This is a genomic window from Nonomuraea sp. NPDC050022, from assembly GCF_044460705.1.
Classification (GTDB): domain Bacteria; phylum Actinomycetota; class Actinomycetes; order Streptosporangiales; family Streptosporangiaceae; genus Nonomuraea.
The window spans coordinates 170,541-214,022 of the sequence record NZ_JBITKE010000019.1 but is presented as its reverse complement, the minus strand read 5'-3'; the positions used below and the strand labels follow the sequence as shown (position 1 = coordinate 214,022).

38 protein-coding genes (1 of these 38 cut by a window edge) are annotated in these 43,482 nt (G+C 68.9%); 12 read left to right on the top strand and 26 right to left on the bottom strand.

Annotation, left to right across the window (positions count from 1 at the left end; translation table 11 throughout):
* Positions 1–145 precede the first annotated feature (145 nt).
* On the top strand, positions 146–562 hold the full coding sequence (locus tag ACIBO2_RS53795) for an SMI1/KNR4 family protein (RefSeq protein ID WP_358536158.1): 417 nt from the start codon (positions 146–148) through the stop codon (positions 560–562).
* Here the strand turns inward: ACIBO2_RS53795 and ACIBO2_RS53790 are convergent.
* The 4 genes from ACIBO2_RS53790 to ACIBO2_RS53775 form a co-directional block, all read right to left on the bottom strand.
* Positions 472–3,408 (bottom strand): LamG-like jellyroll fold domain-containing protein, encoded by a 2,937-nt coding sequence (locus ACIBO2_RS53790; protein ID WP_397304936.1) that lies wholly within the window; start codon positions 3,406–3,408, stop codon positions 472–474. The two genes, ACIBO2_RS53795 and ACIBO2_RS53790, sit on opposite strands and share 91 nt — an antisense overlap.
* Entirely contained in the window at positions 3,405–5,345 is a 1,941-nt protein-coding gene (locus ACIBO2_RS53785; protein WP_358536113.1) for a DNRLRE domain-containing protein, read from the bottom strand. Before ACIBO2_RS53785 ends, ACIBO2_RS53790 begins: the two co-directional genes overlap by 4 nt.
* Before the next feature lie 860 nt (positions 5,346–6,205).
* The gene (locus ACIBO2_RS53780) at positions 6,206–6,883 is read right to left on the bottom strand and encodes a GNAT family protein (protein ID WP_358536111.1); all 678 of its coding nucleotides are present in this window, start codon (positions 6,881–6,883) and stop codon (positions 6,206–6,208) included.
* A 149-nt stretch (positions 6,884–7,032) separates the two neighbouring features.
* Complete coding sequence (locus tag ACIBO2_RS53775) at positions 7,033–7,419, bottom strand: VOC family protein (protein ID WP_358536109.1); 387 nt, start codon at positions 7,417–7,419, stop codon at positions 7,033–7,035.
* A gap of 112 nt (positions 7,420–7,531) precedes the next feature.
* On the opposite strand from ACIBO2_RS53775, the gene ACIBO2_RS53770 reads away from it, so the two are divergent.
* Complete coding sequence (locus ACIBO2_RS53770; protein WP_397304935.1) at positions 7,532–8,089, top strand: DinB family protein; 558 nt, start codon at positions 7,532–7,534, stop codon at positions 8,087–8,089.
* Positions 8,090–8,645: 556 nt separating this feature from the next.
* Positions 8,646–9,035, top strand: a complete 390-nt coding sequence (locus tag ACIBO2_RS53765) for a DoxX family protein (RefSeq protein WP_358536105.1) — start codon at positions 8,646–8,648, stop codon at positions 9,033–9,035.
* 233 nt (positions 9,036–9,268) lie between these two features.
* Here the strand turns inward: ACIBO2_RS53765 and ACIBO2_RS53760 are convergent, their stop codons facing one another.
* Together ACIBO2_RS53760 and ACIBO2_RS53755 are read right to left on the bottom strand one after the other, a co-directional pair.
* A complete protein-coding gene (locus ACIBO2_RS53760) occupies positions 9,269–9,511 on the bottom strand; it encodes a DUF397 domain-containing protein (RefSeq protein ID WP_397304933.1) in 243 nt (80 codons plus the stop codon).
* Positions 9,495–10,445 carry a helix-turn-helix domain-containing protein gene (locus tag ACIBO2_RS53755; RefSeq protein WP_397304932.1) on the bottom strand — a complete coding sequence of 317 codons (951 nt, stop codon included), beginning with the start codon at positions 10,443–10,445 and terminating at the stop codon, positions 9,495–9,497. Before ACIBO2_RS53755 ends, ACIBO2_RS53760 begins: the two co-directional genes overlap by 17 nt.
* 368 nt (positions 10,446–10,813) lie before the next feature.
* Here ACIBO2_RS53755 and ACIBO2_RS53750 point away from each other — a divergent pair, with 368 nt between their 5' ends.
* Both ACIBO2_RS53750 and ACIBO2_RS53745 read left to right on the top strand, forming a co-directional pair.
* Positions 10,814–11,464 (top strand): ATP-binding protein, encoded by a 651-nt coding sequence (locus ACIBO2_RS53750; protein WP_397304931.1) that lies wholly within the window; start codon positions 10,814–10,816, stop codon positions 11,462–11,464.
* Between the two features lie 291 nt (positions 11,465–11,755).
* Positions 11,756–12,679 carry an aminoglycoside phosphotransferase family protein gene (locus tag ACIBO2_RS53745; protein WP_397304930.1) on the top strand — a complete coding sequence of 308 codons (924 nt, stop codon included), beginning with the start codon at positions 11,756–11,758 and terminating at the stop codon, positions 12,677–12,679.
* A gap of 62 nt (positions 12,680–12,741) precedes the next feature.
* Here ACIBO2_RS53745 and ACIBO2_RS53740 read toward each other — a convergent pair whose 3' ends face one another.
* The gene (locus ACIBO2_RS53740; protein WP_358536093.1) at positions 12,742–12,885 is read right to left on the bottom strand and encodes a hypothetical protein; all 144 of its coding nucleotides are present in this window, start codon (positions 12,883–12,885) and stop codon (positions 12,742–12,744) included.
* Positions 12,886–12,998: 113 nt separating this feature from the next.
* Between ACIBO2_RS53740 and ACIBO2_RS53735 the strand changes: the two genes are divergently transcribed.
* The 3 genes from ACIBO2_RS53735 to ACIBO2_RS53725 all read left to right on the top strand — a co-directional run bounded on the left by ACIBO2_RS53735 (position 12,999) and on the right by ACIBO2_RS53725 (position 16,423).
* Positions 12,999–13,706, top strand: a complete 708-nt coding sequence (locus tag ACIBO2_RS53735) for a DUF4386 domain-containing protein (protein WP_358536091.1) — start codon at positions 12,999–13,001, stop codon at positions 13,704–13,706.
* 535 nt (positions 13,707–14,241) lie between these two features.
* Entirely contained in the window at positions 14,242–15,822 is a 1,581-nt protein-coding gene (locus ACIBO2_RS53730) for a protein kinase (RefSeq protein ID WP_358536089.1), read from the top strand.
* A 100-nt stretch (positions 15,823–15,922) separates the two neighbouring features.
* Positions 15,923–16,423, top strand: coding sequence for an NUDIX domain-containing protein (locus tag ACIBO2_RS53725; protein WP_358536087.1), 501 nt, complete (start codon positions 15,923–15,925; stop codon positions 16,421–16,423).
* A gap of 30 nt (positions 16,424–16,453) precedes the next feature.
* Here the strand turns inward: ACIBO2_RS53725 and ACIBO2_RS53720 are convergent, their stop codons facing one another.
* From ACIBO2_RS53720 to ACIBO2_RS53710, 3 genes are read right to left on the bottom strand one after another with little or no spacing between them, the layout of a single operon-like run.
* Positions 16,454–17,275 (bottom strand): carbohydrate ABC transporter permease, encoded by an 822-nt coding sequence (locus tag ACIBO2_RS53720; protein ID WP_358429945.1) that lies wholly within the window; start codon positions 17,273–17,275, stop codon positions 16,454–16,456.
* Complete coding sequence (locus tag ACIBO2_RS53715) at positions 17,275–18,204, bottom strand: carbohydrate ABC transporter permease (protein ID WP_397304928.1); 930 nt, start codon at positions 18,202–18,204, stop codon at positions 17,275–17,277. Before ACIBO2_RS53715 ends, ACIBO2_RS53720 begins: the two co-directional genes overlap by 1 nt.
* Complete coding sequence (locus tag ACIBO2_RS53710; RefSeq protein WP_358536083.1) at positions 18,201–19,571, bottom strand: extracellular solute-binding protein; 1,371 nt, start codon at positions 19,569–19,571, stop codon at positions 18,201–18,203. The genes ACIBO2_RS53715 and ACIBO2_RS53710 overlap by 4 nt, the downstream gene beginning before the upstream one ends.
* Positions 19,572–19,676: 105 nt before the next feature.
* Here ACIBO2_RS53710 and ACIBO2_RS53705 point away from each other — a divergent pair, with 105 nt between their 5' ends.
* A complete protein-coding gene (locus tag ACIBO2_RS53705) occupies positions 19,677–20,888 on the top strand; it encodes an ROK family transcriptional regulator (protein WP_397304927.1) in 1,212 nt (403 codons plus the stop codon).
* On the opposite strand, the gene ACIBO2_RS53700 is transcribed toward ACIBO2_RS53705, so the two are convergent.
* The 6 genes from ACIBO2_RS53700 to ACIBO2_RS53675 form a co-directional block, all read right to left on the bottom strand.
* Positions 20,866–21,759 carry a hypothetical protein gene (locus ACIBO2_RS53700; RefSeq protein WP_397304926.1) on the bottom strand — a complete coding sequence of 298 codons (894 nt, stop codon included), beginning with the start codon at positions 21,757–21,759 and terminating at the stop codon, positions 20,866–20,868. The genes ACIBO2_RS53705 and ACIBO2_RS53700 overlap by 23 nt on opposite strands.
* Before the next feature lie 96 nt (positions 21,760–21,855).
* Positions 21,856–22,764: an SDR family NAD(P)-dependent oxidoreductase gene (locus ACIBO2_RS53695; RefSeq protein ID WP_397304925.1), complete on the bottom strand. Its 909-nt coding sequence runs from the start codon at positions 22,762–22,764 to the stop codon at positions 21,856–21,858.
* An 11-nt stretch (positions 22,765–22,775) separates the two neighbouring features.
* Positions 22,776–23,552, bottom strand: a complete 777-nt coding sequence (locus tag ACIBO2_RS53690) for an SDR family NAD(P)-dependent oxidoreductase (RefSeq protein ID WP_397304924.1) — start codon at positions 23,550–23,552, stop codon at positions 22,776–22,778.
* The gene (locus ACIBO2_RS53685; protein WP_358536073.1) at positions 23,549–24,874 is read right to left on the bottom strand and encodes an MFS transporter; all 1,326 of its coding nucleotides are present in this window, start codon (positions 24,872–24,874) and stop codon (positions 23,549–23,551) included. The genes ACIBO2_RS53690 and ACIBO2_RS53685 overlap by 4 nt, the downstream gene beginning before the upstream one ends.
* 81 nt (positions 24,875–24,955) lie before the next feature.
* Positions 24,956–25,831 carry a polysaccharide deacetylase gene (locus tag ACIBO2_RS53680; RefSeq protein WP_358173837.1) on the bottom strand — a complete coding sequence of 292 codons (876 nt, stop codon included), beginning with the start codon at positions 25,829–25,831 and terminating at the stop codon, positions 24,956–24,958.
* Between the two features lie 2 nt (positions 25,832–25,833).
* Positions 25,834–26,844 carry an asparaginase gene (locus ACIBO2_RS53675; protein WP_358536071.1) on the bottom strand — a complete coding sequence of 337 codons (1,011 nt, stop codon included), beginning with the start codon at positions 26,842–26,844 and terminating at the stop codon, positions 25,834–25,836.
* Positions 26,845–27,004: 160 nt separating this feature from the next.
* On the opposite strand from ACIBO2_RS53675, the gene ACIBO2_RS53670 reads away from it, so the two are divergent.
* Entirely contained in the window at positions 27,005–28,027 is a 1,023-nt protein-coding gene (locus ACIBO2_RS53670; protein WP_358536069.1) for a substrate-binding domain-containing protein, read from the top strand.
* 39 nt (positions 28,028–28,066) lie between these two features.
* On the opposite strand, the gene ACIBO2_RS53665 is transcribed toward ACIBO2_RS53670, so the two are convergent.
* The 5 genes from ACIBO2_RS53665 to ACIBO2_RS53645 are packed head-to-tail and all read right to left on the bottom strand — an operon-like array spanning position 28,067 to position 32,445.
* Positions 28,067–28,831 (bottom strand): amino acid ABC transporter ATP-binding protein, encoded by a 765-nt coding sequence (locus tag ACIBO2_RS53665; protein WP_358173851.1) that lies wholly within the window; start codon positions 28,829–28,831, stop codon positions 28,067–28,069.
* Positions 28,828–29,775, bottom strand: a complete 948-nt coding sequence (locus ACIBO2_RS53660) for an amino acid ABC transporter permease (RefSeq protein WP_397304923.1) — start codon at positions 29,773–29,775, stop codon at positions 28,828–28,830. The genes ACIBO2_RS53665 and ACIBO2_RS53660 overlap by 4 nt, the downstream gene beginning before the upstream one ends.
* A complete protein-coding gene (locus ACIBO2_RS53655) occupies positions 29,772–30,701 on the bottom strand; it encodes an ABC transporter substrate-binding protein (RefSeq protein WP_397304922.1) in 930 nt (309 codons plus the stop codon). The genes ACIBO2_RS53660 and ACIBO2_RS53655 overlap by 4 nt, the downstream gene beginning before the upstream one ends.
* On the bottom strand, positions 30,701–31,555 hold the full coding sequence (locus ACIBO2_RS53650) for a nitrilase-related carbon-nitrogen hydrolase (protein ID WP_397304921.1): 855 nt from the start codon (positions 31,553–31,555) through the stop codon (positions 30,701–30,703). Before ACIBO2_RS53650 ends, ACIBO2_RS53655 begins: the two co-directional genes overlap by 1 nt.
* Entirely contained in the window at positions 31,552–32,445 is an 894-nt protein-coding gene (locus tag ACIBO2_RS53645) for a hypothetical protein (RefSeq protein ID WP_358536061.1), read from the bottom strand. The genes ACIBO2_RS53650 and ACIBO2_RS53645 overlap by 4 nt, the downstream gene beginning before the upstream one ends.
* 142 nt (positions 32,446–32,587) lie before the next feature.
* On the opposite strand from ACIBO2_RS53645, the gene ACIBO2_RS53640 reads away from it, so the two are divergent.
* Entirely contained in the window at positions 32,588–33,952 is a 1,365-nt protein-coding gene (locus ACIBO2_RS53640) for an aminotransferase class I/II-fold pyridoxal phosphate-dependent enzyme (RefSeq protein WP_358536059.1), read from the top strand.
* Positions 33,953–34,078: 126 nt separating this feature from the next.
* Here the strand turns inward: ACIBO2_RS53640 and pip are convergent, their stop codons facing one another.
* From pip to ACIBO2_RS53620, 4 genes are all read right to left on the bottom strand, one after another.
* Positions 34,079–35,026, bottom strand: coding sequence for a prolyl aminopeptidase (gene pip / locus ACIBO2_RS53635; protein WP_397304920.1), 948 nt, complete (start codon positions 35,024–35,026; stop codon positions 34,079–34,081).
* Between the two features lie 57 nt (positions 35,027–35,083).
* Positions 35,084–37,996, bottom strand: a complete 2,913-nt coding sequence (locus ACIBO2_RS53630; RefSeq protein ID WP_397304919.1) for a M36 family metallopeptidase — start codon at positions 37,994–37,996, stop codon at positions 35,084–35,086.
* Between the two features lie 223 nt (positions 37,997–38,219).
* Positions 38,220–39,110 carry an amidohydrolase family protein gene (locus ACIBO2_RS53625; RefSeq protein WP_397304918.1) on the bottom strand — a complete coding sequence of 297 codons (891 nt, stop codon included), beginning with the start codon at positions 39,108–39,110 and terminating at the stop codon, positions 38,220–38,222.
* On the bottom strand, positions 39,107–39,799 hold the full coding sequence (locus ACIBO2_RS53620) for a FadR/GntR family transcriptional regulator (RefSeq protein WP_397304917.1): 693 nt from the start codon (positions 39,797–39,799) through the stop codon (positions 39,107–39,109). Before ACIBO2_RS53620 ends, ACIBO2_RS53625 begins: the two co-directional genes overlap by 4 nt.
* Before the next feature lie 221 nt (positions 39,800–40,020).
* Here ACIBO2_RS53620 and ACIBO2_RS53615 point away from each other — a divergent pair, with 221 nt between their 5' ends.
* Positions 40,021–42,441: a glycoside hydrolase family 95 protein gene (locus ACIBO2_RS53615; RefSeq protein ID WP_358536049.1), complete on the top strand. Its 2,421-nt coding sequence runs from the start codon at positions 40,021–40,023 to the stop codon at positions 42,439–42,441.
* Here ACIBO2_RS53615 and ACIBO2_RS53610 read toward each other — a convergent pair.
* Positions 42,417–43,482: the 3' portion of an FCD domain-containing protein gene (locus ACIBO2_RS53610; RefSeq protein WP_358536047.1), read on the bottom strand. 44 nt of this gene lie beyond the right edge of the window; only the last 1,066 of its 1,110 coding nucleotides appear in the window; the start codon falls outside the window, past its right edge; the stop codon is at positions 42,417–42,419. The two genes, ACIBO2_RS53615 and ACIBO2_RS53610, sit on opposite strands and share 25 nt — an antisense overlap.

The following is a 43,482-nucleotide window of genomic DNA, read 5'->3' as shown; positions in this document are numbered from 1 at the left end:
CGATAGCCGGGCCGCCTGGCTGACCCACCGCTGAAAACACGCAGGTGGCCCAAGTCAGTACGCGACCCAACCACCCTCACGAAACATCGAGGCTAGCTTTGTGCTGCACGTGCAGCAGCCACTCGAAACGGGGTATTTTTTTTACATGAGTGCCCAGTACGCATGGTCTGAACGCTTCCCTGTAAGGCCTCCGGTTACCAAAAGTTCTGATTACCCGACAGTCAGTCCACTCGGCGATCTGCATCCCCCGGCTACCGAAGCAGAGGTCCGCCAGCTTGAAGAGCGGCTGGGCATGGAGCTGCCGCCAGGTTACCGGCAGTTTCTCCTGTTCGCCAACGGGTGGGGCAGCGACGATGACTGCTGTCTGCTGCGTGTCAAAGAAGTCGGCTGGCTCCGCGATGTCGATCCCCCGATCGCCGAGAGCTGGTCAGCACCCAAGCGGGAGAACTCATGGAGCGTGCCGGACGAGCTCTACGGGATGCGCTTGGGCTGCTCAGTGCCGAGGACAGCCCTGCTCGGCGGATTCGGGACCTCGTACTCTCCTTCACGTTTAGGCGGGTAGGTACTCTTGTTCGTTGCGGGGTTGAGAGCGTCCTTGATGTGCTGGGCTGTCTCTGGGAATTCCGTGCCGCTTCTGGTGGACATAACGAATACGCGTTTCGATCTGGTGTTGATGCAGCCGCCGACGCGATCCTCGACCTGCGGGTCACCCGCGCCGAACGCGAGGCTGTCGCAGCGGAAGTGGGGCATCCATCGCTTCCAGCCCGCGGGCACGTCCTTACCCTCGCGTGCGACGCCGACCCACTCGCCCTTGACGTCAATGACCTTCTGGCTGAAGAGGGGCAGGCGCAACCACTCCCGCCCAAGGTCGGTGTAGAGCACGACCTCGGGATGGAACGCGCAGGTGATTACGCCCGGATTATCGATGGCCGTTCGAATGTTGAAGGTATCGTACGGGCTGGATTGCCATGTAGAGATATCCTTCTTCTTTTCTCCGTCGCCAGTAGTGCAGCCCTCATTTGTGAGAGGAGGATCCGGAATATCCAGTCTCGTTGTGATGGGCAGGTCGCTCAACTGGTTCCCGGGCTTGACCACACGCCCGTCTTCACCGATGAGCGCGAAATCATCGAGCTGGATGAACATCTTCATGTCCGTCGGCTTGATGCCGGTTCCGGCCCCATCCACCACACCGGTTCCGGTCGCGTTTCCGAGATAGCTGTGGATGACTACCGTGGCCCGGAAGCGGAGGGCGAGGTCTTCATCGAACGGCTCATCCAGCTGCTTGCAGGCCCAATTGAAGACCGGATTCTTGAACAGGCTTTTACAGCCGGCTTTCACCAATCTGCCGCTCGACTCGTCCTCTACGTAGTCGTTTACTTGGAGGTAGGAGGACCAGCAGGAGTTGTACGGCAGTTCGCGGATTCGCGCATCGTACTCGCCATGCCCGGTTTCGCTTCCGCTGACCTGGCATGTTTGCAGATTGATGCGCTCGTAATCAAAGTCGCCGGTCGCAGCCACGGCCTGGGTAGACGCGGTCTCCTGCTGTGCGCGCACAGCCACAGGCGTCAGAGCCGGGGCCATCACACTGGCGACCTCATCAGCGCTGAACGGGCGTTGGTAGATTTGGACCTCGTCGATGCTCCCTGCCATCGCCGCGCCGATCCGTAGCGAGGCCTGGGCGTTCCAGGCGGGGAAGGACAACTGCGCGGTCCCGGACTGTGCCCCGTTCAGGTACAAGGTGGCTGTGCGGGTGTCCGCATCGTACACGCCCGCTAGGTGGAACCACTCATCGACGGGCGACTCGACCCCGGACAACACGCCTTCGACCGTCGCACTGGTGGCGTCAGTGCTGGTGAAGGTGAATACCAGACCATGATCGGCGGTATTGCCGAGGCGGAAGGGCGCCTGGTGGGTGCCCTTCTGCTCGAGGACGATGTAGTCGCCATCCTTATTGCTCCAGCGCAGCCAGGCGGCCGTGGTGAAGCTCTGGTCGCTGCGGATCGCCGGGCCGGAGGTCTGGGCCAGGGGCTCTTCGCCGGGTTGGGTGACGTCGATGGTGACCTGTTGCCAGTCTGACCAGGCCGAGGCGGCCTGGTCAGAGACCGCGCGCAGGCGCCAACGCACCTTCCATCCGTCAGCCAGCTTGCCCGCCGGGACCGCGATGCTCACCTGGGTGCCGGAGGCCACGCTATCCACGGCGCCAGTCCAGATCTGGCCGGTGCCCTGCCCGGTCGCGGCCGGGTCGTGCTCCATCTCGGCTTCGGCCCGCAGCGCCTGGCCAGTCGGGTGGGTGAGCGTGGCCTGCAGCGTGGGGGTGAGCGCGGTGGTCACCGTCACGCCCTCCACCACCTTCGACGGGGTGACGGTCAAGCCAGTGGCGGTGGGCTTGGGCAACCTGACAGTGAAGGACTGCCAATCCGACCAGGCAGAGGCGGCGGTGGCCGAGACCGCGCGAGCCCGCCAGCGCACCTTCCACCCGTCGGCCAGCTTGTCCGCCGGGACCGTGATGTTCGCCTGGGTGCCAGCCGGGACGTTGTCGGCGCTACCGGTCCAGATCTGGCTGTTCCCTTGGCCTTCGGGTGCGGCCGGGTCGTGCTCGATCTCGGCCTCGGCCCGCAGGGGCTTCCCGGCGGGGTCGCTCACCTGGGCCAGCAGGGCCGGGGTGACGGTGGGGGTGACGGTGGTGCCGTCTACCTGCTGGGACGGGGTGACCTGGAGCGCGCCCACGGCCGGTTCGGAGACCGGGTCCGGCACATCGACAGTCAGGGCCTGCCAGTCCGACCACGGCGATCCGACTGTGGTGGCGGTGTTGATCGCGCGGGCCCGCCAGCGCACCTTCCACCTGTCGGTCAGCTTTCCGTCGGGGACGGTCGCCGCGGCTTGGGTGCCGGAGGCAACGTTGTCGACAGCGCCGGCCCAGATCTGGCCGGTGCCCTGTCCGGTCGCGGCCGGGTCGTGCTCAACCTCAAATTCGGCTCGTACTGGCTGTGCGGCCGGGTCGGTGACCGTGGTGCGCAGGGCTGGGGTCAGGCTGGTGGCCGTGGTGACGCCGTTCACCACCTGAGAGGGGGTGACTGCGAAGGCGCCGACCGTCGGGTTGGGCACATCCACGGTGGCCGTCTGCCAGGACGACCACGCCGAGGCGGTGGCCGCGGTGACATTGGCCGCGCGGGCCCGCCAGCGGATCTTCCAGCCATCGGCCAGCTTGCCCGCGGGGACGCTTACCGTGGCCTGCCCGCCGGAGGCGGTCACCGCAGAGGCGCCGGCCCAGATCTGGCCGGTGCCCTGTCCGGTCGCGGCGGGGTCGTGCTCGACCTCGAACTCGCCGTTGAGACGGCCGCTCGCGGTGTCGGCGACGGTGGCGGCCAGTTGCGGGGTGAGCGAACTGGTCACGGTGATGCCGTTCACGCTCTGTGCCGGCGTGATGGCGTGATGGCGAGGTTCGAGACGACCGGGTTCGATACCGGCCCGCTGGTGGTGATGGTCAGCGTGGGCGGCTGGTTGAAGTCGGTGTCTTCGGAGGCAGTGAGGTAGCGCCAGTTGTTCGCGGTGCCCTCGGTCGGTGACTGCACCACCAGGCCGTGGTCGGCGGCTCCGGCGGCCCAGTCCTGGGCGATGCCGGTGACGTTCCACTCCAGGCGCTGAGCTCCGCCGGAGCAGGCGAGGTCGTAGCCGGCCTTGTTGATCTGCGCGTCCTCGGTGGTCGCGGCCGGCTTGTTCGCCCAGTAGAGGTTGTCGATGTTCCAGGCGCCGGTTACTCGGCGAACCTGAAGGCCGTCACCGACCGACGCTCCACAGGCCGAGCTTTCGAAGTTGTACAGCGACGCCTTCGCGTCGGTCACTGTCTGGCCCTGCAGACTTCCGGTGGGGAAGCGCAGGTACGAGCGCATTTTCTGGTCCTGCTGCACGCCGGCGATCATGATCGGGTTGCCGGGGGACGCCGGCCAGTCCACCGTGTCGGTGCTGGCGAGCGTGACGTCCTCACTGCTCGTCGACGCCGCCAGAGGCTGTATCCGGACCGGGTAGGTGGTGGCGGAATCGGCCAGGAACCGGTGATCGGGTTTGAGCACCAGCTCGGTGCGGCCATCCTTGGTGGCCACCTCGGTGTTGACCTTGGAGCTCTCGGCCAGTGTGTGACGGCCCTTGGCGCTGCCGTCCCACATGGACGGCTGTGGTGCCGAGGCGACCAGCTTCTTGTCCTTGCCCTTCAGCAGCAGCCGGCCGGCCTTGCCCTCGGACAGGGTCAGGCCCTCGTCTTCGACGCCGATGCGCAGCTCCAGCGGCTTGGACGGCCGCTGACGCAGCACCACCTCATGCCGGAACCCGGTCGGCAACACCGTCACCACCAAGTCGGCGCCCACGCCCGCGGCGTCGATGTAGGTGACGACACTGCCCTTGACCGTCGGCTTCGGCAGCGGCGTCGGCCAGCGCAGCGCGTACGACTTGCCGTCGACGGACATCTTCACGAACGGGTCCGTGCCGCCGGCGGAGATCTCCACGGCCGTGTCCTCGGCGATAGCCTTGGGCCGCAGCTTGCCGCCCTGCTCGGCCAGCGTGGTGTCGATCGACGCCCAGCCGGTGCCCTGCCTGGTCCGCACCGGACCGGTCGTGACCTCGGTCTTGAACGTCTTCCCGTCAGGCTGGGCGTAAGTAATGCTGGTGGCGGTCGTCTCGTCGACGACCTCGACGGGCTTGCCCTGCGTGGCCGCCGACTGAGAGGCGGCGATCCGCGCCTGCGACGGCACGTTGGAGATCGCGTTCCTGCTCTTGCCGCCGATCCAGGCCGCGGTGTTGCTGAGCGATGCGTTGTGACCGTTGCCGGACGAGTCGGCGGCAGTCTTTCCAGCGCCCTCGTCGAACGTCCAGTTGGCGGCCGCCTGATCGATGGTGCGGAAGGACCAGGTGTAGGGAACCATCTCATTCTCCCACGCGTCGATCGCTCCTGAGACCTCGACGGTGTACATTGCGCCGGGGTGAAGCGGCTGCATGGGAGTGAAAGTCGCGATCTTCTTGGTGGCGTCCAGCAGGGTAGTGCCCTGGATCTGGGCACCCTGCGTGCTCTTCACCACGAACTCTGGATCGAAGATCTCCTCCGAGAACGTTACCCCGAGCTGGGAGCCCAGGGAGACATCGGTGGCGCCGCTGCTCGGCTCTGTCGCCACTACCCGCGGCGGTGTCGTGTCCTCACCGTCTGGATTGGTGGTGTCGTCGCTATCGCCGGGATCCGGCACTGCGGGGGAGAGCTTGTCGACTCCGATCAAAGTGCCTCCGCTGTCCCGCTGCCCTTCATTTGCAGCGATCAGCTCATCGCTCAGCGGTTCGATCAGCTCGTCGAGTTCTGGCACGTAGACGGATTTGGTAAGAGCTTCCTCGTATTCTGGGATCGAGGTGAGCGGCTCCCGTGAGGTGGTAACCACCGTTGCCAGGCGTGGCGGCCTCTCATGTGGGGATGGCGTGTCTGCCAAACGATCTCACCCTCGACACCGACCGCTGCGATTTGCCCGAAACCCGCGAATGCGGCCCACCGGCCATCTTCGCTTACCGCAGACGCATGCCCACGGAATATCTCCTCATCCTCGGATGCGCCGGTCAGGTCGACTCCGTCGGGCGGCGCAAAACGTGCGACGACCTGCAAGTCTTCATCAGCAGCGACGCAGAGTCATCGATCCCGGTAACGCACCAGCCTCCCCTTATCCGGGTCGGTGACCCTGCCGTATCACCGGACCCCTCAGCGATCAACGCTGCCGTGACATCGACATGTTCAACTTCCGCTGGATTCGGCATTCGGCGATGTTAGCGTCTCGCTTCGCCAACCGGCCTTGGACGACCGCTTGGCTCCCGCACCCAGCGCCGCGCTCCCCGCTATGAACTGGGGAAAGTCAACAAGCGGCCCACGGCCCTGACCGACAAACGCGACCTCGAAGGTTAAAGAACAGACTTAGGGCCCACGCGGTGCAAGAAGTCGGCCACCCCGCGAGCTCCGAAATCACCTCAGTCACCGTCTCCCGCGTCACCCGCAGCCGCGACCACGCCTCCCGCTCGACCTCCAGACGAGCGGTCAACTCCGCGATCCGGGACTCCAACTCCTCCACCCGAGCACGAGCCGCGGTAGAAGGACGTCACCCCGGCCACAGCCCCCATCAGCGAACTTGCCAATCAGCGCTTCCGACGGGAGGAGTCACACCCTCCCTGGAAGGTTTGTTGGTCAGTCGGCTGGTGGTGGGCCAATCCCGAGGACTGGCAGGCAGTCGCCGACGGCGACGAGTTCGATGTCGTCGCGCCGTCGCTTGATCCACTGCTCCCGGGTCAGCCGCCACCGCCTGATCTCTGCCGGCTCGCCGCGCCGGGTGTCCCAGTCGACGCCGTTCGGCACGTAACCCAGTGCCTGCGAAACGCGGTTCGAGGCGTGGTTGTCGACGAAGGCATCGCTGCCCGCCTCACGGGCCCCGAGCCCGTCGAAAGCCAGCTGCAGCACTGCCTGCCGCATCTCCTTGCCCAGGCCGCCGCCCCGAACGTCCGGGCTGAGCCAGGAGAATGTGGTGACCGTGCCGAACGCGGCGAAGTCGCGGCCGATCAGATCCTGCATGCCCACCGGTTCGCCGTCGACGACTACGACGAAGTACAGGCGCCACAGGCTCTCACTGACCTGGCCCCGGCCACGCCACACCGCCCGCAGCCAACCCCACTCGCGCTCCGGGCTGTCCGCATAGAGGGACATCGGATCGTCGAAGGGCCACGGGGGCTTGACGGCCACACCCTTGCGCACCGTCGGGACCAGGCGTTCTAGGAGCTCATCTGTCGCCCCGAGCAAGGACAGCCGAGGTGTGTGCACCTGCACGTTCAGCGGGGGATACGCGGACAGAGGCGAGCCAGTCGTCGGCATGGGCGCAACCGTACGGGCCGACCGGCACGGCGCGCATCACATATTCGGCCCAGCCCCTGAGCACGCCTTCGCCTCGTGCACTGTCACAGGCCATCGACAGTCGAGACGCCCACTCCGGCCCCCACCCGCCTGGTCTACCAGCGGCAGACTCAGGGCCAGGTCTTGGCCTCGGACTCGAACACCGCGCGGTCGCTCTCCACAGGCAGCACGCACATGAGATGCCCGCCGGGGACGCGCAGGGTACGGCACTCCTGCCACCGCGCCACCTCACTCGCGCCCAGGGAGAGCAGGCGCCGGGTCTCCGCCTCGACGTCGTCGGTCTCGATGTCCACGTGGAAGCGGGGCGCGTCGTCGACCGACTGCACGGCCACGAGCGGGCCGGGCTCGGGCAAGGCACCGTGCAGCGAGATGAACTGCTCCTCGGAAGGCAGCGGACGAGCCGTGGCCCCCAGCGCCGCAGCCCAGAACGCGGCCGCCGCCTCAGCCTCCGGCGTGGGGGTGTCGATCAGGAGGGCGTACACACGACTGCGATGCATGGTGATCATGCTAAGTGATCGACTTCGTCAATCCTTCGAGGGTGATGCGGCGGGGTTCGGTACGGCAGGCTGGTGGTCGCAGCCAGGTCTCCGTTGTCTGTAGTGTGCCGAAATGACAAGAAGCGAGCGACTCGCGGACCAGCTGGACCGGCACTGGCACAAGAACCTGCGGCCGCGGCTGGACGGTCTTGCAGATGAGGAGTACTTCTGGGAGCCGGTGCGCGACTGCTGGAGCATCCGCCCATGTGACACGTCGGCCACACCGATGTCGGCAGGTTCAGGGGAATGGATGATGGACTCCGCGTCCCCCGCCCCGGTGCCGGCGCCGGTGACCACGATTGCATGGCGGCTGGCGCACATCATCGTCTCCTGCCTCGGCTATCGGGTCGGATGGCACTTCGGCGGCCAGGACGTCGACTCCCAGACATTCGCCTACGCGGGGACCGCTGACGAGGCGCTAAAGCAGCTCGATGACATGTATGGGAGATGGAACGCGGGGGTCCGCGAGCTCTCGGACGCTGACCTGGAGAATCCGCCCCCGGTGGGTCCCGAGCAGTTTCCCATGGAGGGCATCGTCCTGCACGTCAACAGGGAGCTGATCCATCACGGCGCCGAGATTTCCCTGCTGCGCGACCTCTACCGCTGGCAGGACGGAGCTGTACCGCGCTGAATATGACTTTCCGGTAACCGGCGATCGAGCTTCGGAACCCGCAAAACCAACCCTGCCAGACGATCTACACCTCAGGCTGCCGCCCACCACCAGCCCGAGCACCCGAACGGCCCTCACGCCACCACCCTGATCAGCTACTTCAAGATGGCGCAGCTTCTCTGTTCATGTCGCTCAATCTGGCCAGCAGGTCCTCGAGGCCGCCCGAAAGAATCCCTCGACTTCGTCTGCGATCTTTATGTGACCAACGCCGACCGTTGAAGCCAGTCGGAGTCTTGGGACCATCCGGCCGGAATTGCCTGATAAGCCGTCCTCTGCACGATCAGGGGTACGCCGACATGCGAGCCCGACAGGCGCCGGCGAGCGATGTGGACATGGTCGTGGACCCCCGCCAACGCGGTCTGACCAGCCCGTTGGCACCACAGGTGGGCGACCTTCACCACCTCATGCACCTGGCGCTCAACCGATGTGACGCCATCCCTGGCGTCGACCGACGGAGCCATGACCCATATCGCACGCCGGGCATGTCACGTTCCCGGCAGCTCATCTCGTCCGTGTAGTGCGCAACCGGCCTATCACTCGCACGGACAAGGGGACCATCGTGTTCGCCGCCTACCTCGTGATCACTCTCCTCGCCTCGGCCGTCGTCGGCCTGGCCGCCATCGCCAACCTCATCGGCCATGAATACCCCAAGAAGCAGGCGGACCAGCTTCGCGTGCCCCGTTCCTGGATGCTCCCGCTGGGCATGATGCTGGCGGCGGGCTCGCTGGGACTGCTGGCCGGGTTCGCCGTTCCGATGCTGGGCCTACTCGCCGCCGCCGGCCTCGTGTTGTACTTCCTCGGCGCGTTCTGCGTACATCTGCGGGCTCGTGACCACCACTTCGGCGCCTGGTCCGTGTTCTTCACGCTGGCGGCGGCTGCCCTGGCCGTGAACCTGGCCTACTACTGAGTCCCGGCCCAAACCAGCTCAGTTCGTCCCCGACGCCTCAGCCCGCAACCCCCTTGAACCCCAGAACCAGGCTCTACATTCAGTCGTGATCTACCGCCACAGACCTGTCAGCTCTCTCGGGTGAGCGACTGACCAGGAACTATAGGTCAGGGTTATCAGCACCCCTGCGACGCCCGTCACACGCTGCTCCGCCTGACCATTCCCCTGCCTCGGCCCGCGCCAGGGGCGCGGCATTATGTGCGTCTTCCCTTGGCGGATTTATCACATCGCGGGAGGTCGAACTCCCCATTCTTGGCTCCTCCGATGAACGCCTTCCATTCACCGGAGTTGAAGACAAGACTCGGGCCGCTAGGGTTCTTGCTATCCCTGACGGCGACATGATCGCCAACTCGGGCGATCTCCACACACTGTCCATTGGCACTGCTCAGCGAACTCTTTCGCCAGCGTGCTTGCGTCAGATCAAGCTCGTCGTGCATCGCTACCTACCCCTTGGGAGTCTGAGATGAACCGAACGGAATCGGTTGGACTCGCCGCAATCTCTTGAAGGTTGCCAAAATCTAGTGTATATCGAGACACTTCGGATTCCCGTTCCACGAAGAGATCTCCCGCCGCCGAGTCGATGTAGACCACGTCCGCGTCGGTCTCGGGGGGAAATTCCAAGATTGAGAACGAGCCGGTCATACCTGGGTGTGCCCCTGCCGAGTAGGGAATGACCTGGAATGACACGTTGGCGAGTTTGGACATCTCCGCGATGTGATCGATCTGCTCCTCCATGACAGAGCGGTCGCCAACCAGTCGTCGGATGGCTGCCTCATCGACGATCGCGGACAGGTGAAGTCGACCTTCTCGGAGAAGTGATTGGCGAGCCAGGCGGACCGCGACGCGACTCTCTACCTCGTCTTCAGAAGCCCCTCTCAAGCCCGCGCCGATTACCGCTCGCGCATAACGCGCCGTCTGGAGAAGACCCGGGACAAGCAGGCTCTCGTAGTTGCGCACCGACGCCGCATCTGCTTCGAGGCCGATGTAGGTTGAATGCCGGGGTGGCAACACGTCCCGATATGCCTCCCACCATCCCCTCTCCCGAGCTTCGCGGGCCAGGGTAAGCAATGCCTCGGCTTCCGTTTCCGGAACCTTGTAGAGCTTCAAGAGCGTACGCACATCCGCCGTTGACGCTCCACGGCGCCCGGTTTCCATGCGGCTCAGCTTCGTTGCATGCCAGTTCCCGGCGGCAGAGACCTGGTCAATGCTCAGTCCGCGCTGTTCACGGAGACGGCGAAGCTCTGCGGCCAATCGCCGACGCCGGACGGTAGGGCTCTGGCTTGTCACACGATCATCCTCTCGGTGCGGCAGCAGCAGTCTCCCACGCCAAGGGTGAATCAGTGAGATAAAGGTAGCAACTGACTTACTCATGGCAGATTCCGCTTGAATGGCAGTTGCCAAAACTCTGGAAACGACTGCACACTATGCACGTGCTCACACGTGCGCATGAGTGTTGCCGCTGAATCGACGTCGCACATCAACTCGCCGCACGTCTGCTCAATGACCAACCGGAGGAGGGGTCTTTTATGCGTAAATTCGACTACGAAGAGTAGCTATTTATAAACTTAGTGCGACTTTAATGGGATCTGTCGCAATTCGGGCTGTCTCACGCGGTGGAGTGTCCATCGACGGTTGAACCGTTCATCGCCATACGCACAGCGCGGGGTCTTCTGTACGTGAGAGCGGCTTTGAGAGGTCAGCAGTGAATCTTCACGTGGGGTCACGGTCGGGGTCGATGAGTGGATGCGTACGACATGAACGCGGCTACGCAGGTTCTGGGAGGTGGCGCGGTGAACGAGCGGTTTCTTGGTGAAGTCGTGTTGCCGGGGGTGGCGCAGTCGGTGGCGGTGGCTCGTCATTGCGTCGGGGAGATGCTGGCAGCGGCAGGGCATCGGGTCGTGGAGGATGTGCAGTTGATCGTGAGTGAGTTGGCCAGCAACGCGCTGATTCATACCGCTTCGGGGCTGCATGGTGGGGTGATGACGGTGGAGGTCGTCGCCGTTGATGCCGAGATCGTTCGCATCGAGGTGACCGACGACGGGGCGAACACCGTTCCTCGATCGCGCGCGTCCGGCGATGACGACTGTCACGGGCGCGGTCTGTGGCTGGTCGAGCAGATCGCGCTCAAGTGGGGCGTGCGCCTGTTGGGCGCGGGGCAGCGCGCGGTCTGGGCGGAGACGTTCACGGGTCAGGCCGTGCCTGTCTTCGCCGGGGAAGGCGTGATGGCCGGGGTCGCGCGCAGAGGGCCTGAGGTGAAGAGGCGAACTGGGTACTCGGCCCCTGGCAGTTTCCCCCTCATTGCACGGCGCCGCACGTGTCCGCTGTCCAGTCGCGCTACGAGGAGCTGGCATGGAACGCTCCACGCGGGGGTGAGCCGGACGGCCGAGTAATGCAGTGGACCTGCGACTGCGATGAGGTCTTTTACGAACTGATCGCGCTCGGCGGGTTGCGGTTCATTCGCAGGACAGCTCTCCGGGCCGGGAAGGCCGTCATTCATGAGAGTGAACGCTGGTCCTTCCATGTGGCAAATGCCATGTGGAGCGCACTGATTTCCGGGCATGTCAGATGAAGTATGAGAATCCCGAAGCCGCGTGGACCATGAACTTGGGCTTGGTTAGCAGAGCTGAGAACAGGGCCGCGACCTGCGGTAGTCTCAAGCCCTTTCCTTCCCTTTGCTGGACGTGACCGTTCTTGTCCTCGGGTCTGAGGAACAGAAAGGGCGACGCGAGCACATGACGGCTGGCCGATGCACTCACAGCCTCGAATTCAGCGACGACGTCGTGATCAAGCGCTACACATCATGGGGGCGAGGAGAGCCCCACCGGGAGTGGGCTGCACTCACACTGCTCGCCGAACACGCGCCTGACCTCGCACCCACGCCTTTGGACGCCGCACTCGACGCTCACCCACCCACGATCGTGATGACCAGGCTGCCCGGCCGTGTCCTGCGCGGCGAGCATGCCACGGACGAGCAGGTCAGCGCGATGGCCACCGCCGTGAACCGATTGCACCAGGCAATCCCTACTCGGGTGGTGGAAGGAGTCGCCCCCGCCTCCTGGGGGCCCGCCGCAGCTCTGAACAAAGCCCGCGTCTGGGCCGACAAGCGACCCGACCTCGGCGCGAACCCCCTTGTGCGGCACGCCCTCCAAGCGGGATCCGCCTGGCTGGCATCCAGCGATCCTGACCAGCTCGTGACGAACCCCCATCCGCCTGTCCTCGGGCTAGCGGATGGCAACCACGCGAACCTGCTGTGGGACGGACACGAGCGACGCTTGCGGCTTATTGACTGGGAAGACTCCGGCCGCAGCGATCGCGCCTTCGAACTTGGCGAGGTAACCGAGCACATCTCCCGCATCGACGGCGCCCTGGACGCCGAGCAACTGCTGGCTCACATCGACCTGGCCCCGGGGGAAGCCGAGCGGGTGCGGGGCTTCCGCCGCCTGATCGCGCTGGGCTGGTTTCTCCAGCTCGGCCCCGATGGGCCGGCGACACCTCATAACCCGATGGGCACCCTGGACCGCCAGATAACCCGATGGGCACCCTGGACCGCCAGGCCGAGAGGGTTCTGCGACTTTTCCGCTAAGTCGCGTACGTCTCCACATTGATCGGGGCTGCCCCGCCGTGGTCCGCTCCAACCAGCCGACCAGGCGAAGCGTTTCTTGGAAGGCTAGAGCGACATGGCCTCGACATCGAGGTCGGCGGCGAGGCGGCGCATCGTCAGCGACTTGGTCCCCTCCGCATCCGCCAGGACGACCGCATCCGCCAGCACGCGCTCGCGGCTGAGCGGCTCGCGGAATGCCTTCGCTGCCATCGGCCTTCCACCCCCTTGTCGGCGTCTTACATCGTAAGCTACCTTACGAGGTAAGGCGCACAGTCGATCTGTCGCTGGCCGCCGCGCCGACACGGCCCGCAAGGAGAGCCACCATGCACGCGCTGATCCGCACCGCCCGCACGACCGGGCTGCTCTACCTCGGCCTCGCCGTCACCGGCGCACTGGGCTTCCTGCTCATCCGGCCGCAGCTCTTCACGGCCGGCGACCCCGGTGCGACGCTCGCCCACCTGGTCGACCACGAATCGCTCGCCCGCGCCGGGGTCGCCTTAGAGCTGCTCATCGTCGTCACCCAAGCCCTCACAGCGACATGGTTCTACCGCCTGTTCCGCACCGCACACCCGCTTGCCGCCGGCGGTATCGCCGCCCTCGGCCTCATCAACGCGGTCGCGATTCTCTCCAGCGCGGCGCTGCTCGCCACAGCGGTCCAGGTCGCGCTCGCCCCGATCGGCGACGCAGCGGCCGTCGTCCAGGTCCTGTACCTGGTCAGCGGCAACCTGTGGGGCGTGGGAGCAGTGTTCTTCGGCCTGTGGCTCATCCCCATGGGCTCGTGCGTGCTCCGCTCGGGCTGGATGCCCCGCCCGCTCGGCTGGATTCTCATCGGCGGCGGCATCGGCTACCTGCTCAGCGCGTTCGTCGGATACCTCGCCCCCGGCGCACAGGGCATCGCAGACGCTCTCACCGTCCCCGCGACCGTAGGGGAGCTCTGGATGGTCGGCTACCTGCTGATCCGCGGCGTCCGCCGTCACGCGCTCGACCAAGCCCCGTCAGGTGCGCCCACGGCGGCACCCGCAGCGGGTTGACGGGTCCCAGGCCGCTACGATCACCAACGCGACCCCCACCTCATCGCCGCCTGGGGGTCAGACCCACACGCAATCGGCCGTTGACAGCAGGCTCTCCTCATCAATCCAGCTTCGGATTGACTGTCACTCCAAGCTGGCAGCGTGTATGGCTTGGCGACGTTGACGGCCCAACAAGGAGGCATCCCCCACGGGTCGGTCTCGGGGATACAGGCTGAGTTGGTGCCGGTTTCGATGAGTTGCCGCCGTGCTCAGTCCGCTCCAACCAGCCGACCAGGCGAAGCGTGCTTGGAAGGCGGTCCGAGCGTAGCGAGGCCCTTCAGGGGGCGGGCGTCAGCCCGCCTGGGAGGACGCCCGGAGCGAAGCGGAGGCCCTTTTGAAGGCGGCAGTCGAACCGGCGCGACTCCGCAGTAAGTGCCCACGCGGCAGCACGGACCCCTAATATCACTTCTGTCCGCATAGGCCCGATAGCGGAGGAAGCAGTGGGCGGCCCCGGGACCGAGAACACGTCTGGACGTGCGCGAAGCGCGGCGGTCCGGTGACGCTGCTCGCGGGCCGCTATCGGCTGCTGTCGCAGCTCGGCCAGGGTGGCATGGGCACCGTCTGGCGGGCGATGGACGAACTGCTGCGGCAGGAAGTGGCCGTCAAGGAGGTCCGGCTGCCTCCGGACCTCGACGAGGCGGCACGTACTGAGCTGGCCGAACGCACGTTACGCGAGGCGCGGGCCGCGGCGCGGCTGCGTTCCCACCCGTCGATCGTCACCGTACACGACGTCGTCCTCGACGGCGGCCGGCCGTGGATCGTCATGGAGCTGGTCCGCGGACGCTCCCTCGACCAGGCCGTACGCACCAACGGCCCGCTGCCCCCGCGCCAGGTGGCCTGGATCGGCCTCCAGATGCTCGGCGCGCTCGGCGCCGCGCACGCGTCGGGCGTACTGCACCGGGACGTCAAGCCGGCCAACGTCATGCTCACCGACGACGGACGGGTGCTGCTGACCGACTTCGGGATCGCGACCGTCGCCGGGGACGCCGCGCTCACCCAGACCGGCCTGCTCACCGGCTCCCCCGGCTACATCGCCCCCGAGCGCCTGCGCGGCGAGACCGACGGCCCGCTCGCCGACCTGTGGTCGCTCGGCGCCACGCTGTTCACGGCGGTGGAGGGCGGGCCGCCGTTCGCCCGCGCCAACCAGGCCGCCGTGATGGCGGCCGTGCTCATGCAGCCGCCCGCCCCCGCCCGGCTGGCCGGCCCGCTCGCCCCCGTACTCGCCGCGATCCTGGAGAAGGATCCGGTACGGCGCTGCGCCGCCGGCCAGGCGGCCGACTGGCTGAACGCCATCGCCCAGGGCACCGTGCCAGCTCCGTCGGAGGTGGGCCCGGCGCCCGTTGGACCCTCGTTCAGGACGGGACCCTCGCCCAGGACGGGACCCTCGTCCGGGACGGCCGGAACCGACCCGGCCCTGCACCGCGAGCGGACCCAGGCCGGCGCTGTGCCCAGGCGCAGCCGCGTGCCCCTCATCCTCCTGGGCGCCGGGCTGGCGGTCGTGCTGGCCCTGGCCGCAGGGGTGGTGGTCTTGGTGCGGGTCCTGCCGAACTTCACCGCCACCTTCAGCGAAACGATCGGCGACACCTCCACCCCGGCCCCGACGTCCCGCTCGACGGGGGCCGCCCAGGCGCTGTTCGGGCGCGACTTCGAAGCGTGTGGCCTGCTGACCAACGCCCAGGCGCGCTCACTACTCGGCGGCGCGGTGAAACGCCAGTACCAGACAGGCACTGCCTGCATGTGGACCCGGTCCGACAACGGCGCGTTCGTGAGCGTCACGGCGAACCGCCTGCGAGACGCCTCGGTCGCGCGCCTGACCCAGAAGCAGGAGGTCAAGACCATGAAGGAGGAGCCGAAACGCTACCCGGGGACCAAGGTCCGCAACGGCCCGGACGTGGGCGACGAGGCGTACAGCTTCACCAGGGGCGAATCCGTCGTGGACACGATCTACCGGACTCAGATCTCGTTCCGCCTGTCGAACGTCTGGGTGATCGTCTACCACACGGGCCGGCAGCCGGGGTTCACCACCGCCGACCGTACGGCCAAGCTGGTAGTCAAGGCCCTCGACCGGCATCGCTAGTCCCGAAGGGATACCCCCCAAGGACCCCGGCCACGACGGACCGTCTTCTCCCCCGGCCCCTAAGGACCCCAGCCACGACGGACCGTCGTAGTCTCACCCCATGCCGATCAAGAACTCGCACTGTTCCTTCTGCGGCCAGGCGTTCGCACCCGACCAGGCGTGGCCGCGGGCCTGCGCAAGCTGTGGCAACACCGCCTACCTCAACCCGCTGCCCGTCGCGGTGCTGCTGCTGCCCGTGGACGACGGCCTGCTGGTGGTCCGGCGCGGCATCGAGCCGCACCGGGGCGAGCTCGCCCTGCCCGGCGGGTTCATCGACGTCGGCGAGAGCTGGCAGCAGGCCGCCGCCAGGGAGCTGTACGAGGAGACGGCCGTCGTCGTCGACGCGGACCGCGTGCGGCTGTTCGACGCGCACAGCGCTCCTGACGGCACCCTGCTGGTCTTCGGCCTGGCACCGCCGACCGTCTCGGCCGCCTTGCCGCCGATGGTGCCGACGGCCGAGACCATGGAGTGGTCGGTGATGGGCGAGCCGCGGGAGCTGGCCTTCCCGCTGCACACCAGGGTCGTCTCCGCGTACTGGGAACGCCGCTCAGCCCTTCACTGAGCGGTGGTGCTCAGCTCTTCACCAAGGCGCTCAGCCCTTCACTGATCCGGCGAAGCTGAAGGAACCGGCCAGGTACTTGTTCACGGCGACGTAGAGGACCACGGCCGGGGTCGTGTAGATGATCGAGAAGGCGGCCAGCTCACCGTAGGCGACCTGCCCGTACTGGGAGAAGAAGGTGTAGATGGTCACCGCCGCCGGCTGCTTCTCCGGCGTGTCGAGGAGGACGAACGGGGCGAAGAAGTTCCCCCACTGGCCGACGAAGACGAAGATGGCCACGACCGCCACTCCGGGCGCCATCAGCGGCCCGACGATCCTGAGCAGCGACTGCACCCAGCCGGCCCCGTCGACCCAGGCCGACTCCTCCAGGCTCACCGGGACGCCGTCCATGAAGTTCTTCATCATCCAGATGGAGAACGGCAGCGAGCTGGCGGCCAGGAACAGCACCATGGCCGGGATCGACCCGTACAGGTTGAACCGGAAGAACATCGAGTAGACCGGCACCATGATCGCCGTGACCGGCAGGCCGGTCGTGAACAGCAGCGTCAGCATGAAATGCCGCTTGAAGCGCAGGGTGTAGCGGGACAGGGGGTAGGCGGCGAGCCCGGCGACGATCACGGTGAGGATCGCCGTGCTGCCGGAGATGAGGATCGAGTTGATGATCGGGTGGTAGATGGTCTCCCAGGTCAGCACCGCGCTGAAGTTCTTGAGCGAGAACTGGAAGGTCGGCTGCGCGGCCAGGTTGGCGTCGGGTTGCAGCGAGGCCAGGAGCACCCACAGGAACGGCCCGAGGAAGGCCAGCGCGATCACCGCGAGTGAGATGAGTGCCGCGCCACGGGCGGCCAGGCGCGTCATCAGGTATCCACCTTGATCAATCGCAGGTACACGAGGGAGAACGCGGCGCCGATGACCAGCATCACCAGGGCCATCGCGCTGCCGTAGCCGATCTCGAAGTAGCGGAACGCCTGCTCGTACATGTAGAGCGGGGTGGTCTGGCTGTCCGTGCCAGGACCGCCGCCGGTGAGGGCGTAGATCAGGCCGAAGCTGGCCAGGGTCTGCAGCGTGATCAGCATGAGGTTCGACAGGATCGAGCGGCGGATCAGCGGCAGGGTGATGTGCACCAGCCGCCGCCAGGTGCTCGCCCCGTCCACCGCCGCCGCCTCCAGCAGCTCCCCCGGTACGTCCGACAGCGCGGCGGAGTAGACCAGCATGGAGAATGCGGTGCCGCGCCACACGTTGGCCAGGATGATCGCGATCATGGGCGCGCTGTAGAGCCAGTCCTGGGAGAAACCGAAGGCGGCGAGCGCCTCGTTGAGCGTGCCCTCCTCGGCCAGGAAGGAGTACCAGCACGCCGCCGCGACCACCTCGGGCACCACCCAGGCCGCGATGACGATGCCGTTGACCACGCTCCTGACCGCTCGTCCCCGGCCCCGCTGGAGCAGCGCGATGATCAGGCCGAGGGTGTTCTGCCCGATGACGGCCGAGCCGATCACGAAGACGAAGGTCAGCAGGAGGGAGTTGCGGAAGTCCTCGTCGCTGAACATCTTGACGAAGTTGTCCACGCCGATGAACTGCGAGTTCACCGACGCGGCGCCGGTCAGCGTCTCGTTGGTGAAGGCGATGTAGACGCTCCACAGGATGGGCCCGACCATGAAGATCACGAACATGATCAGGGCGGGCCCGAGCGGCAGCAGCCAGCGCAGGGTGCGCCGGGCCCGCCGGCGCGGCTCCCCCTTGTCAGGGGAGCCGGCCAGCCGTGGCGGCGTCACGGACGTGACGGTCATGAGCCGGGGATCACCTTGTCCGGGCCGCCGACGACACCGGGCAGCGCGTCGGCGTACTCCTTGGCCGCCGCCTCCGGGGTCTTGGAGCCGGTCGTCATCGCTTCCATGACCTTCTGCACCTCGGCCGAGACCTTCGGATAGACCTCGTACGCCGGGCGGTAGTGCGTGACCGACGCCAGATCGGACCAGAACTTCACGCTCGGGTTGTCAGCGGTGTACTTCGGGTCTGCGGCCACGTCCTTGCGTGGGGCGAGGTCACCCGTGCCGACGGAGTACAGCAGCGTGTTGTCCTTGTTGGTCGCCGTGGCGATGAAGTCCCACGCGTCCTTCTTGTCCTTGGCGTAGGAACTCATCGCCATGACCCAGCCGCCCGACATGCTGACGGCGCCGGGCGCCTGACCGTTCTGGGTCGGCATGGCGGTCCAGCCCATCTTCTCGGCCCACTGCGGCCACGGTTTGGTGCTGGTGGGCCGCCAGCTGCCCGACATCCAGGCCCCGTCGAGGTCGATGCCGATCTTGCCGTTGGGGAACCAGTCGAGCCCGATCTTCTCCCCCAGCTTGGGGTTGAACGCGTCGGCCTTCTTCGGGCCGAGGTCCTCGCGGTAGATCGTGTTGATGAAGGCGAGCGAGTCGGTGAACGCCTTGCCGGAGGAGACCCACTTCTTCTGGGTGTCGTCGTAGAGCGTGCCGCCGGGGGTGCCGTAGAGCAGCATCTCGAAGCCCTGCATGGTGGCGGCCTCGCCGTGCGGCTTGGTGGAGTACATGCTGAAGGGGACGACGCCCGGCACCTTCTGCTTGATCGCGCGGGCCGCGGTCAGCACGTCCGCCCAGGTCTTGGGCTGCCACGGCAGCTGGATGCCGGCCTTGGTCAAAATGTCCTTGCTGTACCAGAGCCCTCGGGTGTCGGTGCTGATCGGCACACCGTAGATCTTGTCGTCGGGGCCCTTGGCGGCCTGCTTGACCGAGTCGGGATACTGGGTGGCCCAATCGGGCCACGTCTTCAGGTAGTCGTCGAGCGGGGCCAGCTTGCCGGCGGCGACGTCGGCGTTGACCTGGAAGGTGTCGTGGAGGTACACGTCCGGAGCCGACTCGGCCGAGCGGTTCAGCAGGGCGAGCTTGGTGTAGTAGACCTCGTTGCCGCCCTGGACCGCGGTCAGCTTGATCGTCACGCCCTTGTGCGCGGCTTCGTACTGCGTCTTGGCCTGTTTGAGCATTTTCTCCAGGTGCGGCCAGGAGGGTTCCACCTTGTAGAGGACTTCGATTTCCTTGGCCCCGTTGGCGCTCTTCTGCGGCGTGTCCGCACCACATGCGCCGGCCGTGGCGGCTAACGCGACTGTCAGGATCGAGGCCACCATCGCTCGTCTCATGGGACTCCTTCTCACCGGCCCACAGAACTGACTTGACGAGACGGTAAATCTTTTTGATTTATTAAGTCAACGACGGAAGCCCAAAAACACGGGGAGCAGTCATACATGCAGAAAGGGACAAATCTCCCGAAAGTAGGCCATTTCAATCGGGCCGTCGTCCTGGAGGCGATCCAGGTCTCGGACGGCATCAGCCGCGTCCAGATCGCCGGGCGCGCCGGGCTCACCGCCCAGACCGTGTCCGTCATCGTGCGGCGGCTCCTGGAGGAAGGTCTCGTCATCGAGGACGGCTCGCTCCCGTCCCGGGGCGGCAAACCGCGCACGATCCTGCGGGTGGACCCGACCGCCGGCTACGCCGTCGGCATCCACTTCGATCCCGGCGAGATCTCGTACGTGCTGGCCGACCTGGCCGGGCAGCCGGTCGCCAAGCTGCACACCGCCGTACGGCCCGGTCTCGCGCCCGACGCGGTCATCCGCCAGATGGCCCGCACCGCCCGCAGGGTGCTGCGCGAAGCGGACGTACCCGACCGCAAGGTGCTGGGCATCGGCCTGGCCTGTCCCGGACCGCTCGACGCCGAGGGCATCATGAACGTCCCGCCGCGCCTGACCGGATGGGACCACGTGCCCATCAAACGCCTGCTGGAGCAGCACGCCGGCTTCCCGGTGACCTCCGACAACGACGCCACGGCGGCGGCGATCGGCGAGCGCTGGGCCGGGGTGGCACGGGCCGCGCCGAGCTTCGCCTACCTGTATCTGGGGACCGGCATCGGCGGCGGGCTGTTCCTCGACAACCAGATCTACCGCGGCCGATCCCTCAACGCCGGCGAGTTCGGCCACATCACGGTGGCGCCGGACGGCCCCGACTGCTACTGCGGCAACCGCGGCTGCGTCGAGGCGGTCTGCTGCCCGAGCGCGATCGAGGCGACCGTACGGGCGCGGCTGGCCGAGGGCGCCGAGAGCACACTGACCGCCAAGGGGCTCGACCACGCGGCGATCTGCGCGGCGGCCGCGGCCGGTGATCCCCTCGCCGGTACGGTCATCGGCCAGGTCGCGGCCCGGCTCGCCGACGCCGCCGTGAGCATCGTCAACATGCTCGACATCGACCTGCTGGTGCTGGGTGGTCCGGCGATGCACGAGGTCGCGGACGTCTACCGTCGGGTGGTCGCGGCGGCCGTGGCCACCCGGCCCCTGGCCCGCCGCCTCCACACGGTCCAAGTCGAGACCTCCCCCATCGCCGCCGACGCCGCCGCGATCGGCGCCGCGTCGCTGGTCTTCCACGCCACGTACGCCCCCCGGCTCAGTACGCTCCTGAACCGCTGACCTCCAGGCGTCCGTACGGTCGCGTACGGGCGCGGACCACGTGACCGGCGCGGATCTCCACGTCCAGCAGCACCGCGTCGTCGTCGAGAGGGCAGCTCAGGGCGAAGGCCGTGTCGTCGAACCGGCCCGCCTGCCGCGCCCATTCGAGCCTGACGACCGCATCGGCGGCAAGCGCCGCGGATCGGGGCGGCGGCACGGACGGGCCGTCCAACGGCCGGCCCCACGGCGCGCTCACTCCCTCGACGCGCTCCAGGTAGAGCCGTCGCAGCCATGTCGGCGTGGCCAGTTCGGCCAGTACGGCCAGCGCCGCCGCGTCGTCCGGCACCACCACGACGGCCGCCTCGTCCGGCGCGGCTACGTCGGCCACCGCAGCACCAAGGGCGGGGCTTGGCGGCGCGAGGGGGTCTACGCGCAGGACGATCCCCATACGGCCGTCCGCCGCCGGGACCGACAACCGCCCCGAGGCGTGCGCCGGGTCGAGCCAGGTGATCGAGCCGAACGACACGGAATTTATCGCACCGGCCATCTCGCCGCCCGAGGGCTGGCCCAGGTCCGGCCCGGTGGCGCAGCCGGACGACGCGGAACCTGGCATACCGGTCACCTCGCCGCCCAAGGAGCGGCCCGAATCCGGCCCGGAGGCGGTGCCGGAGGTGGAGCCTACCGCCGCGACCAGCTCGCCGAGCGTCGCGCAGACCACGGCGCCACCGGTGGGACGGGCGGCGAGCCAGCCACCACCGGAAGGCGAGACCCGCACCCCAGGCGACGGCCGCACCCGGGTCACCGCGCGAGCCACCGCCGCACGGGCGCCCGGCCCCGCCACCCAGGGCCGCGCCCAGTCCGTGTCCCCGCGTTCACCGCAAGCACCGCACATCAGCCATCACCACCCCGCCCACACATCAGTAGGCTCTCCCGGCCCGCACGCGCCGCACATCAGCCATTCGCTCTTCCCAAAGGCTCGCCACATGGATCACGGCATGACGTCGCCGGAGTTGGGGCCCAGGGTCTGGCCGACGTAGAGGTTGCCGCCGGGGTCGCTGGCGAGCAGGACCGCCGTCGGCGCGATCTCCTCCGGGCGGCCGAACCGGCCCAGGGGCAGCTCCGCCCGCTTGGCAGCCTTCCACTCCTCGGTGATCCCGGCCACCAGTGGGGTCTCGATGGGACCGGGTGCGATCGCGTTCACCAGTACGTTGTGCTCGGCGACCTCGAGCGCGAGCGACTTGGTGAGCCCGATGACCCCGGCCTTGGCCGCCGCGTAGTGGCTGAGCGAGCGGCCGCCCTTGATGCCGAGCTGGGAGGCGATGTTGATCACCCGTCCCCAGCGCCGCTCGACCATGTGCGGCACGACGTAACGGCAGCACAGGAAGACCCCGGTGAGGTCGACCGCGATCGTCTCCGCCCACACCTTCGGGTCCATCTCGACCAGCGGCGCCTCGGTGAGGATGCCGGCGGAGTTGACCAGGACGTCGATCCGGCCGAACCGGTCCAGCACGCCTGCCACGGCCCCGGCGACGGAGCCGGGATCGCTGACATCGACTGCGACGTGCCCGGCCGCCCCGATGTCGGTGGCCGCGCGCTCGGCGTCCAGGTCCGCCAGGACGACCTGGGCTCCCTCACGGAGGTACGCCTCGGCGATCGCGCGGCCGATGCCGCTCGCGCCACCGGTGATCAGCGCGGTCCGGTGTTCCAGGGCGGGCCGATATACCGGGATGGGGCGGTGTTCCCGGGCGGGCCGATCTTCCGGGGCGGGCGTGGCTGCCGAGGCGGAAAAGGGTTCCGAAGTGGACCCGAGTTCCGGGGCGGGCGTGGCTGCCGAGGCGGAAAAGGGTTCCGAAGTGGACCCGAGTTCCGGGGCGGGCGCGGACTCCTGGGCGGGCATGCGGTTCCTCCTCAGGCGGGCATGCGGACCGTGAGCCCGCCGTCGACGACAATGTTCTGGCCGGTGATGTAGCCGGCGTCGGCCGAGGTGAGGAACCGGATGACGGAGGCTACCTCCGACGGCCGGCCCACCCGGCCCCACGGGATGTCCTGTCCGGCTCGGGCCAGGCCGTCGGGGCCGAGTGAGTTCACCGGGTCGGACGACTGCGGGGTTTCGATGAGGCCGGGGATGACCGAGTTGACGCGGATCTGCCGGGGGGCGAGTTCCACCGCGAGGCTCCGGCACAGGCCGAGCACCCCGGCCTTCGCGGCGGCGTAGTGGGCGTGCTCGCCCCAGCCGTACACGCCGCCCGCGATGGAGGACACGGCGACCATCGCGCCGGGACCGGAGATCCGGGCGGCCGCCGAGCGCAAGGTGCGCAGGACGCCGGTCAGGTCGACCTGCAGCATGTCGTCCCAGGCCGTGTCGGTGAGCTCCGCGAGCGGGGCCCGGCGCAGCACTCCGGCGTTGGCCACCGCGATGTCGAGGCGGCCCCACTCGTCAAGCGCGCGCTGGGCGAACGCCTCCACCTGCGCGGCGTCCCGTACGTCGACCTCGTGCACCACGCCCGCGCCACCGGCCTGCTCCACCTGGCGGAGGGTCTCGGCGGGGTCGTGCGGGTCGCCGGGGAAGGTGCCGATGACCGTACGGACGCCATGGGCGGCGTACGAGACGGCCAGCGCGCGGCCGATCCCGCTGGCGGCACCGGTAATAACGGCAACCCGTCCGTCCATGTCGCGAGCGGTCACAGCGCGGGCACCTTCCGCGCGCCGAACATCACGAATCCCGACAAGAACGTGCCCAGCGCGCCGACCAGCAGCGCGCCCTGGTTCCAGTCCGAGCCCGCGACCAGCATCGCGGTGATGATCGCGCCGGCCGCGATGGCGCCCGGCTGGCTGATCGCGTTGATGAACGAGGTCCCCGTGGCGCGGCAGCGGGTGTCGTAGCACTCGCCCATGAAGAACAGCATCGCCGAGTACGGCCCCACCAGGAAGAACATGCCTAGCGAGTACAGCACGACCACGGCGAAGGTGCCGCTGGCGACCAGCAGCATGAGCGCGAAGATGACGCCGGACGCCATCCAGCCGAACGCGATCACGTTGCGCCGCCCGAACCGGTCCCCGGCCCAGCCGTGGAAGACGTAGCCGACGTAGGCGACCGCGTTGATCACGATGAACATGAGCAGGGAGTTGGTGAAGCTGACGTTCTTGCCCTGGGTGAGGACCGTCGTGCCGAGCACGCTGAACACCTGGATGCCGAACCAGTTGACGAACCAGGCGAATCCGAGGACGAGCGTGTTGCGCAGCGCCGACCCGCGGAAGATCTCCAGGAACGGCGCCGACTTGCCCTCGGACACGCCGTACTCGCGGGCGAGGACGGCCGCCTCTTCCGTACGGCCCTCCTTGCGCATCCGGTCCATCTTCTGCTGCAGCTCGAACTGCGGCGTCTCGCGCAGGCCGCGCCGCAGGAGCGCGATCACGATGGCCGGGAACGTCGCCAGCAGGAAGCAGCCCCGCCAGCCGACCAGCGGCAGGAACAGCGCGATGAACGCGGCGGCCAGCAGGGTGCCGAGCGGCCAGCCGCCCTGGACCAGGCTGTAGATCAGGCCGCGGCGCTTCTTGATCTTCTCGTCCTCGGTGACGGCGTAGATCTCGTTGAGGTACGTCGCGTTGACCGACTGCTCGGCGAGCCCGAGCCCGCCGATGGAGCGCACACCGACCAGGTAGGCGGCGTTCATCGTGGCGGCCGAGACCGCCGAGGCCAGCGCCGTGCCCGACACGGTGATGATCATGCCCTTACGGCGGCCCAGCCGGTCGACCAGCGGCCCCACGCCGAGGACGACGATCGCCGTCCCCACCGAGATCAGCGTGGAGATCAGTGACGCCTGCGCCGGGGACCACTGGAACTGGCCGGAGATCTCCGGCAGCAGCGTTCCGAACATGATGTAGTCGTAGACCGCGAAGATCCACGCGAACAGCGCGATCACCGTGGCCTTGCGCGTCTGCCGCACCCCGACACGTGGGAAGGGCCGGGTGCCCGATTCCGGGATGCCCGATGAGGTGGTTGTCATGGAGATGCCCTTTCGGAGAAAGAGAGTGGGGGGTTTCGCGCATGCGTCATCACCGGACCGGCATGGACAGGCGCGGGGCCGCTACCGGGGTGAGCGGGCCTTGAAGTCGTCGGCGATCTCGTCGAAGGTCACCCAGCGCACGCCCTCGTGGCCGCTGATGTACTCGATGAGGCGCTCGTGCATGAGCAGGCTCTGCGGCCGGCCCGAGACGTCGGGGTGAATGGTCATGGTAAAGACCGCGTAGTCCGATTCGCGATAGACCCAGTCGAACTGGTCCCGCCACATCTCTTCGAGGTGGCGCGGGCTGACGAAGCCGTGGCTGTTCGGGCTGGCCTTGACGAACATCATCGGCGGGAGGTCGTCGAGGTACCAGTTGGCCGGGATCTCCACCAGGTCGGTCTCCTGACCGCGCTCCAGCGGCTTCATCCACTCGGCCGCCGGGCGGGAGTAGTCGATCTTCGTCCAGGAGTCGCCGACGCGGACGTAGTACGGGCTGAAGTCGTTGTGCATGAGCGAGTGGTCGTACTTGATGCCCCGCTCCAGCAGGAGCTCGTTGGTGACGGGCGAGAACTCCCACCACGGGGCGACATATCCGGTCGGCCTGCTGCCGGAGTACCTCTCCACCAGGTCGATGCAGTGGTCGAGGATCGCGCTCTCCTGCTCCCTGCTCATCGCGATCGGGTTCTCGTGCGAGTAGCCGTGCACACCGATCTCGTGACCGCCGGCCACGACCTGGCGGGTCTGGTCGGGGAAGGTCTCGATGGAGTGGCCGGGGATGAACCAGGTGGTCCGCAGGTCGTACTTCTCGAACAGGCGCAGCAGCCGCGGGACGCCGACCTCACCGGCGAACAGTCCGCGCGAGATGTCGCACGGCGAGTCCTCCCCGCCGTACGAGCCGAGCCAGCCGGCGACGGCATCGACGTCCACGCCGTACGCGACGAGAATCTCCTTGGGCATGGTCACTTCGTCCTTTCGATCGCAGAGGTATTCCAGGTCCGCGCGCGCAGCTCCTCGCGTACCCGGGCCGGGTCGCGATGGCCGCCGAGCAGCGCGCTCAGCAGGACGCGCGCCTGCGGCGAGCGCAGGGTTCCGGTGGGGATGGCGCCGGCCTCGACGAGATCCGCGCCACCGCCGTTGCCGTACAGCGCGGCGACGGGCCCGGCGTCGACCCGGGTGGACAGGGCGACAACGACGCCGGCCTCGGTGATCCGGGCCACCTCGTCCCTGATCCGGGGGTTGCCGTTGCCGGCGCCCAGCGCCTGGAGGACGACCCCGGTGGCGCCCGCGTCGACCACCGCGCGCAGCGCGGCGGTGTCGCAGCCCGGGTAGAGGGCCACGATGTCGGTACGGACTCCGTCGAGGTCGAAGGTGTCGAGGTCCAGTGGCTTGGCCCGCGCGGGCGTCATCACGATGTTCACCTGGCCGTCGCGTACGCGCCCCAGCGGCCCGCTGTCCGGCGCGGAGAACGCCGACGAGGCGAGCGTGTGCGTCTTGCGGGTGCCGGAGGCGGCGAAGATCTGGCCGTCGAAGCCGATCAGCACCCCCAGCCCGCAGGCCCGGCCGCCGGCCGCCACCGCGATCGCGTCGGCGAGGTTGCGCGGGCCGTCGCCGTCCACCGCGTCGGCCGGCAGCTGCGCCCCCGTGAACACGACCGGCCGCGGGTCGTCATGGAACAGATCGACCAGGTAGGCCGTCTCCTCCATGCCGTCGGTCCCGTGGGTGACGACGACGCCGAGCACGTCGGGGTCGGTGAACGCCTCGCGGGTCCGCAGCGCGACCTCGCGCATGTCCGCGAGCGTGAACAGGTAGCTGCCCGCGCAGAGCACGTCCCGCCCGACGAGTTCCACCCCGGGGTCGACCGGGAGACGGCCGAGCAGCTCGCCCGCCCGATCCTGGGCGAGACCCACCCCCTGCCCGTCCCTGCGGGTCGCGATGGTCCCTCCTGTGGACAGGACGATGACCTTGGACACTCGACGGCCTCCTCAGTTACCCAAACGTTTGCGCCAAACGTTTGGTAGCATCTGACCTGCGCCTACGAGATGTCAAGAACTTCACGTTAAAATCAAGAAAACCCCAGCCGGAAGCCGAGGGACATTGGGTGCGAAGAGGGCGCGGCCGGTTACGCTGCAGATGATCGCCGACCAACTCGGCCTGCACGTCTCCACGGTGTCGCGAGTGCTGCACGCCAAGCCCGGCGAAGGTCTGCGGGCGGCGTCGAGCCCAACTGTGGAGCGCGTCCGCAAGCTCGCCGACGAGCTCGGTTACCAGCGCAATCCGCACGCGATGAGCCTGCGCACCCAGCGCAGCAATCTGATCGGCGTGCTGGTCCCCCGGCTGTCCGACGTGGTGCTCGCGACCATTTACGAGGGCATCGAGGAGGCCGCCGCCGAGCACGGACTGTCGACGTTCGTCACCAACACGCGCGACCTGCCCGACGTTCAGCGAACCCGTACGGAGATGGTCCTCGGCCGCCGCGTCGACGGCATGATCTTCGGCGACGCGCACGCGGACACGGGCTTCCTCGACGAGGTCGCCGCCCGCGGCGTCCCGTTCACGCTGGTCAACCGGCGGGCCGGGCGGCACCCGGCGGTCGTCTGCGACGACCGGCTCGGCGGCCGGATGGCCGCGGAACACCTGCTGGCCCTCGGGCACGAGGAGGTGGCGATCGTCGCCGGCGAGCCGTACGCGAGCACCGGCATCGACCGCACCAGCGGCTTCGTCGAGAGATTCCGCGAGGCCGGGCTCACGATCCCCGAGCACCGGATCGTGCACTCGCGCTTCGACGCGCGCGGCGGCCACGAGGGGGCCGAACGCCTGCTCGCGACGGGCCCGCTCCCGTCAGCGATCTTCGTGGTCAACGACTTCGGCGCCATCGGCACGATCGGCGCGCTGCGCGACCACGGGCTGCGGGTCGGGGCGGACATCGCGGTCGTGGGCTTCAACGACACCCCGCTCGCCGCCGAGCTGCCGGTCCCGCTCACCTCGGTCCGCTCCCCCATGCACGAGATGGGCCGCCGCGGGCTGCACCAGCTCGTCCGGGTCCTTGAGGGCGAGCAGGGTGAGACCGAGCTGCTCCGGCCGGAGCTCATCGTCCGGGCGTCGAGCGACCCGGAGCTCTACGCCGCCCTCACCCGGAAGACGGCCGGCGCCTGACCTAAGGCCGGTGTTCTCAGATCAGGCCGGTGCCTGGCCTCAGAGGACCTTGCTGAGGAAGGCGCGGGTGCGCGGGTTCTGCGGGTTGTCGAGCACCTCGGCGGGCGGCCCGGCCTCCACGATGACCCCGCCGTCCATGAACACCACCCGATCGGCCACCTCGCGGGCGAAGCCCACCTCATGAGTGACGACGATCATGGTCAGGCCGTCGGTGGCCAGGCCCTTCATAGTGGCCAGCACCTCGCCCACCAGCTCGGGGTCCAGCGCGCTGGTCGGCTCGTCGAAGAGCATCAGCTTGGGCTGCATGGCCAGCGCGCGGGCGATGGCGACGCGCTGTTGCTGGCCGCCGGACAGCTGGCGGGGATAGCTGTTCACCTTGTCCGCCAGGCCGACCCGCTCCAGCAGGGCAAGAGCCCGCGTACGGGCCTTCGCGCGGGATTCGCCGCGCACCCCGACGGGCGCCTCCATGATGTTCTGCACCACGGTGAAGTGCGGGAACAGGTTGAACTGCTGGAAGACCATGCCGATCTCCCGGCGCTGGCGGGTGATGTCCCGATCGCCCAGGTGGTGCACCCGCCCGCCGTTGGCGCGGAAGCCGATCAGCTCGCCGTCGACGTGGATGGCGCCGCCGTCGATGGTCTCCAGGTGGTTGACGCACCGCAGGAACGTCGACTTGCCCGACCCGGAAGGTCCCAGGATGACGACGACCTCACCCCGCTCAACGGTCAGGTCGATGCCTTTGAGCACCTCCAGGTGGCCGAAGCTCTTGCGTACGGCCCGGGCGTGCACCATGGGCGTGCTCATGATGGCGTCTCCTCGCGGGTCGGGGCCGGCGCCGGCTGCCGTCGCCGGAACATCAGGAAGCTCCAGAAGCTCTGGGGAGCGTTCCGCGTGGCGCCGCGCGCGTAGTGGCGCTCGATGAAGGACTGGCCCACGTACAGGACCGACGTGATCACCAGGTACCAGACGCAGGCCACGATGAGCAGCGGGATGGTCTGGAAGGTGCGGTTGTAGATCGCCTGCACGGTGTACAACAGGTCGGCGAGGGCGATGACGCTGACCAGCGAGGTGGCCTTCAGCATGCTGATGACCTGGCTGCCGGTCGGCGGCACGATGAACCGCATCGCCTGCGGCAGGACGATCCGGCGGAACGTCCTGCCCCGGCTCATGCCGAGCGCCGACGCGGCCTCGGTCTGGCCGGGGTCGACCGACATCAGGCCGCCGCGGATGATCTCCGCCATGTACGCCGCCTCGTTGAGCCCGAGCCCGAGGATGGCGGCCAGCAGCGGCGTGATCAGCTTGTTGGTGTCGGCCGTGAGGAACTCCGGGCCGAACGGGATGCCGAACGAGATCTGCGGCATGAGCGCGGACAGGTTGTACCAGAGCACGAGCTGCACCAGCACCGGCGTACCACGGAAGAACCAGACGTAGAGCCCGGAGACGATCCGCGCGATCGGGTTCTGGGAGAGCCGCCCCATCGCGACGATCACCCCCAGGATCACGCCGACGGCCATGGCGATCACCGTGAGGTAGAGCGTCGTGATGATGCCCGCGCCGATGACCTGCGCGTTGAAGTAGCGCGCGACCACGTCCCACTTGAAGTTGTGGTTGGTGATCAGCAGGTTCACCAGCTGGGCGGCGAGGACCAGCAGGATGATCGAGGCCACCCAGCGCAGCGGGTGCCGCGTCCGCGCCGCCCCCGCGACGTCCACTTCAGGGGGCGAGTGCCGCTCGGTGGCGGTCGTCACTGCTTCGCCGCCAGGTTCACGCCGGCCTGCTTGAGCATGTTGCCGCTGGTCCCCCACTTGGTCATGACCTTCTCGTACGTCCCGTCGTCGATCAGCTTCTGGATGCCGTCCTTGATCACATCCCGCAGTGGCGAGTCCTTGGCCACGACGGCGCCCTGGTAAAGAGTGTCGAACCCGTTGGGCTTGCCCGTAGCCGCCAGCTCCAGCTCACCGCCCGACTGCTTTACGAAGTAAGTCAGCGGCGCCTGCGAGGAGAAGAAGGCGTCGGCCCGGTTGGAGCGGACCGCGAGGATCGAGGTGGGCTGGTCCTTGTAGGACTGGACCTCGACCTTCTTCTTGCCGTCCTTGACGCAGGTGTCGGACTGCGCCTTGATCACCTTCTCGGCCGAGCCGCCGGCCATCACGGAGATCCGCAGCCCGCAGGTGTCGGCGATCGACTGGATCTTGTTCGGGTTGCCCTTCGCCACGGCGAAGACGACGAACTCCTGCACCCAGTCGACGAAGTCGTTGGAGGCCTGGCGGTCGGGGAAGTCGCCCACCGGCCCGAGGGCCAGGTCGTAGCGGCCGGCCGCGATGCCGGTGAGCTGGCTGGGCAGCCCGTCCACGGTCACGTGCTCGATCTTGACGCCGAGCAGACCGCCCAGCTCCTCGGACAGGTCGGCCGCGACACCGGTCAGCGACTTGCCGTCGGTGCCGGCGATCTCGTACGGCGGGAACGAGCCGTTGTTCACCGAGACCAGCTTGCCCGCGCTCTTCACCTTGTCGGGCAGGCGGTCGAACAGGGCCTGGTCCTTGGCGTGGCTGGCGGCGGCGGGCGCGGAGGGGGTGTCCCCGACGGCGCCCTGGCTCTCGGTCGGGTTGGCGCCGCATCCGGCCAGCAGCAGGGCGCCGGCCATGACGGCTCCGGCGGCTTGGGTCTTACGCATTACGCTCCTTGGGCGATCGAGGTCGAGGGACCTGTCGAGGGGGTGGTGGGGAGGGGATTGACGGTGAAACGCCGGTTGGCGAGGACGGGCAGGCTCTCGCGGGCCCGGTCGAGCTCCTCGGCCGAGGCTTCGGACCAGAGCAGACCGGGTGTGTCGCCGTTGAGCCGGGCTCGGGTGATGCCGAGCGGGTCGACGAACATGCTGTTGCCGATGTTGCGCCGGCCGCACTCGCCGGACGCGGCCACGTAGTAGGTGTTCTCCAGGGCGCGGGCGGTGACCATGACCTCCCAGTGCCACTCCTTGGCGGGGCCGCGCACCCAGGCCGCGGGCAGCGCGACCACCTGCGCGCCCTGGTCGGACAGGAGCCGGGCCAGCTCAGGGAACCGGACGTCGTAGCAGGTCATCAGCCCGACCTTCCAGCCCGCGCAGTCGAAGACGACGGGGTTGTCCGAGCTGGCCACCACGTTGTTCGACTCGCGCCGGCCGAAGGCGTCGTACAGGTGCAGCTTGCGGTAGATGGTGATGATCTCGCCGTCGCGCAGCGCGACCAGCGTGTTGATCACCCGGCCGTCCTCGGCGGGCTGGTGCATGCCGACGATCACCGTGGTGGACGTCCCTCGGGTGCGCTCGGCCAGCCCGGCGACGAACGGCCCGTCGAGCGGCTGGGCCGCCTGCCGGATCCGTACCGGATCGTCGACGAACAGGGCCATCGCCCCTTCCGGGAGCACCAGCAGGTCCGCGTTCCCGGCGACGGCCTCGTCGAAGAGGTCGCCGCAGGTCTTGAGGTTGGCCGCCCAGTCCTCGGCGGAGGCGAACTGGCCGACCGCCACACGCAGGTTGTTCAGGTTGCTCATCGGGTGAAGACCTCCTGGGGGTCGATGGGGGCGGGGGCGATCCCCTGGGCGTGGAGTTCGGTGCAGAAGGCCGCGGTCATGGCGGCGTTGGCGGCGGTGCCGTACGGCATCCAGTCCGCGCCGAAGACCTCCTGGGTCCGGCTCAGATCGGCGAGCAGCCACGGGGTGGTGTCGGTCAGGAGCCGCCGCCGCGCCAGCCAGTGCCGCTTGGAGCGTTCGAACAGCTCCTGTACGGCCTGCGGCAGGAAGGGGTGGCGCTCGACGACCTCGCGCTTGAGCGTCACCAGGTGGATGCCGGGGACGAAGCCGTTCTGGCGGTAGTAGTCGAGCTCGGCCGCCGGGTGGTCGGCCAGGAGGTGACGGAACCGGCTCTCCGGGGTGAAGAAGCCCTCGGGCATGAACGGGGTCATGATCGCGTCGAGCCGTCCGGCGTCGAGCTGCTCGGCGAGCGAGCCGTCGGTCACGCTGACGTTGTCCGGCAGCTTCGCCGTGCCGACGCGGTCCTTGCCCGGCTCAGGCGCGTCCACGGCGCCGACCGTCCACTGGATCCCGGTGAGGTCGACCCCGGCCGCCCGCAGGAGCGCCCGCGTCCAGGTGTTGCCCGAGTCCGGCCAGCCGGTCAGGCCGATCCGGGCCCCCTTCAGCTCGGCGAACTCGCGCAGCTCGCTGTCACGCCGCACCAGCACGCACCGCTGGCGGAAGCCGCGCATCACGAAGACGGGCAGTCCCACCAGCCGGTCGTCACCCTTGGCCCGGCCCAGAACGTACCTGCTGAAGGAGGTCTCCCCGCCGTCCAGCTCGGGCTCGCTCAGCACGTCCGGCGTGATCGACCGGGAATCGAGATCCAGGTCGAACGCCTCGGACGTCAGCGTCCCGGTCGCCACGGGCACGAGGTGATCCCAGTCCCGTAGACCAAGCCGAATGCCAGGTTTCGTCACAAAAACTCCCTTTAGCGATGTATTGGGCTGTACCTTATGTTCAGCGAAATCCGCTACACAAGCTGCTCTTTGTTCCTGAACAAAGCTTTGTCAGATGGGAGTTCTCGTGGAGGTCGATCCCGCCTGGCTGGGGCAGCAGGTTCGCGAACCGAGCGCGCGTGGCATCGCCACCTCTCTGATCGACCTGATCCGGCAGGGCACGCTGCGGCCCGGCGCGCGGCTGCCCACCGTGCGGAACCTGGCCCGCGCGCTGGGCGTCAGCCCGAGCACGATCGCCGAAGCCTGGTCTGAGCTGCGCAAACACCGGATGATCGGTACGGAGGGCCGCCGGGGAACCGTGGTACTCGGACCTCCCGGCGTGCCGCACCCGGCGCGCTACGAGCGAATCGGCCACTTCGGCAGCAGGCTGGCGATCGACCTCGCCATCGCGGCGCCGGACCGGGCGCTGCTCCCGCCCCTCGACGCCGCGCTCGCCACGGCCACCTCCGCCGAAGGGTTCAACGGCTACGTCCGCGAGACGATCACCCCGCGCCTGCGGGCCGCGGTCGAGCCCACCTGGCCGTTCGCGGCGCAGAGCTGGCTGGCGCTCGGCGGCGGGTACGAGGGGGTCCAGCTGCTCTGCCAGACGACCGCCCTGCCCGGCGACCGCATCGCCATCGAAGAGCCCACCGCGGCCAGGCTGCTCGACATCCTGGAGATGATCGGCGTCGAGGTGGTCCCCGTCGCCTGCGACGAGGACGGGCCCATCCCGGCCGCGCTCGCCGAAAGCCTGCGCTCCAGCCCGGTGGCGTTCGTCTACCAGCCGCGCGGCCACTCGCCGTGCGGCTACGCCGTGCCCGAGAGCCGCTCCGCCGAGCTGGCCCGGCTCCTCGCGCCCACGAACACCCTCGTCGTCGAGGACGACGGGATCGGCGACCTGTCTACTGTGCCGCTGAGCAGCATCGGCACGCAACTGCCCGACCGGACGGTGCTAGTGCGCTCGTACTCCAAGTCACATGGGCCCGACCTGCGTCTCGCGATCATCGGCGGGGCGGCGGAGGCTGTGGAGCGGGTGCGGGTGCTGCGTAGCTACGGCACCGGCTGGACCAGCAGGATCCTTCAGGACGCGCTGGCCCATCTGCTCACCGACCCGGGCACGCAGTCGATCGTGGAGCAGGCTCGGACCGCCTATGCTCGGCGGCGCGCGAGCCTGGCCACTCTGCTGTCGGCTCGAGGCGTGCGCACCGGGGGACGGGACAGTCTTGTGCTGTGGGTGCCGGTCCATGACGAGTCGGAGGCTCTGGTCACGCTGGCCGCCCATGGCATCTCGGCGGCGCCCGGCAGCCGGTATCGGATCCGGCCGGGGCAGCCGCATCTGCGGCTGGCTATTGCCGCGCTTACCGAGGAGCCCGCTGAGCTGGGCGAACTCGCCGATGTGATCGCCCTGGCCGCCAAGCGACCGGGGGCCGACCGTCACTAGAGCTGTGACGGTCCGTTGTGGCTGGGGTCCCTTGGAGGAATACCCCCTCCGGGGGAGCGGAAGAAAACGGTCCGCTGGGCTGAGGACCCCTGGGGAGGGGTCCCCTTTCGGGGGAAACGAAGAGGGTCAGGTCGCGAAGGCGTCCAGGGCGGCCAGGACCTGCTTGCGCATGGTGCCGCTGCCGGTGTGGCCCGAGTCGTCCACCACGACCAACCGGGCGTCGGGCCAGCGTTGGGCCAGGTCCCAGGCGGTCTCCAGCGGTGAGCCCAGGTCGAAGCGGCCGTGGAGGAGGACGCCGGGGATGCCGGCCAGCTTGTGCGCCTCGCGCAGCAGGATGCCCTCCTCCAGCCAGGCGCCGTTGGAGAAATAGTGGGCGCAGATCCGTACGAAGGCCAGAAGAGCCAGGGGCGGCCGGTCGCTGTAGGCGTTCGGCTTGCCGTTGACCTCCATGGAGATCACCGTGTCCTCCCAGGTCACCCAGTCGTGGGCGGCCTTGGCGCGGACGACGGGGTCGGGGTCGGACATCAGCCGCGCGTAGGCGGCCAGCACGTCGCCGTCGCGGTCGGACTCCGGGACGCCCTCGCGGAAGCGCTGCCGCTGCTCGGGGAAGTAGCGGCCGACGCCGTTGTAGAGCCAGTCGATCTCGGAGCGGCGGGTCATGGTGACGCCGCAGATCACCAGCTCCGACACCCGCGTGGGATGCGCCTCGGCGTAGGCGAGCATGAGCGTGGACCCCCACGAGCCGCCGTAGAGCAGCCACCGGTCGACGCCGAGGTGCTCCCGCAGCCGTTCCATGTCGGCGATCAGGTGCGGGGTGGTGTTGGTGGACAGATCGGTGGCCGGGTCACTGGCGTGGGGCAGGCTCCGGCCGCAGTTGCGCTGGTCGAACAGGATGATGCGGTAACGCTCGGGATCGAACCCGCGCCGCTGGTTGTCCGAGCAGCCCGAACCAGGGCCACCGTGGACGACGAGTGCGGGCTTGCCCTCGGGATTTCCGCAGACCTCCCAGTAGACGAGATGGCCGTCGCCGGTGTCGAGATGCCCATGGTCGTAGGGCTCGATCGGAGGATACATAGATCAACGGTACGGCCTGCGCCCGGTGGTGAGCGCAAGCCGTACCGTCTCCGCGGATCAGTACGAGAACGCCTGGAACTCGGCGGCTCGGGCCTGGTCGCGTGCCGGGCTGGCCGTGGCGCAGTCCGTCGAGGAGTTGGGATCGTTGTCCTGCTCACCGGCGTAGAGCGGGTTGCCGGTGCACTGGGTGGTGAGCGTACGGAGCATCAGGTGGGTGGCGGTGGTGGCGGGGACGGTGAACGACTTGATGAGCAGGTTCGCGCCACGGGGACGGGGCAGCGTGGTCTTGAACGCGTCCGCGGGGCTGGTGTAGATCTTCTTGAAACTGGCCGGGTTCGCGCAGTCCTTGGCGCAGGCGAGCACCTCGAAGGAGCGCAGGGCGGTGAAGCGGTTCTGCGCGCCGGGGTCGGCCGAGTCGTTGATGTTGGGTCTGAGCATCGCGCTGACCTGGACTCTGCGGATCTTGACCGGGCTGTCGCCCGCCAGGTCCACCGTGACCGACTTGCCGGCCGGCGCCCCGGTGAGTGAGGCCCAGTTCGTGGCCTCGGTCTCGTCGATCAGCTTGGCCTGGTTGACGCCGTCGCCCGAGGCCACCGCGCCGGCCGAGGCCGAGGCGAGGTTGCGCGACAGCGGCAGGGGAAGCGGCAGCTTCGCCCCGCCCACTACCGGGAACTTCAGCCGCGTGTGACCGAACCCATTGCCCGCCACCACGAAGTCGTAGAGGCCGGGCGTCATCTCCACGGCGTCGCCGAGCGGCGTCGCGGGGTCGGTGTCGGCGACCGGGACCACCCGTCCCTCGTAGTCGCCCACGTACAGGCGCAGCGCCGCGCCCTTCGCCTCGCCCAGCGGCTTGAGCTGCAGCGAGCCGTTCTTGCCGGCCGGGTTGACGAAGCTCGGCGTGGGGTCGGGGTCGTTCGGACCGACGCTGGCCGCCGTCGCGCCCAGGCCGTGCTCGGCGAACGCGCGCCACATGATGTCCTGGTCGGCGCCATCGAAGCGCATCGCGTCGGCCGCGAGCAGCGCGTCCCGGTGATCGACGTAGCTGACCGCGCCCGAGGCCATGAGCAGCAGGGCATCGAGGGAGAGCTGCGCCCAGCGCCGGTTGCCCGGGCACTTGGCCAGCGGCGTCTTGCCGTCCGCGCAGGCCCGCTGCTGCTTGGCGGTGCCCTTGCCGTACCGCTTGACGAAGGCGTCGCGCACGTCGAACTGCGTGGCCGACCAGATCTCACCGTCCGCGTGGACCTGCTGGCCGACGAGGTCGTAGGCGATGTCGCTGTAGTTGAGCGGCGACTTGGACATGTCGTAGTTCCGGATGCCCCGCTCGCGGTCGCCGGTGACGTAGCCGCCCGTGACGTACGGGGTCTGGCCGGAGGGACGGAAGCCGTACTCGAACAGGTACTCCATCGCCATCAGGTCGGAGGTGCTCTCGTTCATCGCGCCGGCCTGCGCGCCGCTCCAGCCGGCGTTCGGGCCGCCGATCATGCGGCCGGAGATGGCGTGGGTGTTCTCGTGGCCGATGACCGACATGTCGTAGTCACCGTCCACGCACGGGGAGTAGAACGAGCCCGCGACCGGCTGCCACAGGTACATGTTCGTGATCGGCGCCACCCCGTCGGGCCCGGTGATCTGGTTGGCGTTGTCGCGCACGGTCAGGTCGCGGGCGCCCGCCTGGGCGTTACCCTGCTCTGGGTCGTTGCCGAGCCCGCCGCGGTCGCCATTGTTCACCTGCATGTTCCACGCCGTCTCGGTGAAGCCGAGCCGGTAGGACCAGTCGTGCATGCGGTTGTGCATGGCGTTCAGGTTGGCGATGGCGGCTTCGAGGTCGTTCTCACCGCTCTGGTCGAAGACCGCGGGGTCGCACTTCGCCTCATGCCACTGGTTCCGCCATGGGTAGGTGTAGTTGCGGCTCGGCGTGAGCACGTTGCCGCGGGTGCCGACCGAGAACGGGTCGGGGTTCGCCCGGTTCTCAACGGTCTTCGCCGCGTTGCCGGCGCTGGTGGTGGTGGAGGTGTTCGTGGCGTGGTCGACGTCCCACGCCTTGCCGGTCGGCGGGTCGCCGCCGGTCACGTAGTCGCAGCCGGGGGCCGCCGCGAAGCACCAGGTCTGGCGGGTGTCGGTGGAGGAGTAGTCGTCCGGCGGGTTCGAGGGGAACGCCGACCAGGTCGGGTTGTCCGGGTCGAAGTGCTCGACCAGGTTCTCCCGGACCAGGATCGCGCCGCTGACCGCGTCGACGTGCGTGGTGTACCCCGCCGCCTCGCCCTTGCCGCCGATCAGGACGACCTGGTACGCGCTGTGCACCCCATCGGGCGCCGGTACGGCAACCGCGCTGACCTGCTTGGTGACGGCCGTGGCCAGGTCGATGCCGTCGTCCCTGGCCGCGATCTCCATGGCTCGCTGCGCGCTGATCGTGGCGGCTGGGGGCGCCGCCATGTCGCGCGACAGCGAGGAGGTCACGTGCCTGATCTTGCCGCCGGCCACGCCGATCGCGACCAGGCCGTCCACGCCGGCCGGTAGGCCGCCGAAGCGCTGGCGCAGCAGTACGGCGTGGCCCGCGCCGATCGGGTTGACCGCGACCTTCTCCAGGGCGTCGACCGACGCGCCGGACAGGCCGAAGATCCGCTCGTTGTTCTTGAGGTAGGCGCGCGCGGCCTGCTCCGGGTCGGCGCCCAGCCCTTCGGCCAGTGGCTCGGCGCTGGTGATGGCGGCGGGGGTGCCTAGATCGTTCCAGCGGATCTCGGCCGACGGTCCCGCGCCGCGTGCGTTGATCCCGACCGGCGGCGGGACTCTGCCTTGCCGGTTGTCCAGGTCGGGCTTGCCGGGCTCGCCCTCCTGAACGCCTTGGACTTGGGGAGCCGTCGCGCCCGGTTCGCTTCGGGCGGCTCCGGTGAGAGGTAGAGCGGACGCCGTGATGGCGAGGACGACGACAGTGCTGCGTAACCAGGGTCTGCTCGACACCTTTTCCTCCTGCACGTCTTTCTCCTGAACGTCTTCTCCTGAACGTCCAGAGGCGCGGGAACTCGTGTCCCGCGCCTCCGCAAGAGTTAACACTGGTTTTATGCGCTGACAAGATCTTGTAAAGGCCGAAATATCGGCGTATGGGGGCCTGGGCGGGGGCCTGCGGGTCGGTACGCTCGGCGGTTTGGACGGAGGTCCGCGAGCCGGTACGCCCGGCCGGTCTGGGCGGGAGCCCGCGTCAGACGTCCCCGAGCCGGTACGCCCGGCGGGCCGTACCGCCGAAGACGTCCGCGCGCTCCCCCGCCGACAGCCCCGCGCACAGCTCCTCGGCCACCGAGACGACCCGCTGGTAATCGGCCGCGAGCAGGCAGACCGGCCAGTCCGACCCGAACATCACCCGCTCCGGCCCGAACGCCGCCAGCACGGTCTCGGCGTAGGGCCGCAGGTCGGCCACCCGCCAGGACGTCCAGTCGGCCTCGGTGACCATCCCGGACAGCTTGCAGTACACGTTCGGGTGTGCGGCCAGCTCCCGGATCCGGCTCGCCCACGGTTCGAGCTGCCCCGAGGCGATGGGCGGCTTGGACAGGTGGTCGAGCACGAACGTCAGCTCGGGCAGCGCGGCCACCGTCTCGATGGCCGCGGGCAGCTGGTGCGGCAGCGTGAGCAGGTCGTAGGCCAGACCCGCCGACGCCACAGCGGCCAGCCCGCGGCGGACGTCGGGGCGAGTGAGCCAGCCGGGGTCGGGCTCGGCCTGCACGCCGTGGCGAATCGCCACCAGCCCGCCGGGCCGACCTGCCTGGCCTGCCCGGCCTGACTGCCCGCCGAGCAGGCCGGTCAGCGTCTCGGCGACGGCGGGCGCGGTGAGATCGACCCAGCCCACGACCCCCGCCACCAGCTCGGACGCCGCGGCCAAGGCCAGGAACTCCACGGTCTCCGCCAGGTCGGGCAGCACCTGCACCAGCACGGTCCCGCCCATTCCCGCCGCGGCGGCGTGCTCGGCGAGCCGGTCGAGGGTGAACGTGCGGCGGATCGGCGCCAGCTTCTCGGCATCCAGCCAGCCGTGGGCCCGGACCCCGAGGTCCCAGACGTGGTGGTGCGCGTCTATCCGAGGCGCCTCCGTGCCGGTCATCGCGGCGGCTCAGTGGCGAGTACGAGGCGGAACCAGCTCTCGGTCGTGCTGACGTGCATCAGCGCCGCCGCCTGGGCCAGCGGGGCCTCCCGTGCGGCCAGCGCGTCGTAGATCGCCTGGTGCTCGGCCAGCGTGCGGTCCGCGCTGCCCGCCACCACGCTCCCGCGCCACACCCGCATCCGCGTCGTCCGGCCGGAGATGCCGTCGAGCAGCGTGCACAGCGTCTCGTTGCCGGTCGCGGCCACGACCGCGCGGTGGAAGGCGGCGTCGAAGTGGTTGAGCTTCTCCACGTCGTCGCTGACCTCCCGCATGGCCGCCAGCTGCTCTTCGATGACCGCCAGCTGGGCGTCGGACACCCGGGTGGCGGCCAGCGCCGTGGCCACCGGTTCGAACAGCCGCCGGGTCTCGATGACCTCCATGAGCGTGTCGTCGCGCAGCAGCTCGATGGCGATCCCGAGTCCTTCGAGCAGGAGCGCCGGCTCCAGGCTGGTGACGTACGTGCCGTCGCCCCTGCGCACGTCGAGGACGCGCGCGACGACCAGCGCCTTGACGGCCTCGCGCAGCGGGTTGCGCGAGACGCCGAGCTGGGCGGCGAGCTGCGGTTCTGGCGGCAGCCGCGAGCCGGGTGGCAGGTCTCCGGACTGGATGAGCTGCCGGATCCGGGCGATGGCCTCGTCTGTCAGGGACATCTGATCCTCTCGTTCGCCAGCTGGAATCTAACAAACATCCCATGTTCTGGCCAGTCCACTGCGCCGGACGTGGGGAACTAGACAGCGGACGATGATCGAGCGTACTAATACATCCCACGTCCGCCTTGGCCCATCCGCGCCAACCTCCGCAAGATCTCCGCGAAATCCGCCGCGAACCAACCCCGCGAAACGACCTCCGCGAAAGCGAACCAAGAGGAGTAATGGTGACCCACGGCTACACACGCAGGGGCGTGCTCACGACCGGGCTGGGAGCCGCCGCCGGATCCCTGCTCACGAGCGGCATCGCCGCAGAACCCGCGCGGGCCGAGCCGTCCGCGCGGGACAACCCCCTCACTCTGTGGTACGGCAAGCCCGCCGCCGCCTGGCTGGAGGCGTTGCCGGTCGGCTGCGGGCGGCTCGGCGCCATGGTCTTCGGCGGCGTGGCGACCGAACGTCTCCAGCTCAACGAGGACAGCGTCTGGGCCGGTGGCCCGCACAATTACGACAGCCCCGAGGCGCTGGCCGCCCTCCCGCAGATCAGGCAGCTGGTCTGGGAGGACAAGTGGCAGGCGGCGCAGAACCTGGCCGACCAGAAGTTCCTCGGCCGGCCCAGCGAGCAGGCCCCGTACCAGGTGCTCGGCGACCTCACGCTGACGTTCCCGGGGTCGGCGGAATTCACCGAATACCGCCGCGAGCTCGACCTGACCCGCGCCGTCACCACGGTCACCTACGTCCGCGACGGCGTCCGCCACACGCGCGAGGTCTTCGCCAGCAACCCCGACCAGCTCATCGTCGTCCGCCACACGGCCGACAAGCCGGGCGCGGTGACGTTCCAGGCGGCCTTCTCCAGCGCGCAGAGCTCCACCACGGCCGCGGCCGGGCGGGCCACGATCGCGCTCGACGGGGTCAGCGGCGACACCCAGGGCATGAAGGGCGAGGTGCGCTTCCAGGCCCTGGCCAAGGCCGAGGCGAAGGGCGGCACGGTCCGCACCGACGGCGGCACGCTGGTGGTGGAGGGCGCCGACGAGGTCACGCTGCTGATCTCCATGGGTTCGAGCTACCGGAACTTCAAGGACGTCGGCGGCGACCCGGCCCAGGTGGCGGAGCGGCATCTGAAGCGGGCGAGCGGGCGGCCGTACGAGGTGCTGGCGCACCGGCACGTACGCGACTATCAGCGGTTGTTCGGGCGTGTGACGATCGACCTGGGCACTTCGGGGGCCGTCGCGCTGCCGACCGACGAGCGTATCGCCCGCAAGCAGCTCGACACCGACCCGCAGCTGGCGGCGCTGTACTTCCAGTACGGCCGCTACCTGCTGATCTCCAGCTCCCGCTCCCCCGGCTACGCGGCCAATCTGCAGGGCATCTGGAACGACTCGCTCACCCCCGCGTGGGAGTCGAAGTACACCATCAACATCAACTGCGAGATGAATTACTGGCCGGCCGCGCCCGCCAACCTCACCGAGTGCATGGAGCCGCTGTTCGACCTGATCAAGGACCTGGCCGAGTCGGGGGCCAGGACCGCCAAGACGCAGTACGGCGCGGGCGGCTGGGTGGCCCACCACAACACCGACGGCTGGCGCGGCACCGCGCCCGTCGACTTCGCCTTCTACGGCGTGTGGCCGAGCGGCGGCGCGTGGCTCTGCCTGACGATGTGGGAGCACTACCTGTACACGGGCGACGAGCGGCGGCTGCGCGAGCACTTCCCGCTGATCAAGGGCTCGGTCCAGTTCTTCCTGGACACGCTGCAGACCGACCCCAGGACCGGCTACCTGGTGACCAACCCCTCGCACTCCCCCGAGGTCGGCCACCACGAGGACGGCGGCGAGAACGTCAGCATCTGCGCCGGTCCCACCATGGACATGCAGATCCTGCGGGACCTGTTCGGCGCCTTCGAGGAGGCCTCGACGATCCTGCGGCTGGAGGAGGGGATGCGGGAGCAGGTGAAGCAGGCCCGCTCCCGGCTGGTGCCCACCCAGGTGGGTCACCTCGGCCAGATCCAGGAGTGGCAGGAGGACTACCGGGGCGACGCCGCGTTGTCGCGCAGCCGGCACATCTCCCACCTGTGGGGCCTGTTCCCGAGCCACCAGATCGACCCGCGCCTGTCGCCCGAGCTGGCCACGGCCGCCCGCCGGACGCTGGAGCTGCGAGGGGAGGCGGGGGCGGGCTGGTCGCTGGCCTGGAAGATCAACTTCTGGGCTCGGCTGCTGGACGCGCCCGAGGCGTACAAGCGGCTGAGCAACCTGCTGCTGCCCGCCCGGACCGCGCCCAACATGTTCGACCTGCATCCGCCGTTCCAGATCGACGGCAACTTCGGCGGGACTTCGGGGATCACCGAGATGCTGCTGCAGAGCCACGGCGACCAGGTGCACCTGCTGCCGGCGCTGCCCTCGGCCTGGCCGGCCGGGTCGTTCCACGGGCTGCGGGCCAGAGGAGGGTTCGAGATCGACCTGGAGTGGGGCGGCGGGGCCGTACTGCGCGGGAAGATCCGCTCGGATCTGGGACGGAAGCTCACGCTGCGCACCGCGAAGGAGGTCACGGTGACCGAGCACGGCAGGCCGGTCAAGGCCGAACGGCCGGAGCCGGGGGTGATCGTCTTCGACACCCGGCGCGGTGGGGTCTACGAGGTGGCCGCGTCCGCCTGAGCCCCCGCCCGGGGATCCGCCTGACCAGGCCGGGTGCGGGGCGGGGTGCGGGACGCCTCGCCCCTGGCGTGGGCGGCGAACAGGCGGGCCGCCTCGTCCGGGTCGCCGGAGGCCAGCGCCGCCACCAGGTCGTCGTGGTGGCCCGCCATCGCCCCCCAGTCACCGCCGTAGAGCGGGTTGCCGACCACGTGCAGGCTCCACAGGTTGGACTCGATGGTCCGCCACAGCCGCAGCAGGAAGGAGTTGCCGCAGGCGGCGCATACGCGCCGGTGGAAGGCCAGGTCGGCGTCCCGGAAGGCGCCGATGTCGCCGTCGCCCGCCGCCCGCCGCATCGCCTGCACGTCGGCGCTCAGCTGCCGCAGCGTCTCGGGCCGGACGCGGGTGGCGGCCTCGCGGGCGGCGTACTCCTCCAGCAGCACCCGGATGTCGCGGACCTCGCGGGCCTGCTCGTCGGAGATCTCCGCGACGTAGCTGCCCCGGTTGGGATAGGAGATGACCAGGCCCTCGTGCGCCAGCCGTTTGATCGCCTCCCTGGCCGGGGCCTGGCTGGTGCCGACCCGGCGGGCGATCTCCGACTCCACCAGCCGCTGCCCCGCCACCAGCTCGCCGGCGACGATCCAGCCGCGCAGCAGCTCGTAGACCCGGTCGGACAGCAGCTCCCTGGGCACCAGCCGGGCCGCGGGCGGCGCGACCTGCTGCTCCTGCCAGATGCGCGCCACCGTGGACTGCGAGAGGCCGAGCTGCCTGGCCATCGTGCGCGTCGAGGGGACGGCCGGCCCGGTGGCCGCGGCGGCGATCACCCGTTCGGCCTCCCGCCGCTCCGCGGTGCGCGGGCGGCCGGGGCGCGGGGCGTCGGCCAGGCCGTCGAGGCCGCGTTCGACGAACCGGTCGCGCCACTTGGCCACGGTCGCGGGGCTCACCGCCAACCGCGCCGCGATCTCGTTGCGGGGCAGGCCCTCGGCGCAGGCGAGCACGATGCGGCTGCGTAGGCTCAGGCTTTCGCCGGCCCCCTCCGCCCACGCCCGCAGGGCGGCCAGCTCC

Coding starts and splice junctions, on each gene's coding strand:
- ACIBO2_RS53795 (WP_358536158.1), top strand. CDS start 146: ATGAGTGCCCAGTACGCATGGTCTGAACGCTTCCCTGTAAGGCCTCCG.
- ACIBO2_RS53780 (WP_358536111.1), bottom strand. CDS start 6,883: ATGCCGACGACTGGCTCGCCTCTGTCCGCGTATCCCCCGCTGAACGTG.
- ACIBO2_RS53775 (WP_358536109.1), bottom strand. CDS start 7,419: ATGCATCGCAGTCGTGTGTACGCCCTCCTGATCGACACCCCCACGCCG.
- ACIBO2_RS53770 (WP_397304935.1), top strand. CDS start 7,532: ATGACAAGAAGCGAGCGACTCGCGGACCAGCTGGACCGGCACTGGCAC.
- ACIBO2_RS53760 (WP_397304933.1), bottom strand. CDS start 9,511: ATGCACGACGAGCTTGATCTGACGCAAGCACGCTGGCGAAAGAGTTCG.
- ACIBO2_RS53755 (WP_397304932.1), bottom strand. CDS start 10,445: ATGAGTAAGTCAGTTGCTACCTTTATCTCACTGATTCACCCTTGGCGT.
- ACIBO2_RS53740 (WP_358536093.1), bottom strand. CDS start 12,885: ATGGCAGCGAAGGCATTCCGCGAGCCGCTCAGCCGCGAGCGCGTGCTG.
- ACIBO2_RS53735 (WP_358536091.1), top strand. CDS start 12,999: ATGCACGCGCTGATCCGCACCGCCCGCACGACCGGGCTGCTCTACCTC.
- ACIBO2_RS53725 (WP_358536087.1), top strand. CDS start 15,923: ATGCCGATCAAGAACTCGCACTGTTCCTTCTGCGGCCAGGCGTTCGCA.
- ACIBO2_RS53720 (WP_358429945.1), bottom strand. CDS start 17,275: ATGACGCGCCTGGCCGCCCGTGGCGCGGCACTCATCTCACTCGCGGTG.
- ACIBO2_RS53715 (WP_397304928.1), bottom strand. CDS start 18,204: ATGACCGTCACGTCCGTGACGCCGCCACGGCTGGCCGGCTCCCCTGAC.
- ACIBO2_RS53710 (WP_358536083.1), bottom strand. CDS start 19,571: ATGAGACGAGCGATGGTGGCCTCGATCCTGACAGTCGCGTTAGCCGCC.
- ACIBO2_RS53705 (WP_397304927.1), top strand. CDS start 19,677: ATGCAGAAAGGGACAAATCTCCCGAAAGTAGGCCATTTCAATCGGGCC.
- ACIBO2_RS53700 (WP_397304926.1), bottom strand. CDS start 21,759: ATGTGCGGTGCTTGCGGTGAACGCGGGGACACGGACTGGGCGCGGCCC.
- ACIBO2_RS53695 (WP_397304925.1), bottom strand. CDS start 22,764: ATGCCCGCCCAGGAGTCCGCGCCCGCCCCGGAACTCGGGTCCACTTCG.
- ACIBO2_RS53685 (WP_358536073.1), bottom strand. CDS start 24,874: ATGACAACCACCTCATCGGGCATCCCGGAATCGGGCACCCGGCCCTTC.
- ACIBO2_RS53680 (WP_358173837.1), bottom strand. CDS start 25,831: ATGCCCAAGGAGATTCTCGTCGCGTACGGCGTGGACGTCGATGCCGTC.
- ACIBO2_RS53670 (WP_358536069.1), top strand. CDS start 27,005: ATGATCGCCGACCAACTCGGCCTGCACGTCTCCACGGTGTCGCGAGTG.
- ACIBO2_RS53665 (WP_358173851.1), bottom strand. CDS start 28,831: ATGAGCACGCCCATGGTGCACGCCCGGGCCGTACGCAAGAGCTTCGGC.
- ACIBO2_RS53655 (WP_397304922.1), bottom strand. CDS start 30,701: ATGCGTAAGACCCAAGCCGCCGGAGCCGTCATGGCCGGCGCCCTGCTG.
- ACIBO2_RS53650 (WP_397304921.1), bottom strand. CDS start 31,555: ATGAGCAACCTGAACAACCTGCGTGTGGCGGTCGGCCAGTTCGCCTCC.
- ACIBO2_RS53640 (WP_358536059.1), top strand. CDS start 32,588: ATGGGAGTTCTCGTGGAGGTCGATCCCGCCTGGCTGGGGCAGCAGGTT.
- pip (WP_397304920.1), bottom strand. CDS start 35,026: ATGTATCCTCCGATCGAGCCCTACGACCATGGGCATCTCGACACCGGC.
- ACIBO2_RS53625 (WP_397304918.1), bottom strand. CDS start 39,110: ATGACCGGCACGGAGGCGCCTCGGATAGACGCGCACCACCACGTCTGG.
- ACIBO2_RS53620 (WP_397304917.1), bottom strand. CDS start 39,799: ATGTCCCTGACAGACGAGGCCATCGCCCGGATCCGGCAGCTCATCCAG.
- ACIBO2_RS53615 (WP_358536049.1), top strand. CDS start 40,021: ATGGTGACCCACGGCTACACACGCAGGGGCGTGCTCACGACCGGGCTG.